The organism is Stutzerimonas chloritidismutans, from assembly GCF_051486945.1.
GTDB classification, from domain to species: domain Bacteria; phylum Pseudomonadota; class Gammaproteobacteria; order Pseudomonadales; family Pseudomonadaceae; genus Stutzerimonas; species Stutzerimonas chloritidismutans_B.
In genome coordinates, this window is sequence record NZ_JAHVDX010000007.1 from 1 (window position 1) to 56079 (window position 56079).

58 protein-coding genes (1 of these 58 only partly in view) are annotated in these 56079 nt (G+C 61.7%); 25 read left to right on the plus strand and 33 right to left on the minus strand.

The window, feature by feature from the left end; all coding sequences use genetic code 11:
* From KXR72_RS19935 to KXR72_RS19960, 6 genes are all read left to right on the plus strand, one after another.
* Positions 1 to 116 (plus strand): integrase core domain-containing protein (locus KXR72_RS19935; protein WP_437420337.1); only part of this gene is annotated, 116 nt, incomplete at its 5' end.
* Positions 117 to 170: 54 nt separating this feature from the next.
* Positions 171 to 1499 (plus strand): TRZ/ATZ family hydrolase, encoded by a 1329-nt coding sequence (locus tag KXR72_RS19940; protein ID WP_437422843.1) that lies wholly within the window; start codon positions 171 to 173, stop codon positions 1497 to 1499.
* A gap of 93 nt (positions 1500 to 1592) precedes the next feature.
* The gene (gene ubiG, locus KXR72_RS19945; RefSeq protein ID WP_437422844.1) at positions 1593 to 2294 is read left to right on the plus strand and encodes a bifunctional 2-polyprenyl-6-hydroxyphenol methylase/3-demethylubiquinol 3-O-methyltransferase UbiG; all 702 of its coding nucleotides are present in this window, start codon (positions 1593 to 1595) and stop codon (positions 2292 to 2294) included.
* Positions 2294 to 2965: an N-acetylmuramic acid 6-phosphate phosphatase MupP gene (mupP, locus tag KXR72_RS19950; protein WP_437422930.1), complete on the plus strand. Its 672-nt coding sequence runs from the start codon at positions 2294 to 2296 to the stop codon at positions 2963 to 2965. The genes ubiG and mupP overlap by 1 nt, the downstream gene beginning before the upstream one ends.
* Positions 2966 to 3023: 58 nt before the next feature.
* Positions 3024 to 3764: a YciK family oxidoreductase gene (locus KXR72_RS19955; RefSeq protein WP_437422845.1), complete on the plus strand. Its 741-nt coding sequence runs from the start codon at positions 3024 to 3026 to the stop codon at positions 3762 to 3764.
* 204 nt (positions 3765 to 3968) lie between these two features.
* Positions 3969 to 4886 carry a GGDEF domain-containing protein gene (locus KXR72_RS19960; protein ID WP_437422846.1) on the plus strand — a complete coding sequence of 306 codons (918 nt, stop codon included), beginning with the start codon at positions 3969 to 3971 and terminating at the stop codon, positions 4884 to 4886.
* A 36-nt stretch (positions 4887 to 4922) separates the two neighbouring features.
* Here the strand turns inward: KXR72_RS19960 and rluB are convergent, their stop codons facing one another.
* The 4 genes from rluB to zwf all read right to left on the minus strand — a co-directional run bounded on the left by rluB (position 4923) and on the right by zwf (position 9015).
* Positions 4923 to 6062, minus strand: coding sequence for a 23S rRNA pseudouridine(2605) synthase RluB (gene rluB / locus KXR72_RS19965; protein ID WP_437422847.1), 1140 nt, complete (start codon positions 6060 to 6062; stop codon positions 4923 to 4925).
* A gap of 115 nt (positions 6063 to 6177) precedes the next feature.
* On the minus strand, positions 6178 to 6828 hold the full coding sequence (locus tag KXR72_RS19970) for a bifunctional 4-hydroxy-2-oxoglutarate aldolase/2-dehydro-3-deoxy-phosphogluconate aldolase (RefSeq protein WP_437422848.1): 651 nt from the start codon (positions 6826 to 6828) through the stop codon (positions 6178 to 6180).
* Between the two features lie 17 nt (positions 6829 to 6845).
* Positions 6846 to 7559, minus strand: coding sequence for a 6-phosphogluconolactonase (gene pgl, locus KXR72_RS19975; RefSeq protein WP_437422849.1), 714 nt, complete (start codon positions 7557 to 7559; stop codon positions 6846 to 6848).
* Positions 7546 to 9015: a glucose-6-phosphate dehydrogenase gene (zwf, locus tag KXR72_RS19980; protein WP_437422850.1), complete on the minus strand. Its 1470-nt coding sequence runs from the start codon at positions 9013 to 9015 to the stop codon at positions 7546 to 7548. Before zwf ends, pgl begins: the two co-directional genes overlap by 14 nt.
* Positions 9016 to 9168: 153 nt before the next feature.
* On the opposite strand from zwf, the gene KXR72_RS19985 reads away from it, so the two are divergent.
* Complete coding sequence (locus tag KXR72_RS19985; RefSeq protein ID WP_437422851.1) at positions 9169 to 10032, plus strand: MurR/RpiR family transcriptional regulator; 864 nt, start codon at positions 9169 to 9171, stop codon at positions 10030 to 10032.
* Here the strand turns inward: KXR72_RS19985 and KXR72_RS19990 are convergent, their stop codons facing one another.
* The 10 genes from KXR72_RS19990 to edd form a co-directional block, all read right to left on the minus strand.
* Entirely contained in the window at positions 10033 to 10224 is a 192-nt protein-coding gene (locus KXR72_RS19990; protein ID WP_437422852.1) for a DUF1289 domain-containing protein, read from the minus strand. It lies immediately after the preceding gene.
* Between the two features lie 83 nt (positions 10225 to 10307).
* Entirely contained in the window at positions 10308 to 11531 is a 1224-nt protein-coding gene (locus tag KXR72_RS19995; protein WP_437422853.1) for a maltoporin, read from the minus strand.
* A 222-nt stretch (positions 11532 to 11753) separates the two neighbouring features.
* Positions 11754 to 12911 (minus strand): ABC transporter ATP-binding protein, encoded by a 1158-nt coding sequence (locus KXR72_RS20000; RefSeq protein ID WP_437422854.1) that lies wholly within the window; start codon positions 12909 to 12911, stop codon positions 11754 to 11756.
* Between the two features lie 9 nt (positions 12912 to 12920).
* On the minus strand, positions 12921 to 13766 hold the full coding sequence (locus KXR72_RS20005) for a carbohydrate ABC transporter permease (RefSeq protein WP_437422855.1): 846 nt from the start codon (positions 13764 to 13766) through the stop codon (positions 12921 to 12923).
* A complete protein-coding gene (locus KXR72_RS20010; RefSeq protein WP_437422856.1) occupies positions 13759 to 14685 on the minus strand; it encodes a carbohydrate ABC transporter permease in 927 nt (308 codons plus the stop codon). The genes KXR72_RS20005 and KXR72_RS20010 overlap by 8 nt, the downstream gene beginning before the upstream one ends.
* Positions 14686 to 14840: 155 nt before the next feature.
* Entirely contained in the window at positions 14841 to 16091 is a 1251-nt protein-coding gene (locus KXR72_RS20015; RefSeq protein WP_437422857.1) for an ABC transporter substrate-binding protein, read from the minus strand.
* A gap of 160 nt (positions 16092 to 16251) precedes the next feature.
* On the minus strand, positions 16252 to 17712 hold the full coding sequence (locus KXR72_RS20020) for an ATP-binding protein (protein ID WP_437422858.1): 1461 nt from the start codon (positions 17710 to 17712) through the stop codon (positions 16252 to 16254).
* Positions 17696 to 18433 (minus strand): response regulator, encoded by a 738-nt coding sequence (locus tag KXR72_RS20025; protein WP_437422931.1) that lies wholly within the window; start codon positions 18431 to 18433, stop codon positions 17696 to 17698. The genes KXR72_RS20020 and KXR72_RS20025 overlap by 17 nt, the downstream gene beginning before the upstream one ends.
* A gap of 36 nt (positions 18434 to 18469) precedes the next feature.
* Entirely contained in the window at positions 18470 to 19444 is a 975-nt protein-coding gene (locus KXR72_RS20030) for a glucokinase (RefSeq protein ID WP_437422859.1), read from the minus strand.
* Positions 19441 to 21270 carry a phosphogluconate dehydratase gene (gene edd / locus KXR72_RS20035; RefSeq protein ID WP_437422860.1) on the minus strand — a complete coding sequence of 610 codons (1830 nt, stop codon included), beginning with the start codon at positions 21268 to 21270 and terminating at the stop codon, positions 19441 to 19443. The genes KXR72_RS20030 and edd overlap by 4 nt, the downstream gene beginning before the upstream one ends.
* A gap of 124 nt (positions 21271 to 21394) precedes the next feature.
* Between edd and gap the strand changes: the two genes are divergently transcribed.
* Positions 21395 to 22396, plus strand: coding sequence for a type I glyceraldehyde-3-phosphate dehydrogenase (gap, locus tag KXR72_RS20040; RefSeq protein ID WP_437422861.1), 1002 nt, complete (start codon positions 21395 to 21397; stop codon positions 22394 to 22396).
* 28 nt (positions 22397 to 22424) lie between these two features.
* Positions 22425 to 22904, plus strand: coding sequence for a methylglyoxal synthase (locus KXR72_RS20045; RefSeq protein ID WP_437422862.1), 480 nt, complete (start codon positions 22425 to 22427; stop codon positions 22902 to 22904).
* A 29-nt stretch (positions 22905 to 22933) separates the two neighbouring features.
* Here KXR72_RS20045 and scpB read toward each other — a convergent pair whose 3' ends face one another.
* The 5 genes from scpB to KXR72_RS20070 are packed head-to-tail and all read right to left on the minus strand — an operon-like array spanning position 22934 to position 27329.
* Positions 22934 to 23701 carry an SMC-Scp complex subunit ScpB gene (scpB, locus tag KXR72_RS20050; protein WP_437422863.1) on the minus strand — a complete coding sequence of 256 codons (768 nt, stop codon included), beginning with the start codon at positions 23699 to 23701 and terminating at the stop codon, positions 22934 to 22936.
* Positions 23698 to 24555 carry a segregation and condensation protein A gene (locus KXR72_RS20055; protein WP_437422864.1) on the minus strand — a complete coding sequence of 286 codons (858 nt, stop codon included), beginning with the start codon at positions 24553 to 24555 and terminating at the stop codon, positions 23698 to 23700. The genes scpB and KXR72_RS20055 overlap by 4 nt, the downstream gene beginning before the upstream one ends.
* A 29-nt stretch (positions 24556 to 24584) precedes the next feature.
* Positions 24585 to 25790, minus strand: coding sequence for a tryptophan--tRNA ligase (locus KXR72_RS20060; RefSeq protein WP_437422865.1), 1206 nt, complete (start codon positions 25788 to 25790; stop codon positions 24585 to 24587).
* A 43-nt stretch (positions 25791 to 25833) separates the two neighbouring features.
* Positions 25834 to 26457 (minus strand): L-threonylcarbamoyladenylate synthase, encoded by a 624-nt coding sequence (locus tag KXR72_RS20065; RefSeq protein WP_437422866.1) that lies wholly within the window; start codon positions 26455 to 26457, stop codon positions 25834 to 25836.
* The gene (locus KXR72_RS20070) at positions 26454 to 27329 is read right to left on the minus strand and encodes a PHP domain-containing protein (protein WP_437422867.1); all 876 of its coding nucleotides are present in this window, start codon (positions 27327 to 27329) and stop codon (positions 26454 to 26456) included. Before KXR72_RS20070 ends, KXR72_RS20065 begins: the two co-directional genes overlap by 4 nt.
* Before the next feature lie 176 nt (positions 27330 to 27505).
* Between KXR72_RS20070 and KXR72_RS20075 the strand changes: the two genes are divergently transcribed.
* From KXR72_RS20075 to KXR72_RS20100, 6 genes are all read left to right on the plus strand, one after another.
* A complete protein-coding gene (locus KXR72_RS20075) occupies positions 27506 to 28087 on the plus strand; it encodes a septation protein A (protein WP_437422868.1) in 582 nt (193 codons plus the stop codon).
* Positions 28088 to 28090: 3 nt separating this feature from the next.
* Positions 28091 to 28390, plus strand: a complete 300-nt coding sequence (locus KXR72_RS20080; RefSeq protein WP_437422869.1) for a YciI family protein — start codon at positions 28091 to 28093, stop codon at positions 28388 to 28390.
* Between the two features lie 63 nt (positions 28391 to 28453).
* The gene (locus tag KXR72_RS20085) at positions 28454 to 28843 is read left to right on the plus strand and encodes a hypothetical protein (protein WP_437422870.1); all 390 of its coding nucleotides are present in this window, start codon (positions 28454 to 28456) and stop codon (positions 28841 to 28843) included.
* Positions 28844 to 28862: 19 nt separating this feature from the next.
* Entirely contained in the window at positions 28863 to 29540 is a 678-nt protein-coding gene (locus KXR72_RS20090) for a response regulator transcription factor (RefSeq protein ID WP_437422871.1), read from the plus strand.
* Positions 29541 to 29669: 129 nt separating this feature from the next.
* Positions 29670 to 30092: a Spy/CpxP family protein refolding chaperone gene (locus tag KXR72_RS20095; RefSeq protein WP_437422872.1), complete on the plus strand. Its 423-nt coding sequence runs from the start codon at positions 29670 to 29672 to the stop codon at positions 30090 to 30092.
* 77 nt (positions 30093 to 30169) lie between these two features.
* Complete coding sequence (locus tag KXR72_RS20100; RefSeq protein WP_437422932.1) at positions 30170 to 31519, plus strand: sensor histidine kinase; 1350 nt, start codon at positions 30170 to 30172, stop codon at positions 31517 to 31519.
* On the opposite strand, the gene KXR72_RS20105 is transcribed toward KXR72_RS20100, so the two are convergent.
* Positions 31508 to 32089: a nitroreductase family protein gene (locus KXR72_RS20105; RefSeq protein WP_437422873.1), complete on the minus strand. Its 582-nt coding sequence runs from the start codon at positions 32087 to 32089 to the stop codon at positions 31508 to 31510. The two genes, KXR72_RS20100 and KXR72_RS20105, sit on opposite strands and share 12 nt — an antisense overlap.
* Positions 32090 to 32149: 60 nt before the next feature.
* The gene (locus tag KXR72_RS20110; protein WP_437422874.1) at positions 32150 to 32521 is read right to left on the minus strand and encodes a YkgJ family cysteine cluster protein; all 372 of its coding nucleotides are present in this window, start codon (positions 32519 to 32521) and stop codon (positions 32150 to 32152) included.
* A 295-nt stretch (positions 32522 to 32816) separates the two neighbouring features.
* On the opposite strand from KXR72_RS20110, the gene KXR72_RS20115 reads away from it, so the two are divergent.
* Positions 32817 to 34268 (plus strand): TrkH family potassium uptake protein, encoded by a 1452-nt coding sequence (locus tag KXR72_RS20115; RefSeq protein WP_437422875.1) that lies wholly within the window; start codon positions 32817 to 32819, stop codon positions 34266 to 34268.
* Between the two features lie 3 nt (positions 34269 to 34271).
* Here KXR72_RS20115 and KXR72_RS20120 read toward each other — a convergent pair whose 3' ends face one another.
* From KXR72_RS20120 to KXR72_RS20130, 3 genes are read right to left on the minus strand one after another with little or no spacing between them, the layout of a single operon-like run.
* On the minus strand, positions 34272 to 34712 hold the full coding sequence (locus tag KXR72_RS20120; RefSeq protein WP_437422876.1) for a nucleoside deaminase: 441 nt from the start codon (positions 34710 to 34712) through the stop codon (positions 34272 to 34274).
* 34 nt (positions 34713 to 34746) lie between these two features.
* Positions 34747 to 35673, minus strand: a complete 927-nt coding sequence (locus tag KXR72_RS20125) for a DUF808 domain-containing protein (RefSeq protein WP_437422877.1) — start codon at positions 35671 to 35673, stop codon at positions 34747 to 34749.
* 29 nt (positions 35674 to 35702) lie between these two features.
* Positions 35703 to 36752: an AraC family transcriptional regulator gene (locus tag KXR72_RS20130; RefSeq protein WP_437422878.1), complete on the minus strand. Its 1050-nt coding sequence runs from the start codon at positions 36750 to 36752 to the stop codon at positions 35703 to 35705.
* A 161-nt stretch (positions 36753 to 36913) separates the two neighbouring features.
* Between KXR72_RS20130 and KXR72_RS20135 the strand changes: the two genes are divergently transcribed.
* From KXR72_RS20135 to KXR72_RS20150, 4 genes are all read left to right on the plus strand, one after another.
* On the plus strand, positions 36914 to 37231 hold the full coding sequence (locus KXR72_RS20135) for an Mpo1-like protein (protein WP_437422879.1): 318 nt from the start codon (positions 36914 to 36916) through the stop codon (positions 37229 to 37231).
* 155 nt (positions 37232 to 37386) lie between these two features.
* On the plus strand, positions 37387 to 38775 hold the full coding sequence (locus KXR72_RS20140) for an adenylate/guanylate cyclase domain-containing protein (RefSeq protein WP_437422880.1): 1389 nt from the start codon (positions 37387 to 37389) through the stop codon (positions 38773 to 38775).
* Between the two features lie 75 nt (positions 38776 to 38850).
* Positions 38851 to 39618, plus strand: a complete 768-nt coding sequence (locus tag KXR72_RS20145) for a helix-turn-helix domain-containing protein (RefSeq protein ID WP_437422881.1) — start codon at positions 38851 to 38853, stop codon at positions 39616 to 39618.
* Between the two features lie 142 nt (positions 39619 to 39760).
* A complete protein-coding gene (locus KXR72_RS20150) occupies positions 39761 to 40651 on the plus strand; it encodes a DMT family transporter (protein WP_437422882.1) in 891 nt (296 codons plus the stop codon).
* Between the two features lie 90 nt (positions 40652 to 40741).
* Here the strand turns inward: KXR72_RS20150 and KXR72_RS20155 are convergent, their stop codons facing one another.
* Together KXR72_RS20155 and KXR72_RS20160 are read right to left on the minus strand one after the other, a co-directional pair.
* Positions 40742 to 42322, minus strand: a complete 1581-nt coding sequence (locus tag KXR72_RS20155; protein WP_437422883.1) for an aldehyde dehydrogenase (NADP(+)) — start codon at positions 42320 to 42322, stop codon at positions 40742 to 40744.
* A 442-nt stretch (positions 42323 to 42764) separates the two neighbouring features.
* A complete protein-coding gene (locus tag KXR72_RS20160) occupies positions 42765 to 43049 on the minus strand; it encodes a SelT/SelW/SelH family protein (RefSeq protein WP_437422884.1) in 285 nt (94 codons plus the stop codon).
* A gap of 68 nt (positions 43050 to 43117) precedes the next feature.
* On the opposite strand from KXR72_RS20160, the gene KXR72_RS20165 reads away from it, so the two are divergent.
* Complete coding sequence (locus KXR72_RS20165; protein ID WP_437422885.1) at positions 43118 to 45295, plus strand: patatin-like phospholipase family protein; 2178 nt, start codon at positions 43118 to 43120, stop codon at positions 45293 to 45295.
* A 6-nt stretch (positions 45296 to 45301) separates the two neighbouring features.
* Here the strand turns inward: KXR72_RS20165 and KXR72_RS20170 are convergent, their stop codons facing one another.
* From KXR72_RS20170 to recQ, 3 genes are all read right to left on the minus strand, one after another.
* Positions 45302 to 47236, minus strand: a complete 1935-nt coding sequence (locus KXR72_RS20170) for an LPXTG cell wall anchor domain-containing protein (protein ID WP_437422886.1) — start codon at positions 47234 to 47236, stop codon at positions 45302 to 45304.
* A gap of 218 nt (positions 47237 to 47454) precedes the next feature.
* Positions 47455 to 47886, minus strand: a complete 432-nt coding sequence (locus tag KXR72_RS20175) for a MarR family transcriptional regulator (protein WP_437422887.1) — start codon at positions 47884 to 47886, stop codon at positions 47455 to 47457.
* Between the two features lie 159 nt (positions 47887 to 48045).
* Positions 48046 to 50172: a DNA helicase RecQ gene (gene recQ / locus KXR72_RS20180; protein ID WP_437422888.1), complete on the minus strand. Its 2127-nt coding sequence runs from the start codon at positions 50170 to 50172 to the stop codon at positions 48046 to 48048.
* Positions 50173 to 50394: 222 nt separating this feature from the next.
* Here recQ and KXR72_RS20185 point away from each other — a divergent pair, with 222 nt between their 5' ends.
* Together KXR72_RS20185 and KXR72_RS20190 are read left to right on the plus strand one after the other, a co-directional pair.
* Positions 50395 to 50982 (plus strand): UPF0149 family protein, encoded by a 588-nt coding sequence (locus KXR72_RS20185; protein WP_437422889.1) that lies wholly within the window; start codon positions 50395 to 50397, stop codon positions 50980 to 50982.
* A gap of 12 nt (positions 50983 to 50994) precedes the next feature.
* Positions 50995 to 51390, plus strand: coding sequence for a YbaN family protein (locus KXR72_RS20190; protein WP_437422890.1), 396 nt, complete (start codon positions 50995 to 50997; stop codon positions 51388 to 51390).
* Between the two features lie 11 nt (positions 51391 to 51401).
* Here KXR72_RS20190 and KXR72_RS20195 read toward each other — a convergent pair whose 3' ends face one another.
* A complete protein-coding gene (locus tag KXR72_RS20195) occupies positions 51402 to 51983 on the minus strand; it encodes a tRNA-uridine aminocarboxypropyltransferase (protein WP_437422891.1) in 582 nt (193 codons plus the stop codon).
* Between the two features lie 94 nt (positions 51984 to 52077).
* Here KXR72_RS20195 and KXR72_RS20200 point away from each other — a divergent pair, with 94 nt between their 5' ends.
* Positions 52078 to 52755, plus strand: coding sequence for a glutathione S-transferase (locus KXR72_RS20200; protein WP_437422892.1), 678 nt, complete (start codon positions 52078 to 52080; stop codon positions 52753 to 52755).
* A 7-nt stretch (positions 52756 to 52762) separates the two neighbouring features.
* Here the strand turns inward: KXR72_RS20200 and KXR72_RS20205 are convergent, their stop codons facing one another.
* Entirely contained in the window at positions 52763 to 52888 is a 126-nt protein-coding gene (locus tag KXR72_RS20205; RefSeq protein WP_437422893.1) for a PA1414 family protein, read from the minus strand.
* A gap of 189 nt (positions 52889 to 53077) precedes the next feature.
* A complete protein-coding gene (gene aceK / locus KXR72_RS20210; protein ID WP_437422894.1) occupies positions 53078 to 54799 on the minus strand; it encodes a bifunctional isocitrate dehydrogenase kinase/phosphatase in 1722 nt (573 codons plus the stop codon).
* 154 nt (positions 54800 to 54953) lie between these two features.
* Between aceK and KXR72_RS20215 the strand changes: the two genes are divergently transcribed.
* Positions 54954 to 55868, plus strand: coding sequence for a DMT family transporter (locus tag KXR72_RS20215; protein ID WP_437422895.1), 915 nt, complete (start codon positions 54954 to 54956; stop codon positions 55866 to 55868).
* 64 nt (positions 55869 to 55932) lie between these two features.
* Here KXR72_RS20215 and cysK read toward each other — a convergent pair whose 3' ends face one another.
* Positions 55933 to 56079, minus strand: the 3' portion of a protein-coding gene (cysK, locus tag KXR72_RS20220; protein WP_437422896.1) for a cysteine synthase A. The gene runs 828 nt beyond the window's last position; 147 of the gene's 975 nt are visible here — the last part of the coding sequence; the start codon falls outside the window, past its right edge — the gene reads right to left on this strand; the stop codon is at positions 55933 to 55935.

Genomic DNA, 56079 nt, shown 5'->3' on the forward strand with positions numbered 1-56079 from the left:
CAGCGCTACGCAACCTGGCGATTGCTTTCGAACACTACAACGAAGAGCATCCGCACAGCGCACTGAAATACCGCTCGCCTCGGGAGTTCAGGCGAATGAGCGCAGCATCAATTTAACGGGGCCGCGGTGTCCGGTTTGATAGGGGCAAGCCCAACATCCGAAGCGATTACATGCCCTCAGCGCCCGACGATACGTTAGACCTTCTTCTTTTTCCGACATGGCTTGTCCCAGTAGAGCCTGCCGGCGTCGTGCTCAAGGGGCACGCAATAGGTCTAAGGCAAGGCCGCATCGCATTCATCGGCTCTAGAGAGCAGGCCCACGAGCTCGCGGCTCATGAGACACTTGAGCTCCCGGATATGGTTCTAACCCCCGGGCTCGTCAATGCCCACGGTCATGCGGCCATGACGCTTTTCCGCGGGCTCGCCGATGACCTTTCGCTGATGACCTGGCTGCGCAACCACATATGGCCAGCAGAAGCGAAATGGGTCAATGAGGCGTTTATTCATGACGGTACCGAGCTGGCTATAGCGGAGCAGATCAAAGGTGGCATTACCTGCTTCTCGGATATGTACTTCTATCCAGAAGTGGTAAGCCAATTGGTTCATGCCTGCGGCGTTCGTGCGCAGATAACCATTCCTGTCTTGGATTTCCCCATTCCCGGTGCCTTGGACGCTGACGAGGCTATGCGAAAGGGGGTCGAACTGTTCGATGACCTCAAGCATCACCCTCGCATGACAGTAGCCTTTGGCCCGCATGCACCCTACTCCGTAGCTGACGCGAAACTGGAATCCATCCGCACGCTCGTGGCCGAGATGGATATCGGCATTCACATGCACGTGCACGAAACCTCGCAAGAGGTAGAAGAAGCGATTCGCAAGGATGGGGAACGGCCACTGGCACGCCTCGCTCGGCTGCAGATGCTGGGCCCGCGTTTCCAGGCCGTCCACATGACGCAGGTTACCGAAGACGATATCTCCCTACTGGTCGAACACAACTGCAGCGTTATTCACTGCCCCGAGTCGAACCTCAAGCTCGCCAGCGGTTTTTGTCCGGTCGAGCGGCTCTGGGAAGCTGGAGTGAACGTCGCGATTGGTACAGACGGCGCCGCCAGCAATAATGATCTTGACCTGCTTGGGGAGACACGCACCGCTGCTTTGCTAGCCAAGGCCGTGGCGGGCTCGCCGACTGCACTGGATGCACATCGAGCATTACGTATGGCAACACTGAATGGAGCGCGAGCACTTGGTCTTGAGGATTGCATCGGCTCGCTGGAGATCGGCAAATTCGCCGATATGGTTGCATTCGACCTTTCTCGCCTAGCCCAGCAGCCCGTCTATGACCCGGTTTCGCAGCTTATATATGCCAGCGGACGCGACTGCGTGCGCCATGTATGGGTAGGCGGCAAAAAGTTGTCGGAAAACGGTCAGCTAACACGTATGGATGAAGAACGCATCATCGCGAACGCCCGGCAATGGGGTGACAAGATTCGAACGACGTAGCGCGACAAAATCGCCATGCGTCATTAGCAGGCGAAGCTGGCACCATCTGCGCTTACAGGCGAAACTTACTCGCAAATGTTAACGGGACAAATCATGAGCAACGTCGACCACGCCGAAATAGCCAAGTTCGAAGCGCTGGCCCACCGCTGGTGGGATCGCGAAAGTGAATTTAAGCCACTGCACGAGATCAACCCCCTGCGCGTCAACTGGATCGATGAGCATGTGCCGCTTGCCGGCAAGAAGGTGCTCGATGTTGGCTGCGGTGGGGGCATCCTGAGCGAAGCAATGGCGCAAAGAGGCGCTGAGGTGACAGGCATCGACATGGGCGAGGCCCCCCTATCGGTGGCGCGCCTGCATCTGCTGGAATCAGGTCTTGAAATCGACTATCGCCAGATCACCGCCGAAGCGCTCGCTTCAGAGTGCGCGTCTCAATTCGATGTAGTTACTTGCCTTGAAATGCTCGAACACGTGCCCGACCCCGCTTCGGTGATTCGTGCTTGCTGCACGATGGTCAAGCCAGGCGGGCAGGTGTTCTTTTCAACCATCAATCGCAACCCTAAGGCATATGCTTTCGCGGTCATCGGGGCGGAATATGTGCTGCAGCTCCTGCCGCGCGGAACCCACGACTATCGCAAGTTCATCCGCCCTTCCGAACTCGGCGCCTGGAGCCGGAGTGTCGGATTGGAAGTGAATGACATCATTGGCCTCACCTACAACCCCCTGACCAAGCATTACAAACTGTCGCCAGACGTGGACGTGAACTACATGATCCAGACACGCCGGCGGGAGGCATGATGCGACTACGTGCCGTATTGTTCGACATGGACGGAACGCTGCTGGACACCGCGCCCGACTTCATCGCGGTTGTGCAGGCCATGCGTTTGGCGCGCGGGCTGGATCGAGTTCCCGACAAGGCCATTCACGACGTTGTCTCCGGTGGCGCCCAAGCTATGGTAATGGCTGCCTTCGATGTGAATCCCCTTTCCGCTGAGTTCGAAATATTGCGTCGGGAGTTCCTGGATCGCTATCAGGAGCATTGCGCTGTTGAAAGCAGCCTGTACGAAGGGATGGCAGAGCTCCTTGATGACATCGAGAGGGCCAAACTGACATGGGGCGTAGTGACCAACAAGCCAGTTCGCTTCGCCGAACCGATCATGCAGCGTCTCGGCCTGGCAGAACGAGCGGCGGTCTTGGTTTGCCCGGATCATGTGAGCAAGAGCAAGCCAGACCCGGAGCCCATGCTACTCGCGTGCAGCCAATTAGCTCTGGCCCCGTCGGAAGTCCTCTTCGTCGGGGATGACCTTCGAGACATTGAATCAGGGCGTGCAGCCGGTAGTAAGACAGCGGCAGTGCGCTACGGTTATATCCATCCGGACGACAACCCTGATCATTGGGGCGCCGACGTGGTCGTCAGCCACCCGCTCGAGCTCCGCGCAGTCCTGGATCGCGCGCTTGGATGCTGTTAGCCCCCCCGAACCTAGATCGCCAGTCCCCTTGGCGCCTCATTCCGACAGTGAGACACAGATGTACGAATATTCAGCACGGCCAGATCTACTCGAAGGCCGGATCATCCTCGTGACCGGAGCCGGTCGCGGCATCGGCGAGGCGGCTGCCAAGGCCTATGCCTCCCATGGCGCAACTGTACTGCTGCTAGGTAAAAACGAGGACAACCTGAATCAGGTCTACGATGACATAGAAGCATCGGGTTGGCCGCAAGCCGCAGTGATCCCGCTCAACTTGGAGACAGCCCTGCCCCATCAGTATGACGAACTGGCTGCAATGATCGAACGCGAATTCGGCCGCCTCGACGGCGTTCTACACAATGCGGGCATCATCGGACCGCGAACTCCGATCGAACAATTGTCCGGCGACAATTTCTCCCGTGTCATGCAGGTCAATGTCAACGCGGCGTTCATGCTTACCAGTACTCTGCTTCCGCTCCTCAAGCTTTCTGAAGACGCTTCGGTCGTGTTCACCTCAAGCAGCGTTGGCCGCAAAGGGCGAGCCTATTGGGGGGCCTATGCGGTGTCGAAGTTTGCGGTCGAAGGCATGATGCAAGTCCTTGCAGATGAGCTGGAAGGCACCTCAAATGTTCGTGCAAACAGCGTGAATCCCGGTGCGACTCGCACCGATATGCGGGCCAAAGCTTACCCCGGCGAAAATCCAAGTGTGAATCCGCTACCGGAAGCCATCATGCCGCTCTACCTGTTTCTTATGGGTCCAGACAGCCGCGACGTCAATGGCCAGGCTTTGAACGCGCAGTAGCGCATCGGAACTGGCCGCCGGTTTCCCGTCGGCCTAAGCGGTAGGGAATAAACGAACCGGCGCAAATTTGCCGCTTTACTGGCGCAAGGCCATCAAGCAGAGCGGCAATATTCGACCAAAGCTTTGATCTGAAAGAGTTTTTCATTACTGGCATTTAATTCGCATAGCTTCAATCGCCAGCGCAATTGCGTACGAGGGAAAGCCATGCTGCCACTGATGCAAAACAACTTTACGGTCGATATCAGCACCGCTCGAAGCGAATGTAGCTTCCAGCCGTCGGCCAGTCGGCCGCTTGACCTGGCAGACCTAGTTCGCGTCCTGGCCGGCCGACTTCAAACTAGTCTCGAAGTAGACCGTTTGCTGACCTTCTTTTTCGAAGAGGTACGCAAGCTGACCGTCATAGACGGCATCAGTTATCGCCACACTCCGACCGAAGTCGATTTGCAAATTGGCGATCGCTCTGGGATCCAGCTTGAATTCAGCCTCTCGCACCAAGGCGATGGCTTAGGCGAACTGGTCATCTCGACTCGTGAGGCCCCTTCAGAACTAGCGGCCAGGCAACTCGCCAGCGCGCTGGACTGCCTCATCTTCCCGCTGCGCAATGCCTTGCTCTACCGCAACGCTGTACGAGCGTCACTGAGAGATCCGCTCACCGGTACAGGCAACCGGCTTGCCCTTGAACAAAGCCTCAACCGGGAAACCGAGCTAGCAAGACGCCACGGCCAAGCGCTATCGGTGATCATGCTCGACATGGACCACTTCAAACATCTCAACGACGCATATGGGCATCAGACTGGGGACGCCGCGCTCCGAGCGGTCTCACTGCTGATGAAAGAACAGCTCCGCAACGTCGACATGGTGTTTCGCTTCGGTGGCGAGGAGTTCGCGCTCGTGCTTTCGAATACCTGCTCGACCGCTACGCTGATCGTTGCCGAGAGGATCAGAGCAGCTATCGAGCAGCTGCCCTTCTTCGTCGGCGAACGGCAGGTTCGGCTGTCGGCCAGCCTTGGCTGCGCAACCTATGAGCCGGGAGAAGCGCAGGAACAACTGTTACGCCGTGCGGATCAAGCCCTTTACTTTGCCAAGCGTGCCGGTCGCAACCAAGTGTTCAGCGCAGCGTGAACGCCTAGGCCTCAACGCTGCGCCTCGACCGCCAGCTTACTCGGAACGCTTGGAGCGCCGCCCGCGACCGAAACCGGGACGCTGCCCTTCACCTGACACCCCGCCCTCTCGGGATTTAGGGGCCGGCTTCCTGCCGCTTTTTTCGGGATTGGCGGACCCGGCGGGCTTGCCATGACCACGACGAACCTCAGCCGGACGCTCAGCAACCGGCGTACCACGACGCGACGCCGGAGCCGGACGCTCTCCGCGCGGTTTTCCAGCGGAGGTCGGTGCATCCGCCTCACCCGGCGAGCGCAACACACGCGGACGTCTATCGCCACGGCCAACGGGCTTAGCGACTTTTCGCTGCAACCGGTCGAGCTTTTCCTTGGTTCGCGCCTTCATCTCGGGCAACGCCACAGGTTTGAGCCCAACTTCCTCGCTCAAAATATCGACTTCTGCCTGCGACATTTCGCGCCACCGGCCCATGGGAAGGTCCGAGGTGAGGAAAACCGGGCCGAAACGGACCCGCTTGAGACGACTCACTACCAACCCCTGCGATTCCCAAAGGCGCCGCACTTCGCGGTTTCGACCTTCCATAACAACGCAGTGATACCAGTGATTGAAGCCCTCTCCGCCTGGGGCTTGCTGAATGTCGGTGAATCGAGCCGGGCCGTCTTCAAGCATAACGCCGGTCTTGAGGCGCTCGATCATCTCATCGTCAACCTCACCTCGGACCCGAACCGCATATTCACGGTCCATTTCAAACGAGGGGTGCATGAGACGATTGGCGAGCTCACCATCAGTGGTAAACAGCAGTAGGCCCGTCGTATTGATATCCAGGCGGCCGATATTGATCCAGCGCCCTTCTTTAGGCCGCGGCAGGCGATCGAACACAGTTGGCCGCCCCTCAGGATCATCACGCGTGCAAATCTCGCCATCTGGCTTGTTGTAAATCAGCACCCGACGGAGGTTCTCGATGGCTTCCTCTCGCTTGAGCAAACGGCCATCGACCGAAATGGCGTCGTGCGAATCGACACGCTGGCCGAGTGTGGCCACGTTACCGTTGACCTTGACGCGGCCTGCGGCAATCCAGTTTTCAACGTCGCGGCGTGAGGCGAGGCCAAGGCGGGCCAGTACCTTTTGCAATTTTTCGCCGTGAGCGACATGAGGGGTAGAGTCTTCGTGTTCGGTCATCTGGGCACCTCCCGGTGTGGCAGTTCCGATGGGAAAAGGCCGCGCACTATACGCGCAACGGCCTACATACGCATCATCAGCTTAGCCGGATCGCCGGCGACGAGGACGCTTAGGATCAACGCGGACCGAGCGCCGCCAGCGCATCGGCGGTGGCACGCGTGATGCTGCTCCAATCGCCTGACTTGAGCGCAGACGAATCGATCATCCAGGTACCGCCCACGCACATCACGTTGGACAACGCCAAGTACTGCGAGGCATTCGCCGCGCTAACGCCGCCGGTCGGGCAGAACCGCACATCCCCGAACGGGCCACCGAGTGCCTTGATCGCATTGACCCCACCGCAAACCTCGGCTGGAAACAGTTTGAATCGGCGATAGCCCAACGCGTAGCCGCGCATGATGTCGGAAGCACTGCTGATGCCCGCCAGCAGCGGGACGGAGCAATTAACGCCGGCCTGCAGCAACTCATCCGTGCACCCCGGCGACACGATGAACTGAGCGCCAGCGGCTTCGACCTCATCCATCATGCGCTTGTCCAGCACCGTACCCGCGCCGATGCAGAGGTCGGGGCGCTCTTGCCGCAGGCGGCGGATGGCGGTGAGGCCATGGGCCGAACGCAAAGTAATTTCCAAGGCTGTCAAACCGCCCGCGGCAAGTGCATCGGCCAACGGGAGGATCTGATCCTCGCTACCGATGGTAATCACCGGGAGGATGCGTGCTTCGGTACAGATTTTTTCGATCGCGGCGTTCTTTTGTTCCATGGACATGACTGAATCCTCGGCCCTCAAGGGCACCAGTAAATTTCCAGAGGGGATCGCAGGAATGCCCGAATAGGCATCTGCGACGGGTCAAGGCGCATGGCCTGTCGTAAAGTTTCAAGCTTGGCAGTGCCCTGGATAGCAAGACACTGGACGTACGCTGCCGCGAGGACTGGATAGGTCAGGCTGATCCGCTCGCTGGGCTCGACAGGTGCCAGCATCGGCAGGCATCGATCGCTGCAGGCACTATCGAGCGCCTTCGCCAGCAGAGGGCTGCCGGGAAACAGCGAAGCGGTATGGCCATCGTTGCCCATCCCAAGCACCAACACATCGATAGGCATACCCAGGCGCTCCAGCCCTTCGCCTGCGCGCGCCGCGGCCTGATCCAGGGTGTCACCAGCCTGATACAGACCGATCAATTGCGCAGCCGTAGCAGCGTTCTGAAGCAAGTGCCGTCGCACGAGCCCTTCATTACTGTCCGGATGCGTCGGCTCAACCCAACGCTCGTCGGCCAGGCTGACCTGCACACGGGACCATTCCAACGTGTAGCGGGAAAGCGCCTCGAAAAACGCAATGGGGCTGCGCCCTCCAGATACCACCAAGCTGGCCGTATCTTTTTCTTTCAAAGCTGCCTCGAGTGCTTGGGCAACGCGGGCAGCCAAGGCATCAGCGAGCTGGGCGGCATTGGCCAGGTCGTGCGTGACCACATCGGGCGGAAGCACCAGCTCAGAGATCGCCATACCAAGACCTCCCGTCACGTGTAATAAGTGCTATCGACGCGACTGGCCCCCAGGAGCCAGCCGGATAGGCCTTGGGCGGCTCCCCCATGCGAGACCAACCGTCGATCAACTGGTCACACCATTTCCAGGCGTATTCGATTTCGTCCTTGCGTACGAACAGGTTTTGGTTGCCCTGCATCACCTCGAGCAATAGCCGTTCGTATGCATCCGGAATTCGGGAGCTCTTGTAGGTTTCGGAAAAATTGAGCTGGAGCGGACCGCTGCGCAAGTGCATACCCTTGTCCAGGCCCTGCTCCTTCGTCATGACCTGCAGCGAGATGCCCTCGTCCGGCTGCAAGCGGATGATCAGGCGATTGCTGATCAACGAACGCTGCTCGGGCGCAAATATGTAGAACGGCGGTTCCTTGAAATGGATGACGATCTGGGAAACCTTCTCACCCATGCGCTTGCCTGTGCGCAGATAGAACGGTACGCCGGACCAGCGCCAGTTGCAGATATCGGCACGCAGCGCGACGAACGTTTCCGTGCTGCTCTCAGCGTTGGAATTCTCTTCTTCAAGGTAGCCAGGTACCGTCTTGCCACCTACGGAGCCGGAAACATATTGCCCCCGTACGACATAGCGACCCAAGCGCTCCGGAGTGATCGGCGCCAGCGCCTTGAGCACCTTGACCTTCTCGTCGCGGATGCTATCGGCGGTGAGGTCGCTCGGCGGATCCATCGCGATGAGGCAAAGCAGCTGCAGCAGGTGATTCTGGATCATGTCGCGCAACTGGCCCGCCTGATCGAAATAGCCCCAGCGCCCCTCGATACCCACCGTTTCGGCGACCGTAATCTCCACATGCGAGATGTGGTGCTGGTTCCACTGCGTTTCGAACAGGCTGTTAGCAAAGCGCAAGGCGATGAGGTTCTGTACCGTCTCCTTACCGAGGTAGTGGTCGATACGGTAGATACGCGACTCGGGGAAGAAACGCGCCACCGCTTCGTTGACCACGCGAGAAGACTCGAGGTCATGACCGATCGGCTTCTCCAGAACGACCCGCGTCTGGTCCGCCAGGCCCGTCTCGGCGAGGTTCTCGCAGATCGCCCCATACACTGCCGCTGGCGTCGCGAAGTAGGCTATGAGCGGCATTGCCGACGACACCTTTTCAGCAAGCGCCGCGTAATCGGCCGCGTTGCGAAAATCCATCGTCAGATAGTCCAGTCGGCTGTGAAACCGTGACAGCGCGTCTTCATCAAGCTGCGCCGCGGGCACATGCTTGCGAAGCGCCTGGTCGATACGCTGCAAATGCAGCTCGGCATCGCCCGTATCGCGGGAAAGCGCCAGAATGCGCGTCTCGCTGTGCAACAGCCCGGCCCGGTCGAGCTGATAAAGTGCCGGGAACAGCTTGCGCAGAGCCAGATCGCCCAGAGCGCCGAACAGCGCAAAGGTCGTCGCATCAACAGTAATAGCAGGCATGATCTTTTTATTAACCAAATTAGGCTGCGTGTGGGATAGGCTTTCGCAGTTTAAGCCCAAAATGTTGTTGTTAAAACAACAAAAGCCGTATTTTTTGCTCTTAGCGACGCCGTATTCGCCAGATCACGGCGACGAGCCCTTGAAGGAAGAGACATGGATCGCATGAAAAATCTCTTGGAACAGATAAAAAATCGGCTGGACGAGCTGAATAAAGCCGAACGCAAGGTCGCCGAAGTGATCCTCAGCGACCCTCAGCAGGCGACTCGGTATAGCATCGCGGCCTTGGCGCAGGCAGCAAACGTCAGCGAGCCAACGGTCAACCGCTTCTGCCGGTCGTTCGGTGCCGCCGGGTATCCGGCCCTGAAAATCCAACTGGCGCAGAGCCTCGCCAGCGGTGCGGCCTATGTCAGCCAGGCCGTTGAGGCGACGGATGGTCCGGAAGCCTATACGCGAAAAATATTTGGCAGCGCCATCGCCTCGCTGGATGCCGCCTGCCAGGCCATCGATCCGAAAGTGATCAGCCAAGCGGTCGATCTCATGATTCAGGCGCGTCAGATTCACTTCTTCGGACTCGGCGCTTCGGCATCGGTCGCGTTGGACGCCCAGCACAAGTTCTTTCGATTCAATCTGCCGGTGACGGCCCACGCCGATGTGTTGATGCAGCGAATGCTCGCCTCGGTCGCGCATACCGGCGACCTGTTCGTGATCATCTCCTACACCGGACGTACCCGTGAGCTAGTCGAAGCGGCAACCATCGCGCGGGACAACGGAGCCTCCGTACTGGGGCTGACCGCGGCGGATTCACCGCTTGCCAAGGTGTGCACCCTGAGCCTGGACATACCCCTGCCGGAAGACACCGACATCTACATGCCGATGACGTCCAGAATCATTCAGCTGACGGTGCTCGATACCCTTGCGGCGGGCGTGACGCTTCGCCGCGGCGTGGATTTCCAGCCCCACCTTCGCAAGATCAAGGAAAGCCTGGTCGCGACGCGCTATCCCAGCGAGGACAGCTGATCACTTCTTTTTCCTCGCAGCCTTGCCCAGCCGTTTCAAACGCTTGGCGGCCAACTCATTGACCGCCTTGCGCTCCTTATTGGACAGCCCCTTCCATGCCTTCATTTCGTCCCGGCTGCGGCCGCATCCAATGCAAACTTCGTCTTTGAGCTTGCAAAGGCTGATACAGGGATTTTTCGCCTTGTCGCCCAAACCCACCTCCGTCCAGCTGTGCGTATGGCTAGTAGAAAGGCACAGCTGCCGGAGGTTCTAACCGATTCAGGCTATCGCGCCAATCAGTCCCACCAGTACTCGACCTGTACACCGAAGTTGGAACCGTGCTGCGCATTCCCGAACGCGCCGGTGTCAGACAGGGCGCTGCCCGCCGCCATCAGGTTCGCTGCACGTTGCGCGGCGTCATTCCACTGCGCGTAGGTGTAGTACAGGCGCACTTCCGGGCGAGCCCAGAATTCAGGGCCGGCGGGCGACCAGGTCGGCGCAACGGTAAATTTGGTGAGCTTGCGGGTGCCGTCTGGAGCGTCGATCTGATCGTGACCAACTTCCGCGACAAGCTTGAACTGTTCAGTCAGTCCATACACCGGGCGCACGCCGACCGAAATCCAGTCCTGGTCGCCGCCATCCTGCCGCTTGTCCTTCTGATACACCGCCTGGAATTGGCCACCGAAGCGAGGCGTGACCTGCCAATCGAAGAACTCCACCACCCGCCAGCTCTTGTCGCTGCTACCGAGGGTGACATCACCGGTATAGCCCAGCCCTGTACCGGGCCCCTCGCCATACTGCAGCGCGAACGTGTTGCTGCCACCAAGAAAGCCGATCTGCTTGTGCTGGGCCGTGACCGACCAGCCGCTGTTGGAGTCGTTACGGTCCGGATCGTCGATGTAGCTAACCCCGAACATAAGTTCGCCATCGGGATTGGTATCGATACCGCCCACGTTGAAGTCGTGACGATTGGTGTAGTTTTCCTGGAAGACATTGTCCTTACGGGAAAAGGCGTAGCTGTATTTCAGCCCGCCAATTTCCATGTCCTCGATGCCAGCGCCGGTCGCGCTCTGGTTCCAGTAATAGAAGTCGGAGATATGAATGTCGTTCCGCTTGTAGAATCGCCGGCCGGCCCACAGGGAACCGCCGTTCAGTGCCGGCACCTTGCTCCATTCGGCGTAGGCCTGAACCATGCGTGCGAACCCATGGTCGCCAGTGAACTTCGGCGTGTGGTCATATTCGTTGTACAGCGCGGCCATGCCTTCTACGCTCAGGACGGAGCCGTCGCTCAGCGTGAACAAATCCTGGCGCAAACCGAGCTCGGCATACTGCTCGCATTCGTTGCCGAGACGGAACTTCGAAGGTGCGCCGGGCAACTGGAAACAGGCCTGCGAGTCGCTCCCGCTGGATTCGCCGATACCGCTTCGCACATAACCGTTGAAGTCCAGAGCCTGGACAGTAAACGGCATTGCGAGACTGGCCAACGATACCGCCAGGCCCAAGCGTGTGGTCTTTTTCATATCCGCTCCAAATAGCTCTTATTGTTGTTACTGCCGTTGGATTGAGCCGCTGTGGCTCTCCTTAACGATCCGCGTGCGAGCGATGCCAGCAGCGGTTCGACTTCCCGGCGGCGCCTGGGGTTCGCCCTGCGCCGCCAAAAAACCATGTACATCAATAACATTCGGACGAAAGCTGTGCCGGTACGCAAATATCCAGCGACCGGGCTTTTTTCCCACATGGCTTTAACGCGCAACCAACCGTGTCACCGTGCCGTTGCGGCCTTGGCCACCATTTCCATTAGCGACGCCTAGGCGTTCGCCGGTCTTGGCGTCGAAAAGCAAAACTTTGTCTGGCTCGAATTGCAGCGTGAGGGTACTGCCGGCATCGGTCGCGGCATCCGGCGCAAGCCGCACGCACACCTTGGTCTGGTTGAGTTCGACGAAGACCATGGTGTCAGGGCCGGTGGGCTCGACCACCTGCACCTCTGCGCGCAAGGATGGCAGCGCAGGATCGCTACCCAAGCTGATCTGTTCCGGGCGTATGCCAAGGATCACTTCGCGCCCCTCAAGGGACTCGCCATCAGCCAGGCGCAACGGCAGTTCGCATCGATCCTGGCCGCTGTCGAGCAGCGCCAGCCACGCGCCGCCCTGCCGGTTCAGGCGCAGCGGGATGAAGTTCATCGGCGGCGAACCGATGAAGCTCGCAACGAACAGGTTCGCCGGGTTGTTGTAGATCTCCTTCGGAGTGCCGAACTGCTGCACAACGCCTTCCTTCATTACCGCGACCTTGTCGCCAAGCGTCATGGCCTCGATCTGGTCGTGCGTAACATAGACGGTGGTGGTCTTGAGGCGTTGGTGCATCAACTTGATTTCGGTGCGCATTTCCACGCGCAACTTGGCGTCGAGGTTCGACAAGGGTTCGTCGAACAGGTAGATCTTTGGCCGCCGCGCCAGTGCCCGCCCCATCGCGACACGCTGCTGCTGACCACCGGACAACTGCGACGGCTTGCGGCCTAGCAGGTGCTCGATCTGCAGCAGCTTGGCGACCCGGGTCACCTCTTCCTCGATGGTCGCCGCCGGCACCTTGCGCATTTTCAGGCCAAAGGCGATGTTTTCCCGCACCGTCATCGTCGGATAGAGGGCATAGGACTGGAACACCATGGCGATGTCCCGATCCTTCGGGCTGGCCGAGCTGATATCGGCGCCATCCACGCGGATTTCGCCCCCGGTGATTTCCTCGAGCCCGGCGATGCAGTTCATCAGCGTCGATTTCCCGCAGCCCGAAGGCCCGACAAGAATGAGGAATTCGCCATCGTCGATCTTCAGGTCGATGTCGTTTAGCGTGTCGTGCGCACTGCCCGGGTAGCTCTTGCGGACATTGCAGAGTTCAAGTGCAGCCATGTTGTTCTCCTAACCCTTGACCGCGCCGGCAGTGAGCCCGCGCAGGAAATACTTGCCGGCAAGCACATACACCACCAGCGTCGGCAGCGCAGCGATCACCGCGGCGGCCATGTCTACGTTGTATTCCTTGGCGCCTGTGCTGGTGTTGACCAGGTTGTTCAGCGCCACCGTGATCGGTTGCGTATCGCCGCTGGCGAAAACCACCCCGAACAAAAAGTCGTTCCAGATCTGCGTGAACTGCCAAATCAGGCAGACCATGATCGTGGGGATCGACATGGGCAGCAGGATCTTGGCGAAGATAGTGAAGAAGCCTGCTCCGTCGAGACGGGCGGCACGGATGAGCGCATCCGGCACACTCACGTAGAAGTTGCGAAAGAACAGCGTAGTGAAGGCCAGCCCATAGACCAGGTGCACCAGCACCAGGCCGGGCGTCGTATTGGCCAGCCCGAGCTGACCGAGGGTGAACGACGCTGGCAGCAAGATGACCTGGAACGGCAAGAAACAACCGAACAGCAACAACCCGAAGAACAGCTGCGAGCCACGGAACCGCCACATGGCCAGTACGTAGCCGTTCAATGCCCCAAGCAGCGTCGAGATGATCACCGCTGGCACGGTGATCTTCACCGAGTTCCAGAAATACCCCCCAACCGCGTCCCAAGCCTTGACCCAGCCGATTACGGTCATCACGTCCGGCCAGGACAGCAGGTTGCCGGTCCGGATGTCCTCGGGTGTCTTGAAGCTGGTCAATAACATCACCACCAGCGGCACCAGATACAGGGCGACTGCCGTCAACAGCGTCGCGTAGATCGCCACTCGGCTGAATGTCAGGCGCTTGCGCCCTACCAGACTAGTCATGGCGCTTGTTCCTCAGTTCCGAATAAAGGTAAGGCACCACAATCGCCATCACCGCGCCGAGCATCAGGATTGCGCTGGCGGCGCCCAGCCCCATCTGCCCACGGGTGAACGTGTGTGCGTACATGAACATCGCCGGGAGATCCGAGGCATAGCCCGGCCCGCCTGCGGTCATCGCGGCCACCAAGTCGAACGCCTTGATCGCAATGTGCGCCAAGATCATCAATGCGCTGAAGAACACGGGACGCAGGCTCGGCAGAACGATGCGCAGGTAAATACTGGGCAGGCTCGCACCATCGATTTGTGCAGCCCTGACGATGGACTGGTCCACGCCACGCAGCCCGGCCAGAAACAGGGCCATGACAAAACCCGATGCCTGCCATACAGCAGCGATGACCAGGCAATAGACCACTCGGTCCGGATCGACCAACCAGTCGAAACGAAAACCTTCCCAGCCCCAGTCACGCAGCATTTTGTCGATGCCAAGGCCGGGGTTCAGGAGCCACTTCCAGGCCGTGCCGGTGACAATCATCGACAGCGCCATGGGGTAGAGATAGACGGTACGGATGAACCCTTCACGGCGGATACGCTGGTCCAGCAACACCGCAAGCAATACGCCGATGACCAGGCTGACCGTCACGAACAACCCGCCAAAAACGAGTAGGTTTTTGCTCGCCACCCACCAGCGGTCGTTGTTCCACAGGCGCTCGTATTGCAGCAGCCCAACCCATTTGTAGCTGGGCATGAAGCGGGAGTTGGTGAACGAGAGAAGGAAGGTCCAGAAAATGTAGCCGTAGAAGCCGACCAACACGATCAGCATGCTCGGCGCCAGGACCAGCTTGGGTAGCCAGTGCTGCAGCGCGTCCAGAGGGGAAGCCTTCGGCAGCCGGGACGCCTTGGTGATGACAGCGGTTGAGCTCATGAATGGCTCCGGGAGAATTCAGTACGCATGGCTCGTCTCGGTACGGATCGATCGGCAAGCGCTACCCAGCGCGGCCATGAACACTCTGGCCGCCGGGTTTGCGATGCCATGCATCGTTGATTTGGAAAAGGGGGCGCCTGGCGCCCCCGGAAGCCCTACTGGACTGCCTGGATCGCAGCTGCTAACTGCTGCGCCGCTTTCTTCGGATCACCGTTCGGATCGTTGAAGAAGTTGGTGACGACATCGAACACCGCGCCCTGCACGTAGCTGGAGGCCGCCATACCGTGAGCCAGACTAGGCACCAAGCCCGGGCCCTGCGCCGACGCTTTGAAGTCCTTCATCGATTGCTGGGCGCAGCTATCGAATTCACTCATGTCCTGGTCGAGGCGAACCGGGATCGACCCCTTGTTCTGATTGAAGAACTGCTGGAACTCAGGCTCGAGCACAGTGCGCGCCAGATCTTTCTGGGCTTGGCGGTTGTCCTCGTTGCTGAGTTTGAACATCGCCAGCGAATCGATGTTGTAGGTGAAGCTACCCTGAGTGCCAGGGAATGGGATGCACTTGTAGTCCTCGCCTGCAATCTTGTTTGCAGCCGTCCACTCGCTTTTGGCCCAGTCGCCCATGATCTGCATACCGGCCTTACCGTTCATTACCATCGCCGTAGCGCTGTTCCAGTCACGACCTGCCGCATTCTGATCGACGTAGCTGCGCAGCTTCTTCAGTTGAGTAAACGCCTCGACCATCTTGTCGCCGGTCAGCACGTCCCGGTCGAGCTCGACGAAGGCCTTGCGGTAGTCTTCTGGGCCGAGCACGGCGAGCGCGACGTCCTCGAATACGGTGCCGTCCTGCCAGGGCTGGCCGCCGTGGGCAAGCGGCATGAAGCCGGCGGCCTTGAGTTTGTCGGCAGCGGCATAGAACTCGTCGAGTGTGGTCGGCGGCGTCGCGCCCGCCTTCTCGAACACTTCAGGGTTGATCCATAGCCAATTGACGCGGTGCACGTTGACCGGCACGGCTACATAGTCACCCTCGTACTTCATTGCCTTGGAGACCTGCTTAGGCAGCAGCTCATCCCACTTAGCCTTCTCGGCGACCTCGTTGAGGTCGGACAGCAGGCCCAGCTCACCCCACTCCTGGATGTCGGGGCCTTTGATTTGTGCTGCGGCAGGCGCATTACCGGAGACGGCACGGGTCTTCAAAACGGTCATGGCGGCTTCGCCACCGCCGCCCGCGACGGCGAAATCCTTCCAGGTGTGGCCCTGTTCTTCGACGAGGCGCTGCAGCGTATCGGCAGCGCGCTTTTCACCGCCGGACGTCCACCAATGCAGAACTTCGACTTCACCGGCATGGGCGAGTGGAACGAGGGAAGCAAGGGAAACAGCAGTAACTAGACGATGTATCGCGTTCATGGGTTTTCCTTTCTTGTTTTTATCGATGCAAGGCTTGGCTTGCGCTGCATCGATTCTAGGCGAGCCTTTCGGCGCCCCGGGTAACGAAGGGATATGGAAACGTCACAGGCCAGTTACAAAGCTCGCCGGCTTGTAACGACGCTAGAGCAGCAAGCTGTGGTCAGGCCGTCTCACGCGGCAAGCTGAGCGTGACCCGCAAGCCACCTTCATCGAGGTTGCTCAAGCTGATTTCGCCGCCGTGGGCATGCGCGATGTTGCGCGCGATTCCTAGCCCGAGCCCATAGCCTGGCTGTTTCGTCGCCAAGCGAAAGTTAGGCTCGAACACCTGCTCGAGCCACGCCTGGGGCACGCCGGGCCCCTCGTCGTCGACATGGAGCACGAAGGTGCGCCGGTCATCTTCGATGCGCAGATGGGCACGGTCCCCGTACTTGAGTGCATTGTCGAGCAGGTTGCCGATGCAGCGCTTGAGCGCTAGCGGTTTGCCAGGGTAGGGCGCGGCCGCCCTACCCTGCACCGTTACTCGGCCGTTGCCGGCTGGCGCCAAGTAGGGCTCGGTGACACAGTCGAGCAACAGGTTAAGGTCGAGCGGCTCGATGTTCTCGTGGATGTCGGTGTCCTTGACGCATTGAAGCGCACCCTTGACCAGCAGTTCGAGCTCGTCCAGGTCGCGGCTGAATTTGCGCTGCAGCGCCTCGTCCTCGAGCAGTTCGACGCGCAGCCGCAGGCGTGTGATCGGGGTGCGCAAGTCATGGGAAATCGCACTGAACAACTGGCTGCGCTCGCTGAGGTAACGCCCAATGCGCTCGCGCATGCTGTTGAACGCCCGACTGACCTCGACCACCTCGCTTCCGCCGGCTTCGGGTAGTAGTTCGATCTCGCTACCCAGCGACATCTCCCGCGCCGCACGTGCCAGACGCTTGAGAGGCCGACTCTGCCAATGCACCAGAACGCCGATGAACAGGAGCAAAAAGCTGCTGGTGAACGCGATGAACCACAGCTGCTGAACCGGAATGACGTCCTCCTCCAGGCTCGCGTAGGGCGCCGGCATCAGCGAGGCGAGATAAAGCCATTCGTTAGGGGCGATCTGGATCTGCGTCACCAGTACCGGCGGGTTCAACGGCTCCAGGCTCAGCGCGTAGTGCGCCCAGGAGCGAGGCAGCTCGTCGAGTTTCAGCCCGCCGTTGAAGATTCGCAGGTCATCGGGGCTGACGAAGCTGACCGACATATCCACGTCCCGCCCCAGCCGCTCGCGCAGTACCTCATCGACCTCGGCGAGCACCGCACGCTTGCGCTCGGTTGGCGGCAGCACCTGCATATCCAGTGGCTTGTCATTGAGCGAAACGAAGAACCGTGTCCCCCCCATGCTGCGCAGCTGATCAAGCACCAACGGGCGGTAGCCCAGCGGTAAGGAACGGAAATAGCTGACGCTGGCGGACATCGATTGCGCAACGCTGCGCGCACTGGTCAGCAGCCCTTCCATCTGGCTTGCGCGTAATTGCGACACCCAGATAAAGCTCGACAAGGCCTGCGCCAGCAGCACAGCGAGCAGGGTCAGCAGCAACATTCGCCCGAGCAGCGAACGCGGAACCAGCGGCCAGCGGCGCTTATCCGAGCGAATCATGATGAGGCATCACCTGCGCGGCGAGCAGATAACCGCTGCCCCGAACGGTGCGGATCAATCGCGGGCATTTGCCCGTGTCACGCAGGCGCTGTCGCAGGCGGCTCACCGCCATGTCGACGATGCGCTCGAGCGGCATCACCTCGCGACCGCGGGTCGCATTGGCGATGGTGTCACGGTCGAGGATTTGCTGCGGGTGATCGAGAAAAAGCTTGAGCAAGGCGAAATCCGCGCCGGACAGGAGCACTTCTTCGCCGTCCTGGTGAAACAACCGATGGCTGATCATGTCCAGGCGCCATTCATCGAACGCCAGCACGTCGCTACCGCCTCGCTCGTGGGCGAAGCTCACCCGACGCAGCAGCGCCTTGATACGCGCCAACAACTCCCGCGGGCTGAAGGGTTTGCCCAGGTAGTCGTCCGCACCGAGTTCGAGCCCGATCACCCGATCGGTTTCGTCGGAGCTGGCGGTCAGCATGATGATCGGCATCTGCGCAAGGCGCTGATGCCCACGCACCCAACGACAGAGGCTGAAGCCGTCTTCGTCGGGGAGCATCACGTCGAGAATGACCAGGTCGGCCGGGTTGCTGCTCATAGCATCGCGAAACTGCGCCCCGTCAGCCACGGAACGCACGCTGAATCCCGAGCGGCTCAGGTAGGCCTCCAGCAGTTCGCGGATTTCCTGATCGTCATCGACCAGCAGAATCGATCTTCCCGTCTGTGTCACCGGCATCCCTTCTCTTGTTATGTCGTTCGAGGCGGGTCAAGACCCGCAGGGCGCGCCCTCCAGCAAGGACTGAAGCGCGACACCTGCACCTTCCAGCCCAGGGTATTCCGCCGTCACGACCCAAACCGGAACCTTGTCAAAATAGCGACTCATATAGCCCTTGTCGCGAAAGCTCTGAGCAAAGCCGCTGCGGGCGAAGAATTCTACGAAGCGCGGCACGATACCGCCTGCGATATAGACGCCACCCTGCGCTCCGGTCGTCAGGACATTGTCGCCGGCAATCCGACCTAACCATACGCAGAATTGTTCCAGCACTGATGAAGCGTACGCATCGCCATCGAGCGCCGCGGCCGTAACCTCCGCCGGCGTCGTCAAGGTCGCGGCCACGCCATCCAGACTGCAGCTAGTCCAGTAGAGCTCCAGCAAGCCGCCGCCGCTGAGCACCGCTTCGGCATTCACGTGGCCAAGCTTTGCGTGCAACCGTTCCCACAACGCAGCCTCCCGGCGACTGCCGATTGGCAAGCAGACGTGCCCGCCCTCTCCGGGCAAGGCTTGCCAGCGGCCGTCGGGCAACGGCAACAGCGTGGCCACACCCAGACCGGTACCTGGGCCGATCACCAACCGAGCACGACCGGGTGCCGATTGCCCTGGGCAGATCTCGATCAGCTCACCGTCACGCAACCGGGTCATGCCCAACGCCATCGCCGTGAAATCGTTGATCAACAGGAGCTCGCTCAACCCCAGGTCTTTGCAGAATGCCTGTCGGCTCAGCCGCCAGTGGTTATTGGTGAAGGCGAACTCGTCGCCAGACACCGGCCCCGCACACGCAAGGCAGACCGCCTCGAGCGCCTCCAACTGCAGGCCGACCTCATTGAGATAGGCCCTGATCGCATCTTCCGGTCGGGGGAATTCCCGGGTTGGCAGCACCCTTACCGAATGGATCTGCTGGTCACGCCAAACAGCGAAGCGCGCATTCGTTCCGCCAATGTCTCCAACCAGGGCCGCCTTCACTTGAGTGCCTCCAGTCCCTCGGTAAATACGCTCGCTCCCTGCTCGGCTGGGCTGAAGGCCGCACGCAGGAAGCCGAACAGCTCGCGCCCGCAACCGATTCCCAGCCCTTCCGGCGCCATAATCCGCTCGCGCGCCTCGAACTCGGCCTGGTCGACCAGCACACACAGCTCACCGGTTTCACCATCGACGCGGATCACATCGCCGTCCCGCACCTGGCACAGCGGCCCGCCATCGAGCGCCTCCGGGCTGACATGAATAGCCGCGGGCACCTTGCCTGACGCGCCAGACATGCGCCCGTCCGTCACTAGCGCGACCTTGTAGCCGCGATCCTGCAGCACACCGAGAAATGGCGTCAGCTTGTGCAGCTCCGGCATGCCGTTCGCCTTGGGCCCCTGAAAGCGCACCACGGCGACGAAGTCGCGCTCCAGCTCGCCGTTCTTGAATGCCTGGGCTAGCTCGGCCTGATCACCAAACACCCGTGCCGGCGCTTCGACCACACGATGCTCGGGCGCCACAGCCGAAATCTTGGTCACGCCGCGGCCGAGGTTACCTTCCAGGACTCGCAACCCGCCTTCGGGCGAGAACGCCCGCTCGGCCGGCCGCAGGATAGCCTCGTCCAGGCTGTTTTCCGGGCCTTCGCGCCAGACGAGCTTGCCGTCCGCCAGGAATGGCTCACGGGTGTACTGCCGAAGGCCCTGCCCCATGACGGTATACACATCTTCGTGCAGCAAGCCGGCGTCAAGCAGCGTACGAACCATGAAGGGCACACCACCGCAGGCATGGAAATGATTCACGTCGGCCTGGCCGTTGGGGTAAACCTTCGCCAGCGTCGGGGTCACGGCGGAGATATCCGCCATGTCCTGCCAGGTCAGTTGGATACCAGCGGCCTGGGCGAAAGCCGGGATGTGCAGCGTGTGGTTGGTCGAACCGCCGGTGGCGTTCAGCGCGACGACCGAATTGATGATGGACTTCTCATCGACGACCTTGCACATCGGTACGTAGCTGCCCGACTGCGCCGTCAGTCGCGTCACCTGCCGAGCGGCTTCGCGGGTCAGCTCGTCGCGCAGCGGCGTGTACGGATTGACGAAGGACGACCCCGGCAGGTGCAGCCCCATAATCTCCATTACCACCTGATTGGTATTGGCCGTGCCGTAGAAGGTGCAGGTGCCGGGACTGTGGTAGGAGAGCATCTCCGATTCGAGCAGCTCTTCTCGGCTCGCCTTGCCTTCGGCGTAGCGCTGGCGAACCTCGGCCTTCTGCTTGTTCGGAATACCTGAGGGCATCGGGCCACCGGGGACGAAGACGGTCGGCAGGTGCCCGAAACGCAACGCACCGATCATCAACCCGGGAACGATCTTGTCGCAGATGCCGAGATAGAGCGCCGCATCGAACATGTTGTGCGACAGCGCGACCGCGGTAGCCATGGCGATGACTTCGCGGCTGGCCAAGCTCAGTTCCATACCGGCCTCGCCCTGGGTCACGCCGTCGCACATCGCCGGCACGCCACCGGCAAATTGGCCGATCGACCCCATTTCGCGCAGGGCTTCCTTGATCACATCGGGAAAGTACTGGTACGGCTGGTGCGCCGACAGCATATCGTTGTAGGCCGACACGATCGCGACGTTGGCTTCGTTCATCAGACGCAGGCGTTGCTTGTCCTCCTGCGATCCACATCCGGCGACCCCGTGGGCAAAGTTCGCACACTGCAGCTTGCCGCGCTGCGGGCCCTGGCTCGCCGCGGCGGCCATCTGCGCCAGATAGCGTTCGCGCGTGGGCCGGCTGCGCTCGATCAAACGTTCGGTGACTTCCTGAATCCGCGGATGCATGCCAATCACTCCTGCTACTTAATCTGTAGTTTTACAAACAAAACATAGCACCAATGGGCTTGATTTCTATTTTGACAGGAATAATCTTGTAATTCCCATAACAAATTCCGCCCAGGACCTTCTTATGACCATTCGCATCGCCATCAACGGTTTCGGCCGTATCGGACGCAACGTCCTTCGTGCCCTGTACACCCAGGACTATCGCGAACACATGCAGGTCGTCGCCATCAACGACCTGGGCAGCAGCGCTATGAACGCGCACCTGTTGCAGTACGACACCGTCCACGGCCATTTCGATGCCTCGGTGGAAGTCGCCGACGACAAACTGATCGTCAACGGCGACGCCATCTCGGTGTCGGCGATCCGCAACCCGGCCGAACTCCCCTGGCGCGCGCTGGACGTCGACGTGGTGTTCGAGTGCACAGGCCTGTTCACCTCGAGAGACAAAGCCGCCGCGCACCTTCAGGCCGGCGCCGCCAAAGTCATCATCTCAGCGCCGGCGTCTGGCGCGGACGCGACTATCGTCTACGGCGTCAACCACGACACGCTGCGCCAATCGCATCAGATCATTTCCAACGCATCCTGCACGACCAACTGCCTAGCCCCCGTCGCGCAAGTGCTATCCCGAGCATACGGCATCGAACACGGCCTGATGACCACCATTCATGCCTATACCAACGACCAGAACCTGTCGGATGTGTACCACAGCGATCCGTACCGTGCGCGCTCGGCCACGCAGTCAATGATTCCGACCAAGACCGGCGCAGCCGAAGCCGTTGGCCTGGTGCTGCCGGAATTGGCCGGCAAGCTGACCGGTATGGCAGTGCGAGTCCCGGTCATCAACGTGTCGCTTGTCGACCTGACCCTGGAGTTGAGCCGCGAAACCACCGCGGACGAAGTCAACGCGCTGATGCGCGACGCGAGTGCGCGTTCGCCAATTCTGGACTGCAATTCGCTGCCGCTCGTGTCCTGCGACTTCAACCACAACCCGATGTCGTCCATATTCGACACCAACCATACGAAGGTGAGCGGGCGCCTGCTGAAGGTCATGGCGTGGTACGACAATGAGTGGGGCTTCTCCAACCGGATGCTCGACACCTGCCGTGCCCTGCACGAGGCGCCCTGATCTCATCAGGTAGACGACAAGGAAGCGCATGAACCGTATCGATTTCATCACCGCAACGTTGCCCGCCCGCAAGCGGATCGCGCTCGTCGCCCACGATCACTGCAAGGCACGTTTGCTGGAGTGGGCGCAGCGGCAAAAGGAACGGCTGGCGCGTCACGAGCTGATCGCCACCGGCACCACCGGTCTACTGCTGGAGCAGCACTTGCAATTGCCGGTGGAGTGCATGATCAGCGGGCCACTCGGAGGCGACCAGCAGATTGGCGCACGCATCGCCGAGCGGCGAATCGACATGCTTGTGTTCTTCTGGGATCCGTTCGAGCCCCAGCCCCATGACCCGGACGTGAAGGCGCTGCTTCGGGTCGCGGCGGTGTGGAACATTCCGCTAGCGGCCAACGAAAGCAGCGCGGACTACCTGCTCTCCAGCCCGTTACTCGAGCAGGCGCATTCGCTGCTGGTTCCGGACTACGACAACTACCTGTCTGCACGCAAACCGACAACGCGCAGCTGACCGCAACCGGCGGCGGAAGCCCGCAGCGGTCAGTCCCGGGGCGGTGAGTCCGGCAGCAGCTGCTCGTCAGCCTCGTCGCGCAGATCGTCGAAATCGGTCTTGAGGCCGACCTCCATGCTGTCGAGCTCGGCCAGCAAGCTGCGGAAACTGGTCTGTTCTGCCGGCGCGCTCTCGCCGAGCGCCTCGTCTGACCCGATATCAGCGCGAGCCTGCAATGCCGCAGGCACGGGAGCGTCTTCGGGGTCGATCACCGGTTCGGGTTCCATCTCGCGCAACACGGCCAGCGGCGGCAACTCATCGAGGTTGCTGAGGTTGAAATAGTCGAGAAACTGTTTGGTCGTAGCGAACATGGCGGGCCGGCCCGGCACGTCGCGATGACCAACGACCCTCACCCATTCACGCTCGAGCAGCGTCTTGACGATCTGGCTGTTGACCGCAACCCCACGAAATTCCTCGATTTGCCCACGCGTGATGGGCTGTCGGTAGGCGATGAGCGCTAGCGTCTCGAGCAACGCACGCGAATAGCGCTGCGGCCGTTCCTCCCAGAGCCGGCCGACCCAGGGCGCATACTGCGCACGAACCTGCAGGCGATAGCCACTGGCAACCTCCTTGAGCTCGAAGGCGCGGCCTTTGCACGACTTTTCGAGCGCTTCCAGCGCCTTGCGCAACAGCGCTGGTGATGGCCGCTCGGCCTCGTCGAAAAGCTCCGCGAGCCGCTCGATCGACATCGGTTTGCCGGACGCCAGCAACAGCCCTTCCAGCAGGGAAGCGAGATCCTTGGGATCGGACAGGTTCACAGGCTTGCCTCCTCTAGGGCGGTCGTCAGCGTTGCTGCTTCCTCAGACCGGGCGCGTACGTGAATGGGGGCAAACGGCTCGTTCTGCACCAGCTCGACCAGCGATTCCTTGATCAGCTCCAGCACGGCCATGAAGGTTACCACCACGCCGAGCCGGCCCTCCTCGACCGTGAACAGCGCGACGAAGGGTACGAACGCGCCGCCTTTCAGACGCTCCAGCACGTCACTCATTCGCTCCCGGGTCGACAGGGTCTCGCGCGTGACCTGGTGACTTTCGAACATGTCGGCACGGCGTAGCACCTCGGCCATCGAGATCAGCAATTCGTCCAGCCGAACATCCGGCAACAGCTTGCGCGCTCGCGCTTCGGGCGCTTCGAGCCTCGGCACGTGCAGCTCGCGACCCACGCGGGGCAATTGGTCGAGTTTTTCGGAGGCGAGCTTGAAGCGCTCGTATTCCTGCAATCTTCGAATCAGCTCGGCACGTGGATCACTCTCTTCTTCCTCGGCCTCGGCCGACCGCGGCAGCAGCATGCGTGACTTGATCTCAGCAAGCATGGCCGCCATGACGAGGTACTCCGCGGCCAGTTCGAGCCGCACGGCTTTCATCAGCTCGACATAGCCCATGTACTGGCGCGTGATCTCGGCTACCGGGATGTCGAGGATGTCGATGTTCTGCTTGCGAATCAGGTACAGCAGCAGGTCCAGCGGGCCCTCGAAGGCTTCGAGGAACACTTCGAGCGCATCCGGTGGGATGTACAGATCCTGAGGCAGCTCATTGAATGCTTCGCCGTAAACCAGCGCCAACCGCAATTGCTCGCCTGCAACGGGACTCTGCGGTTCCTGAGATTCCTGCATGGGTGCTCCAGAAGCGGACGGAGGTGGATCTATCGGTAGTGAATGCCCATGGCTTGGCGTACCACGACCAGCGTCTCGCGTACTTCATCGCGAGCCTGCTCGGCGCCTTCGGCCAGGATACTGCGGACCAAGTCCGGGCTTTGCTCGTAGTCCAGCGCACGCTCTTGCAGCGGCGCCAGCTCGAGCTGAATGGCCTCGATCAAGGGCGCCTTGCATTCCAGGCAACCAATGCCTGCGCTGCGGCAGCCTTCTTCGCTCCATCGGCAGACGTCGTCGTCGGAATGGTTTTGATGCATCTGCCACACCGGGCAGCGCGTCGGCTCGCCAGGGTCATGACGGTGCACGCGCGCGGGATCGGTGGGCATCCGGCGAATCTTTTCCTCGATCTCGGCCGGCGTGTCACGCAGGAAGATCGAATTGCTCGCGGATTTCGACATTTTGCCGCCATCGAGGCCCGAGACCTTCGGCGTATCGCCGAGCAGTGCCTGCGGCTCCGGCAACAAGAGCTTACCGCCACCTTCAAGGTAGCCATACAGCCGTTCCTGGTCGCCCAAGGTGATGGTTTGCTGATCCTTGAGAAGTGCTCGGGCGGTATTCAGCGCCTCGAGGTCGCCTTGCTCCTGGTAGCTTCTGCGCAGGCTGGCATACAGCTTCGAGCCTTTCTTGCCGAGCTTGCGTATAGCGGCCTCGGCCTTCGCTTCGAAATCTTCTTCACTGCCATAGAGGTGATTGAAGCGCCGGGCTACGTCACGCGCGAATTCGATATGCGGTAGCTGGTCGGCGCCGACCGGCACCACGCCGGCCCGGTAAGCCAGGATGTCGGCCGCCTGAAGCAATGGGTAACCGAGGAATCCATAGGTCGACAAGTCCTTGTGCTCGCCGTCGAGCTGCAGCTCCTTGTACGAGGGTACGCGCTCCAGCCAGGCCAGCGGGCAGATCGTAGACAACAACAGGTGCAGCTCGGCGTGCTCGGGCACTTGCGACTGGATGAACAAGGTGGCCGAACTGGGGCTGACACCCGCTGCCAACCAGTCGATCGCCATTTCGTGGACGTTGCGGGCCATCTCAGCCCCGCCAGCATGATCGGTCGTCAGCGCATGCCAGTCGACGATGCAGAAAAAGCACTGATATTCATGCTGCAGCCTGACCCAGTTCTTCAGGACGCCATGGTAATGCCCGAGATGCAGGCGCCCGCTGGGACGCATGCCAGACACCACCCGTCGCTGTGAATCCATGGAGCTCAAAAGGGTTTCCTTCGTAGGATGAAAAAGCCGGGCGTCAGGCCGAGAATGGCGCGGGATCACCGCAACCGACACGCACGACCTCCGGATCACCGTCGACCAGGCTGATGACGGTGGACGCTTCGACGCCACCGTACCCGCCGTCGATGATCAGGTCTACCTGCCGCTCCAGCGCATCACGAATTTCATAGGGATCGCTCATCGGCTCGGTATTACCGGGCAGGATCAGGCTCACGCTCATCAGCGGCTCATTCAATTCGGCAAGCAGCGCCTGTGCGATCGGCTGAGCAGGCACGCGCAGACCGATGGTGCGCCGCTTCGGATGCAATAACATCCGGGGCACTTCACGCGTCGCCGCGAGAATCAGCGTATAGGGCCCTGGCAGGTGGGTTTTCAGGAGCCGGAACGCAGCGGTATCGACCTTGGCGAATAGTCCCAGCTGCGACAGGTCCCGACAGACCAAGGTGAAGTTGTGCTTGTCGTCGAGGTTACGCAGGCGTCGAATGCGTTCGATGCCTGCCTTGTTGCCCATCGCGCATCCGATGGCATAGCAGGAGTCGGTCGGATAGACCACTACTCCACCGTTGCGAATGATCTCCACGGCTTGCTTGATCAGCCGAGCCTGCGGGTTTTCCGGATGAATCTGAAAGAACTGGCTCATGCTCCCTCCTGTTTGACGACAGCTGCAGGCCTTTCATCGAAGCGCATCCAAAGCGGCGACAGGTCTTCCGGCAGGGTGCGATACAGGCCCAGCTCCGACCAATCGGCAGGTGCGTGGAAATCGCTGCCCCCGCTCGCCATCAGCCCGAACTCTCGGGCGAGAATCGACAACCCGCCGACTTGCTCCAGCGGCTGCATGCCATTGACCACCTCAAGCGCGTGCCCACCCGCCTGGGCAAATTCAGCTACCAGGCGCCGGCGCTTACTGCGGGTGAAATCGTACATCCAAGGGTGGGCCAGGCTGATCCAGGCGCCCGACTCGGCGAGCGTGGTAACGGTGCGCTCCAAGGTCGGCCAGTGCTGTTTGACATCGCCGAGCTTGCCGGCCCCCAACCATTTGCGGAAGGCTTCCGCACGATCACGAACATGGCCGGCCTGCACCAGGAACTCCGCAAAATGTGGCCGCGCCGGCGCGTTGCCGCTGTCACCTAGTGCCTGCTGAACGGCCCGCGCGCCTTCAAGCGCTCCCGGCATGCCCTTGGCCGCCAGGCGCTGGGCGATAGTCTCGGCACGCTGCCAGCGACCGTCATGCAAGTCAGCGATAGCGCTCGCCAGGGGCGCGGCATTGCGAGCGAAGGCGTACCCCAGCACATGAATAGTCGCCCCGTTCCACAGGCAGGAGAGCTCGATGCCGTTGACCAGCCTAACGCCCAGCGAATCCGCGGTCGCGCGAGCCTCATCCAGACCCTCGAGGGTGTCGTGGTCGGTCAGAGCCAGCAGTTCGACGCCACGCGCATGCGCACGCTCCACCAGCACCGCCGGCGCCAATACGCCATCGGATGCCGTGCTATGGCAATGCAGATCGACATTCATTCAGGCCTATTCTCCAGAGGCTTGGCAGCACACAGGTGTGACAGCCATGGTCCACGCTCGTGCCCCTTTTCCGTGTCCGCCAAGCTCGGAGCAGGTCCGGAAATGGGCGGCGTGACAGTTTCGCCGCAAGCGCGGTTTGTTATTATGCCGGCCACACACCGCCCGTGGCTCCCTTCGTGAAGCAAATCATCGATTTCGTCCCGCTGCTGCTGTTCTTCATCGTGTACAAGCTCGAGCCAAGGGCAGTCGAACTGGGCGACATCAGCCTCATGTTCGGCGGCATCTACAGCGCGACGGCCATATTGATCATCAGCTCTTTGGTCGTATACGCCGCGCTGTTCCTGCAGCAACGTCGCCTTGAGAAATCCCAGTGGTTGACGCTCGGGGCCTGCCTGTTCTTCGGCGGACTGACGCTGGCCCTGCACAGCGAAACCATCCTCAAATGGAAGGCGCCAGTATTGAACTGGCTGTTTGCCCTTGCCTTCCTGGCCAGCCGTTTCGTCGGCGACCGTCCGCTGATCCAGCGCATGATGGGCCACGCGGTCGAATTGCCCGCTCACCTATGGGTCCGGCTGAACGTGGCCTGGATCCTGTTCTTCCTGGTCTGTGGCTCTGCCAACCTGTTCGTCGCCTTTGCCTATCCGGCGTTCTGGGTCGACTTCAAGGTCTTCGGGAGCCTCGGCCTGACGCTACTGTTCATGGCCGGCCAGGCGGTATTCCTGGTTCGTCACATGCAACCCGAACAATCGAAGGACTAGCCCATGCTCTATGCCATCATCGCCACCGACGTTGCCAACTCCTTGCAGGATCGCCTGGCTGCCCGTCCCGCCCACTTGGCACGCCTCGAACAGCTGCTGGAAGAAGGTCGCCTGGTATTGGCCGGCCCGCATCCTGCTGTAGACAGTAACGATCCTGGTACTGCCGGCTTTACTGGCAGCCTGGTCGTCGCCGAGTTTGAATCGCTCGAAGCCGCCCAAGCCTGGGCCGACGCGGACCCCTACAAGGCCGCAGGCGTATACGGCGATGTCGTCGTCAAGCCGTTCAAGCGTGTTTATCCCTGACCGCTACCCGTTAGCAGTAACCGGGTCGCTGCATGCGCGGCCATTGAGGAAAAAGGAGTTCCGATGCGCAAAGGTTCGCTGATTCTACTGTTTGCCACGACGCTGGCCGCATCTGTCCTGCATGCCGAGGAGTTACCGCCCGATGCGGCGACCACTGGGCAGGAAGCGGCGCTGCAGCAGCGCCTGCAGGACAACCAGGAGCAGCGGCAAGCGCTCAACGCGCGAATCGAAGAGGACCGGGCCACCGCGGCGGAGCGCGTGCAACTGGCCCAGCTCCGCGAGGAGAACCAGCGCCTGCGCCTGCAACTTCAGCAGGAGCAGGCCAAGCCTGAACCGCTGTGGCTCGGCGAGGACCAGCAATGGTTCGCGGTCGGTGGCGGCGTCGGCGTACTCGGCTTCTTGCTGGGTGTACTGACGACCCGGGGGCGTCGGCGCCGCCAGTGGCTGAACTGAAGCGAGCAGGAGCGAACCCATGAGCGATCTCCTGCTGATTGACGATGACCAGGAACTCTGCGAGCTGCTGGTCAGCTGGCTCGCCCAGGAAGGTTTCGTCGCCCATGCCTGCCACGACGGCCACAGCGCCCGTGCGGCGCTCGCCGAACATCAACCGTCAGCGGTCGTGCTGGACGTCATGCTGCCCGACGGCAGCGGTCTCGAGTTGCTCAAGCAACTGCGCAGCGAACACCCTGACCTGCCAGTGATCATGCTTTCCGGACGCGGCGAACCGCTGGACCGTATCCTCGGCTTGGAGCTTGGTGCCGACGACTACCTGGCCAAGCCTTGCGACCCCCGTGAATTGACGGCCAGGCTCCGCGCCGTACTGCGGCGCAGCCAGCCCGCCAGCACGCCGAGCCAGCTCGAACTCGGTGATCTCTGCTACAGCCCCGCACGGGGCGTGGCGACTGTCGACAACCATGAAGTGACCCTTACCCTTTCTGAAGGGCGGATTCTCGAAGCCTTGCTCGGCCAGCCTGGCGAACCACTCGAGAAGCAAGCGCTCGCCCAGCTCGCACTGGGCCGCAAGCTAACCTTGTACGACCGCAGCCTGGACATGCATGTCAGCAACTTGCGTCGCAAGCTCGGCCCCCACCCTGACGGCCGACCGCGCATCGTCGCGCTGCGCAGCCGCGGTTATCTTTACGCACCCTGACCGGCTTTACCGAGCCTTTACCCTGCCCTGACCGCCGTTGACCTTGCGCACCCTAGACTGAGCTCATCCGATCGAGGCCGGACCCGCACGGTCCGGGGTCGGTTTCCATATCCACAGGAGAACGTCACCATGCGCAAGACACTCATCGCCGCCCTTTTCGCAGCCACCCTGCCCGCCATCGCGATGGCCATGCCCGGCGGCGACCATGGACCTGACCACCACCGCGGTCACGGCGAGCACCGGGGCCCCTTCGAGCAGCTCGACCTCACCAAGCAACAGCGTGAGGAAATGCGCGGCCTGATGGGCGAGCAAATGAAGAGTCATCGCGAAATCACTCAACGCTACCTGGACAAGCTCCCGGAAAACGAGCGCAAGGCCATGCAGGACGAATTGCAGGCCAGCAAAGACAAAACCCACAAGCAGATGCGCGAGCTGCTCAAGCCTGAACAGCAGAAGCTGTTCGACGAAATTCACGAAAAGATGGAAGCCAAGCGCGCCGAACGCGCCGAATTCCAGAAGTGGAAAGCTGAACGCGATCAGAAAAAGAGCTGATCGCCGCCCCTCTAAAAGCCCGGCCGTGCCCGCTTTGCAAGCGACCGCACGCCGGGCTTCGTCATGGAGAAACAATGATGCGATCACTGTTCTGGCGCATTCTGGCCACGTTCTGGCTCGCTATCGCGCTGGCGGCCGGTCTTGCGGTACTGCTCGGCTACGCCCTGAACCAGGACAGCTGGATCATCAACCGTCACCCGGGCGTCAAGGGGCTCTCTGAATTGTGGACGCGAGTCTACGAACGTCAGGGCCCCATCGCAGCGCAGTTTCTACTGGAGCGCCACCGCGCCCGGTTCCATATCGACGTCCAGGTACTGGCGGAGAACGGCCAGCCCGTTATACGCGGGACGTTCCCGCCCCGCGCTGCCGCGTTCGAAGCCCGCCAGGAAAACCTCTCCGGGCGCCTGCCCTGGCGGCGCCTGACCGCCGACTACACCAGCCCGCTGTCGGGCGAAACCTACCTGTTCATCTACCGCATCCCGAACCAAGAGTTGCAGGCCTGGCATCGCGGTAGCCTGTTCTGGCCACTGAGCGCCATCGGCATCGCGCTGGTCGTGCTGACAGGGTTCAGCCTGCTCTTGACGCTATCAATCACGCGTCCGCTCGACCGACTCCGCGGGGCGGTGCATGACCTGGGCCAGACCGCCTACCAGCAGAATTCCCTGGCGCGACTAGCGAAACGTCGAGACGAGCTGGGCGTGCTGGCAAGCGACTTCAATCGCATGGGCGCGCGACTGCAAAGCCTGATCGGCAGCCAGCGGCAGCTGCTGCGCGACGTTTCCCATGAACTGCGCTCCCCACTGGCACGCCTGCGGATCGCGATCGCTCTGGCTGAACGCGCGATACCATCGGAACGTGAAGTGATCTGGCCGCGCCTGGCCAAGGAATGCGACCGGCTCGAAGCCCTGATCAGCGAGATACTGGAACTGGCGCGGCTTGATGCCGACCCGGGTAAAGCCAGCCCGATCGACCTGCAGATGATGTTCACTCAGTTGCAAGAGAATGCGCGCATCGTCTCCCCGAACCAGCACATCGATTGCCAAGTGGAAACCCGGATGGATTTGCGTGGCTGGCCGGATATGCTCGAGCGCGCACTGGATAACCTGCTGCGCAATGCCCTGCGCTTCAATCCAGAAGGCCAGCCGATCGAACTGCGTGCCAGCGCCGACGACGACTGGGCCGTGCTGAGCATCCGCGACCACGGACCGGGCGTAGACGAGGCGCACCTGGCTCAGCTCAGCGAACCCTTCTTCCGTGCGCCCGGCCAGACCACGGCCGGGCATGGCCTCGGTCTTGCCATTGCGCGCCGAGCAGCCGAGCGCCATGGTGGAGAGTTGTTACTGGGCAACCACCCAGAGGGCGGATTCATCGCCAGTATCCGACTGCCGCTGCACGCCACTGCGACGAAACCGCCGCTACTCGGCTGACGATTGGCGCGCCGTCTCCCAACGGCTGACGAAAGCCTGCGGGTCCAGCTCTGGCGCGCGACGCAGGTTGCCCTCCGGAGTTCCCAGGTAAATGAAACCCAGCAGGTGCTCATCGGCAGCGAGGCCGAGGCCATCGGCCACACGGCGGTCATGGGACAGCTCACCGGTTCGCCACACCGCGCCCACCCCTTGGGCGTGGGCTGCCAGGAGCAGCCCATGTGCGGCGCACGCGACTGCCAGCAACTGTTCGGATGCCGGCACTTTCGGATGCTGCTGCAGCCGAGCGATCACCACGACCAGCAGAGGCGCACGCAACGGCATCTTGCGCGCCTTCTGCAAGGCATCGTCCGGCGCAGCGGCATCCCGCGCCTTAAGTGCGGTGACAAACAGCTCGCCAAGCTGCTGGCGCGCCTCGCCTTCCACAGTCAAAAATCGCCACGGCCGCAATTGACCATGATCGGGTGCCCGCAGGGCGGCACGAAACATCGTGTCGAGTTGCGCCGGGGTCGGCGCCGGCTCCGCCAGGCGCGGCACGGAAACGCGGTTGATCAGCAGGTCTAGAGCTTCCATCCATCACCTCCAAAACGAATCGGACATTCTAGAGGTCGATGGCGTTCGCGGGCACCCGCTTCAGGCGACCCGGTCCGGCCGCAGCTGCGGCTCGAGCGGCGGCGTCAGCGGCGGCAGCCCGTGCGCGGCACGTGCGGCGTCGCAATGGGCGTTGTGCTCGCCATTGGCCCACGAGGCGTCGAACTCGCGACAGGTGCTAGAACGCTGCTCGTACAGCGTGCAACGCACCCCACAACCCACATCGCCGAGCAGGCCGACGCAACGCGCAGGCTTGCTCTCCGTTCCCTTCATCGCGACGTGAAAGGGGCTCACCTGTACGGTAATGTCATCCGGCACCGTACCGCCGGACGAGGCGCACTCGCCCCAGAAAAAGGACACACGGAAATACGCGCAGCAAGCGCCGCACGTGAGGCAGGGATTGTCGATCGACATGGAAGGTGAACACCCAGAAACCGGCAAAGGGCCGGCACCCCAGGCTGTGTGGAAACGACTGCGCACTGACAGGCTGCGTTGAACCGGATCACATGCCCGTCCAGCCGCGCCTGGCCCTTGCCTCGTGGGTTCTACTTGGCCTGACCTGGGCGGCTATTCTATTGATCGCAACGGCCTTGGGAAGAGGCTGACGAGGCGCCAATGAAGATTTTCACGAGCGGCCGATAGCCGGTTTACCTAAGCGCCGACAAGCGTAGAATGGCGGGCCTCTTTTCGAGCCGAGCACTTATCAGACATGGCCCTGCCGACCCTGCGCATTATCGGTTTCATCCTCGGCATATTCCTGATTACCCTGGCGGTCAGCATGGTCATTCCGATGGTCACGCTGTTCGCCTTCGACCGCACGGACGACCTGCAGGCCTTCCTCTGGGCCAGCCTCATCACCTTCAGCTGCGGCATTGCCCTGGTCGCCCCCGGCAAACCCGAGTTAGCGCAGCTGCGCCCTCGCGACATGTATTTCCTGACCACCGCGAGCTGGTTGATCGTCTGCTGCTTCGCGGCGCTGCCGATGATGCTGATCCACCACATCAGCTACACCGATGCCTTCTTCGAAACGATGTCCGGCATCACCACGACCGGATCGACCGTGCTGTCCGGCCTCGACTCGGCATCACCTGGCCTGCTGATGTGGCGCTCGATGCTCCAGTGGCTCGGCGGCATTGGCTTCATTGGGATGGCGGTAGCAATCCTTCCGCTGCTACGCATCGGTGGTATGCGGCTGTTCCAGACCGAGTCGTCGGACTGGTCGCAGAAAGCGATGCCACGCTCGCACGTCATGGCCAAATCGATCCTGGTCGTCTACCTCGCCCTCACGTTGCTGTGCGGCCTGGCCTACTGGCTCAGCGACATGACGCCGTTTGAGGCAATCAATCACGCGATGACCACGATTTCTACCGGTGGTTATTCGACGTCCGATAGCTCGATGGGCAAGTTCACCCCGGCGGCACACTGGGTGGCTGTAGTGTTCATGCTGTTGGGCGGACTGCCGTTCATCTTGATGGTGTCGACCGTTCGCGGGAATCGCTATGCCTTGGTCCGGGATCAGCAGGTGCAGGGCTTCATCGGCATGCTGCTGATCATGTGCGTCGCGTTCGCTATCTGGCTAACGCTCAACTCTGATTACGGGTTTTTGGACTCGCTGCGGATCGTGTCGCTGAATGTCGTCTCAGTGGTGACGACCACCGGCTTTGCGCTGGGCGATTACACCCAGTGGGGCGAGTTTGCCGTACTCGCCTTCTTCTATCTGACCTTTATCGGCGGCTGCTCGGGCTCGACATCTGGCGGCTTGAAGATCTTTCGCTTCCAGGTCGCCTATTCGCTACTGCGCGCCAACCTCGCGCAGCTGGTTCATCCACGCGCGGTGATCAAACAGCGATACAACAATCATCCACTCGACGAAGAAATCGTCCGCTCCATCCTGACCTTTTCATTCTTCTTCACCATTACCATCGGTGCCCTGGCCCTGGTACTGGCGCTGCTTGGGCTAGACATGCTCACGGCACTGACGGCTGCGGCAACGGCCGTATGCAACGTCGGCCCTGGGCTTGGGCCGATCATCGGACCAGCCGGCAACTTCTCGACCCTGCCGGATGCGGCCAAATGGCTATTGTCGTTCGGCATGCTCCTTGGGCGCCTGGAGATCATTACCGTACTGGTCATGCTGACGCCCTCCTTCTGGCGGCACTGACCCTCACGTCTCGCCAATATCCTCGTTCCACAAGGCGGGGCTGTTGGCGATGAAGCGGCGCATCATCTCGACGCACTCGGCGTCCTGCAGCACCTCGATCTCCACGCCGCGACTGCGCAACAGGGCTTCTTCGCCAAGGAAGGTCTGGTTCTCGCCGATTACCACCTTTGGGATGCCGTAGAGCAGGATCGCACCGCTGCACATCGAGCACGGCGACAAGGTCGTGTACAGCACCGATTCGGAGTACACGCGAGCCGGCTGCCGGCCCGCATTCTCAAAGGCATCCATCTCGCCATGCAGCACCGCACTGCCCTGCTGGACGCGACGGTTGTGACCCCGCCCGATAATCCGCCCCTGGTGGACAATCACCGAGCCGATCGGAATGCCCCCCTCGGCCAGCCCCTGGCGCGCCTCGTCGAGTGCCGCCTGCATGTAGTCATTCATCCCATCCCTCCGTTGATATACGGGCCGGCGCCCGTCAGACGTCGCCGGACTTGCCGAACAAACGCTTGCTTAAGGTAACCGCAGCAAATACCACACCGCCGGCGACAATGCCGAACGCGGCGTTGAGCAATGTGGGGGTGAGCCCGGCCAAGAGTGCGCCCACGTAGGGCAAGGCGAGGGAATGCTCGGCGCTGTTTTCGATGAAATGATGCACCGCTTGCAGACCATGAGTCAGGATGCCGCCGCCGACCATGAACATGGCAGCCGTGCCGATCACCGAGAGTGACTTCATCAACCATGGCGCGACGGCGAGGATGCCGCGTCCAATGCCTTGCGCGGCGGCACTTCCCGTTTTGCTCAGCGCAAGCCCGGCGTCGTCCAGCTTGACGATTCCGGCGACCAGCCCATACACCCCGACGGTCATGATCAATGCAATGCCGGTCAGCACCGCGACCTGTTGTGTGAACGTGGCGGTCGCCACGGTGCCCAGCGTAATAGCGATGATTTCGGCTGACAGGATGAAGTCCGTCCGAACCGCACCACTGATTTTTTCCCGTTCCAGGCTGGCGATGTCCACGTCGGGATTGGCCAGCGCCGCAGCATGCCGAGCATGGGCGTCGTCGTCCCGATGCATGAACCGATGCGCCAGCTTTTCGAACCCCTCGAAGCACAGGAATGCCCCACCGAGCATCAGCAAGGGCGTGATCAGCCAGGGGACGAAAGCGCTGATCAGCAGTGCTGCCGGCACCAGAATCGCCTTGTTGCGCAGCGACCCCTTGGCGACGGCCCAGACCACCGGCAATTCCCGATCCGCATTGACGCCAGTGACCTGCTGCGCATTGAGGGCAAGGTCGTCGCCCAGCACACCGGCAGTCTTCTTTGCCGCCACCTTTGTCATTACGGAAACATCATCGAGTACCGACGCGATATCGTCGATCAGAGCGAGCAAACTACTGGCCAAAGTGAATTTCCTAGAATGTGGTGGACGCACTAGTTTCTAAGGCTGCCGGCCCTGCCGACAAGTTCCGGCACTAGCCCCAGCCGCTCGGCACGGTACTCTCCTGGCGTCTTTGCGTGCCAGCGCTTGAAGGCGCGGAAGAAATTGCTCGGATCGGCAAAGCCCAGCAGGTACGCGATTTCCAACAGCGCCAGGTCGGGTCGCGCGAGGTATTGCTCGGCAAGCGTGCGGCGCGTGTCATCCAATAACTGTTGGAACGTTGTGCCTTCGTCGTGCAGGCGACGCTGCAGTGTCCGTTCGGACAGGTGCAACAGCTGCGCCACTACGTCGCGTCGCGGCTCGCCTTCGGGTAACAGCCGGCAAAGCCACTGGCGGGTTCGGTGGGTCACCTGGCTGTCAGCGAAGCGCGCCAGGTACTGCCCGGCAAAACGATCATGCAGGTTCGCCAGCTCGCTGTTGGCGGTGGGTAGCGGAACATCGAGATCGGCGTGACGAAATAACAACGAATGACGCGCGGCACCGAACGACAGTGGACATTGAAACAGGCGTTTGTAAGGGGCGAGATTATCCGGGGCAGGCCCCTCAAAACTGGCCTCCAGCGGGTCCAACGGCCGGCCGGTCAACCAGCGGCAGAATGCCAGCGAACTGGCCAACGACCCCTCGGCGCTTTGACGTGCTGGCGGCAGGTGGTCGCCGTGAATCGTCAAGGTCAGTCGGTAGCCATTTGCCTCGGGTTTGAAGCTTAGATCCGCCCCCTCGGCGATTATCCGTTGGTAGCGGACCAGTCGCTCAAAGCTCTCCTTGAGCGTGGCACTCGACATCAGGGCATACCCAACCACGTGCATCGCGCCAGGCCGCATCACCTGCGCGAGGTTTAGGCCGATCGCCGTGTTGCCGGTCAACGCCACAGCGCGCTGCCAGAGTTGCGTCATGGCGTCTTGCGGGAAACGCGCATCCGGGTCCCTTAGTGCCTCGTAGTCGAGCCCCAGCTCCGAGAACAAGGCGCGGCAGTCGATACCATCAAGCGCAAGCGCCTCGACAATACTGTTGGCCCAGCTGGATGAGGTGGTGCGCTGGTTCATCGAGGATTCCTGATCACATTGCAGGCCACACGGAGGCTGCGCCGCTCAGTTTCAGCCGAGCTCCCAACGTACGCAAGGGCAGTGAACTGGCACAACGGGCCACTGGCCCGTCAGTTGCAACCTTCTAGACTGGCCATCACCACAATGACAGGAGGTGCGACATGAGCGCGCGAACCGCCGAACGCTTCACCCGCTTTGCTGACTTCTACCCCTTCTACCTGGCAGAGCACAGTCATCCGACCTGCCGAAGGCTGCACTTCATCGGGAGCTTGCTGGTGCTTGGCATTCTGTCCTACGCCCTGCTTTCTCAACGCTGGGTCTGGCTCCTGGCGCTGCCCGTTGCCGGTTACGGCTTTGCCTGGATCGGCCATTTCGTCTTCGAGAAAAACCGTCCGGCAACCTTCCAATATCCGCTGTACAGCTTTCTCGGCGACTGGGTCATGCTAAAGGACATGCTGACCGGCAAGATCCGCTTCTAGCCCGGGCGCGAATGGCACCGGCGCTTCGTCACGGAACGGATGGGCGGTTTGGCGGCGATGCACCGACTTGGTTATGATCGCGCCGGGCGCCGGCTTCCAGCGCCGGGATTTCCACGGCGCGCTCCAGCCGAATCGATCAGGGATAGTAATCACCGATGTCAACCGTGACCGGCGAACGGCGTAACGGCCTTGCGACTCGCCCACTGCGCGAATACTACGCGCGCGTCTTCGCCTACCTGACCTGCGCAGCGACCCTTGCCGCCGGCACCTACACCCAGCACTTCCCCATTACCCTGCTGTGGATGGTGCCCTACACGCTGCTGTACCCGCACTTCGCCTATCACCTGAGCTATCGCTTCAAGCGCGAGTACCCCGAGCGCACATCCCAGACCCTGCTCTGCCTCGATGCGCTCAACGCCGGGGCGGGTATCGTGCTGCTCAATTGTTCACTGGTGCCCAGCCTGATGTTCCTGTTAACGCTGGGTTTCAGCGCACTGGTGATCGGAAGCTTGCGCCACCTGTTGATGACACTCCTGATGGCGACCGTCGGGTTTGGCCTGACCAGCCTGGTCATCCCGCTGCAATTCAATGGCCCGACGCCGGTTCTGGTATCCGCTGCGAGCATCCTGTTCACCAGCCTGTACGTCTGTATCACCGCCTATTACGTCCACCAGCAAGGCATTCGCCTCGCACAGGCGCGCAGCGAAGTAGAAGCGGAGCAGGCCAAAGCCGCACGGCTGGCACGCAACCTGGCGAAATACCTGTCACCCCAGGTGTGGGAATCGATCTTCTCAGGCAAACGCAGCGTGCGGCTGGAAACCCAGCGCAAGAAGCTCACGGTGTTCTTCTCGGATATCAAGGGCTTCACTGAGCTGGCCGAAGAATTGGAAGCCGAGGCGCTGACCGACCTGCTCAACAACTACCTCAACGAGATGTCGAAGATCACCCTCAAGCACGGCGGCACCATCGACAAGTTCGTGGGTGACTGCGTGATGGTTTTCTTCGGCGACCCAACCAGCCAGGGCGCGAAAAAGGACGCGGTCGCGGCCGTCTCGATGGCCATTGCGATGCGCAAACACATGAAAGTCCTGCGCCAGCAGTGGCGTGCCCAGGGCATCACCAAGCCCATGGAAATCCGCATGGGCGTCAACACCGGCTACTGTACGGTGGGCAATTTCGGCGCTGACACCCGCATGGACTACACCATCATCGGCCGGGAAGTGAACCTAGCCAGCCGCCTCGAAAGCTCGGCCGAGGCCGGCGAGATCCTCATCTCTCACGAAACCTATTCACTGGTCAAAGACGTCATCATGTGCCGCGACAAAGGCCAGATCACTGTCAAGGGTTTCTCCCGTCCGGTGCAGATCTATCAGGTGGTGGACTTCCGCCGTGACCTCGGTGCGACCAACAGTTTTGTCGAACACGAGCTGCCAGGCTTCTCGATGTACCTCGACACCAACGGCGTTCAGAACTTCGACAAGGAGCGCGTCATCCAGGCGCTCAATCAGGCCGCCGACAAGCTGCGCGACAAGGTCATCATGTAGCACGCCCAGGCCCGTTCTGGTCCAATGCGCTGCACATCAATGCCTGTGTCGCTTCGCGTGCCGTCGAGGTCTACCATGCCGCCCATCCTTTCCCTCCGTCATTACAACCACGACCAGATCGTTCACAGCCACCCGCACACGCAGCTGGTGTTCGGCCTGCGCGGTCAGTTGGATTTCGAGGTGGACGGCCAAGGCAGCCGCATCCAACAGCAACTTCTGGCCGTGGTGCCCACCGATGCGCGGCATGCCTGCGGCAGCGCCGACGGTAGCTTTTGCCTGGTGATGGACATTCCGGATGGGGCCTGGCTGCGACGACGTCTCGGCTACCACGCTGATTGCGCCCTGCGATTGCTCGAACGCCCCGGGGCGCTCCGGCTGACCCCTACGCAAGGCCAGTTGGTCGACTGGCTAGCCGCCAGCCCCGTCAACGATCCGATCATCGCGGAACAAGGCGCAGCGCTGCTGCTGGCAAGCCTCACGTCAGGGTGCGAGCCCGCAGGCCAGCGACATCCACTCCCGCTGGTAGCGCTGCGTGCGTACATCGACCGCCATCTGGCCCATCCACTCGAAGTCAGGGACCTCGCAAGCGTCGCAGGCCTATCCGTGCCTCGATTCCATGCACGTTTCGTCAGCGAAACGGGAACGACGCCTCAGGAATTCGTCCGGCAGCGGCGCCTGCACCACGGGCGGGAGTTGCTGCTTAGCACCCAGGATGCGGTCGGCGAAATTGCCGCTCGAGTCGGTTACGCCTCGCAAAGTGCCTTTACCGCAGCGCTCAGTCGCCACTACGGCCTCACGCCACGGGCATTCCGGCGCGAGGCACGCGACAATCGGCGAGAGTAGCGCGACAGACCAACCGCCTCGCGCGCCCTACCCTACGCTCCGGGCCAAGGCCACACCCACTTACGCCATTGCGAGGCTTCATGAATCGTTCCAGCACACCCGCTTCACCCTTTCGCCAATTCCCCGCGCTGGATATCCAGCCATGACCCATCGCAACGCCCTGCTCGCAATCCACTTCGGCGCCCTGATGTTTGGGCTTTCCGGCGTGTTCGGCAAGCTGGCCGAGAGCGAGCCGCTGATCATTACGCTTGGGCGTGCAGGTTTCGCGGTCGTGGCGCTACTCCTGGCTACGCAATTCCTGCGCAGCGGCGGCGCGGCTCCCAGCCCACGCCAGCGGGCTGGCCTGCTACTCGGTGGTCTGCTACTCGGTGGCCACTGGCTCACCTTTTTCATGGCCGTGAAAGTTGCGGGTGTCGGCATTGCCACACTGGGCTTTGCCAGCTTCCCTGCTTTTACCGTGTTACTTGAAGGTCTCTTGTTCCGTGAGCGCACCCGTCCGGTGGAATTCGGCATGGTTGGCCTGGTCTGCGCGGGCTTATTGCTGGTGACGCCGCACTTCGACCTTGCCAGTGAAAGCACGCTGGGCCTGATCTACAGCATTCTCTCGGGATTGATGTTCGCGCTTCTGTCCCTGCTCAATCGGGCCGTGACGCGCGGCGTGGATCCGGTGCAGGCCGCCCTCTGGCAAAACGGAAACATTTTGCTGTGCCTGCTGCCGTTCACCTGGGCATCGCTGCCGGCCGTGCCAACCATGGACTGGCTATGGCTAGCACTGCTCGGCGTGTTCTGCACCGGTCTCGCCCACAGCCTGTTCGTGGCGAGCCTAAAGGTGCTAAACGCTCGGACGACGTCCGTGATCTTCGCGCTGGAACCGGTGTACGGAATCGCTATCGCCTGGTGGCTATTCAATGAGCAGCCCACGGTGAGGATGCTGTTCGGTGGCGCCTTGATCATCCTCGCCTCGGTCATCACCAGCCGACTCAAGACGCCAGCCGTGACGAACAGCGCCTCGCCTCTGGCGAAAGCGCCCTAGCATCGGCACCAACGCATCTGGCCGAGCCCGGTCAGGTGTGCGTTGGGATATCGGGACGGACAGTGGCTCGCTTAAGCGAGCCGTTCCACTTCAGAGCGCCGCGTCGGTGACCTCACCATCCACCAGGCGCCTGATACCGAGCGGGTTGGCATTCTTCAACGCCTCCGGCAAGAGCGCGTCCGGGAAGTTCTGGTAGCACACCGGCCGCAGAAAGCGATCGATCGCCAGGGTACCCACCGAGGTACCGCGCGCATCGGACGTCGCTGGATAAGGTCCGCCATGAACCATGGCATCGCACACTTCCACCCCGGTCGGGTAGCCGTTGAGCAAGAGGCGCCCGGCTTTCTGCTCCAGCAGCGCCACCAGATCCGCCGCCTCGGCCAGGTCCGACGGCTCGGCGATGAGCGTCGCGGTGAGTTGGCCCTGCAAGCCGGCCAGCGCTCGCATCAGCTCTGCCTTATCGGACACTTCCACGACCACCGTGGTCGGCCCGAATACTTCTTCCTGCAGTAGCGGATCACCCCCGATGAGTAACTGTGCATCCGCCTTGAACAGCTGCGGCTGCGCCTGATTGCCCTGCTGGGCCTGGCCTGCAAGGTGGCTGATGCCTGGATGCTGCTCAAGATGCTGCACGCCCTGACCGTAGCTGCCGAGCGTCCCGGCGTTGAGCATCGTCTGCGCGGGCTGCTCGTTCATGAAGCCGACCAACCGCTCCAGAAATTCGCTGAATGCCGGCGAGCGCACACCGATCACCAGCCCAGGGTTGGTACAGAACTGGCCGCAGCCCATCACCACTGACGCCGTGAGTTCATTGGCGATCGCATCGCCGCGGTTCCTGATCGCATCGGGCATCAGCACGACCGGATTGATGCTCGACATCTCGGCGAATACCGGAATCGGCTGCGGACGCGCCGCGGCCATGTCACATAATGCGCGACCACCGCGCAGTGAACCGGTGAACCCAACCGCCTGGATAGCCGGATGTTTGACCAGCCATTCGCCGACGCCACCCCCATAAATCATGTTGAACACGCCCCTGGGCATACCGGTCTTTTCCGCCGCACGAATCACAGCATCGGCGACGCACTCAGCGGTCACCATATGGCCGCTGTGCGCCTTGAATACCACAGGGCAACCCGCAGCAAGTGCCGATGCGGTGTCGCCGCCAGCGGTGGAGAACGCCAAGGGGAAGTTGCTCGCACCGAATACCGCGACAGGACCCATCCCCATGCGGCATTGCCGCAGGTCCGGGCGTGGCAATGGCTTACGGTCCGGCAGTGCGCGATCAATGCGTGCACCCAGGTAATCGCCCCGGCGCAATACCTTCGCGAAGAGCCGCATCTGCCCGCTGGTCCGCCCGCGCTCGCCCTGGATTCGCGCCGGCGGAAGCGCTGTTTCACGGCAGACGAGTGCGACGAAGTCGTCGCCGAGCGCATCGAGTTCGTCGGCAATGGCGTCGAGAAACTCGGCTCGCCTGGCGGCGGGTAATGCGCGGTATTCAGGATACGCACCCTCCGCAGCCTGTGCGGCTGCGTTCACTTCGTCTTCGGTGGCCTGACGGAATTCATAGGGCAGGGCCTGGCCGGTACTGGCATCGACGCTGTGCAAGATGACCGAGCCCTGGGCGCTGCGCGCGCCGGCGATGAAGTTCTGGCCGCTGATGTTGGGCATGGAAACGCTCCTCTGACGTGATCGGACTCATGAGTCTTCGCCCGTCTATCGGCGAGCGAAGCGGAAAAGCGACACAGCGCGGCAGCTAAAGCCGCGCCGGCGGTTAAGGCCGTTCGCGGGTGCTGAGCGGCATCGGAGCGACGGTCGCCGCTGGGATTGCCGTTGCGCAAGCAGCACACGAGAGCCGAACGAACGATCGCGCAACTTCGAGTGCCTCTACGCAGGGTAGTTCGTGTCATCAAGCAGGCAGATCGAGCGTCCGCAGCTCTCGCTGAAACCAGGGCCTCAAATTAGAGGGGCGGCGGGCCAGCGATAGACTGGGCGTAGAAGCCGGTCCATCCGTCTACCCGTCGTTCCTGTCCAGTAACCGGACCGTGGCACGCGGCCGGCGAGCCCGAAGGCTGCCGTCACCAGTGGAGAGCTATATGCTGGAGCGGCCTGCTCACCGACGCTCGTTATGGCCGAGATCGCGCTGCGGATCGATCTGGTCACGAACACGCTGCTTCAACTCCTTGGCGTCGGGAAAACCGCCGTCCAGCTTGCGTTCCCAGATCTGCACGCCATCGCAACTGATGTGAAACGTGCCGCCGGAGGCCGGGACCAGCGAAACCTTGCCCAGGTCATCGGAGAACGTCGAGAGAAGCTCCTGAGCCAACCAGGCGGCGCGCAATAGCCATTGGCATTGGGTGCAGTAGGTGATGACGATCTCGGGCTTGCTATCGGGCATGGCAGAGGCGCTCCGGTGGATGACTGGCCCCTATAATAGCCGCCATTTCCACAGCGCCCGGTGTCGCCATGCCCCGCCTCTTCGTATTCCTTCTGTTGTTTCCGCTGCTGGCGTACGGCGATCCGCAACCGCGCACCGGCCTGGTGCTATCTGGCGGCGCGGCGCGAGGCCTGGCACACATCGGAGTGCTACGGGCGCTGGAGGAGCATGGCGTACGCATCGATGCGATCGCAGGCACAAGCATGGGCGCGGTCATTGGCGGGCTCTACGCGGCGGGTTACAGCGTCGATTCGCTGGAAGAATTGGCCTTGACGCTGGAATGGGAGCAAGTGCTTTCCGATGACCCGCCGCGCGAGGACGTACCCTTTCGCCGCAAACAGGATGACCGCGACTTCTTGGTCAAGCGCAAACTCAGCTTTCGCGACGATGGCAGCCTCGGCTTGCCGCTTGGCGTGATTCAAGGCCAGAACCTTGCTCTCTTGCTTGAACGTCTGCTGGTTCACATCAGCGATACGCGGGATTTTGATCGTCTTCCCATCCCGTTTCGCGCCGTCGCGACCGATATCGCCAACGACCAGAAGGTGATCTTCCGCAGCGGCCACCTGCCGCAGGTCATTCGGGCGAGCATGTCCATTCCGGCAGTGTTCGCGCCAGTCGAGGTCGATGGGCGACTGCTCGTCGACGGCGGCATGGTCGACAACATCCCCATGGACGTTGCACGAGACATGGGCGTGGATCGCCTGATCGTCGTCGATATCGGGACGCCACTGGCGCCCCGCGAGCAATTGCTCACGGTCGTGGATGTGCTCAACCAGTCGATCACCATGATGACCCGCCGCAACTCCGAAGAGCAGCTCGCGACATTGCGCACGGAGGACTTGCTCGTACAACCGATGCTGGCCGGGTTCGGCTCGACCGACTTCGATCGCGCCGAACAGCTCATCGATGCCGGATACCGTGCCGCCAGCGCACTCGAAGCGCGCCTGACCGCCATGAGCAGCCCCAACGCCGGCAATCCTGCCTTGGCCCTGGCTCGCTCGGCGGAGCCCAAGTCACCCTTGATCACCGCCGTGCACATCGAAAACGACTCGAAAGTTGGCGACGCGGTAGTTCGGCGGCATATCCGCCAGGCCATCGGTGAGCCGCTGGATCTTCAGCAATTACAGAAGGACATGGGCACGCTGTACGGCCTGGATTACTTCGATCGGGTCGAATATCGCGTGGTCCAAGGCACCTTGGGCAACACCCTGGTAGTCACCACGCGCAACAAGCGATCCGGCACCGACTATCTGCGTCTCGGCATCAATCTCTCGGACGATTTTCGAGGCGACAGTGCATTCAACATCGGCGCCAGTTATCGCAAAAACGGTATCAACGAGCTCGGCGGCGAGTGGCTGACACGCTTGCAACTCGGGGACCGGCAGGAGCTGTTCAGCGAGTTCTACCAGCCACTCGACGCTGGCTCCCGTTGGTTCGTCGCGCCAAACATCGTCGCTGAGGCGCGTAATCTCGAGGCACTGCAGGACCATGACCCGATCGCCGAATACAGACTGCAGCGCTACGGCTACGGGCTGAGCATCGGCCGGCAGATCGCTAATAACGGCGAGTTGCGCCTGGGCGTCGGGCAAAGTTGGGGCGAAGCGGACGTGCGCATCGGCGACCAGCAATCTCCGGAGTTCACGTTCGAGGAAGGGTACTACCAGTTGCAGTACGCCTTCGACACGCTGGACAACGTCGACTTCCCACACGAGGGCGAGGACATTGGCCTCAGGCTGCGCCAGTACGATCCCGGCCTCGGCTCCGACGAGCGTTATCGGCAATGGGAGTTCAGCCTGGACAAGGCCATCAGCCACGACGTGCATACATGGGTAGTGGGTGGGCGCTACGGTCGCACGCTGGACGACGCCGAGGTGGTGCCCTCCAGCTTCCAGCTCGGCGGAGCACGGCAGCTTTCGGGGTTCCGCCAGGACGCGCTTTCCGGACAAAACGTCAGCCTGGCTCGGCTGATCTATTTCCGCCGGATGACTCCCCGCTCCATCCTGCCGCTGGACTTTCCGCTCTACCTCGGCGCCTCGCTAGAGCGAGGGCGTGCCTGGAACAATGACAACGAATACGACAGCGGTTACATCAACGCCGGCAGCCTGTTCATTGGATACGAAACGCCGCTCGGCCCCCTCAACTTCAGCTACGGGCTGAATGACGAGTCCGAACGGGCGCTCTATATGAACCTTGGCAGCAGCTTCTGAAATGACTCAGGCGATTCGGGCCAGCAACTCGGTCACTTGCTGACGCTGCGCCTCGTCACCTTCGTTCGCCAGGCTTTCGAGGATGACGCACGCGCTCTCGATATGCCCTTGCTGAATGTAGGCCAGGGCCTGGTTCAGCCGCACAAGATGTTCCGGGTTGGGCTCGAGGTGCTCGATCGCTGGGAGTTCGGGCGCCTCGTAGCCGGACTGATCGAGCAGTGACGGCAGTTCATCGAGGGTCAGGGGTTCATCGAAATCGTCGAGCCATGCCTGGGTAGGTGTCTTCACCGCTTCGTCCTCACGGCTGGATGCCGGAGTTTGTTCGCCCTCAAGATCGGCCAACGCATCGAGATCGAGGACGAATTCTTCGTCCTCAGGCGGCGTGGGTTCTGCCTGTTCGAGCTGAGCGAACGCAGCCGCCATGGCCGGATGCAACGCCAGCAGCTGATCGAGATTCGCTGCGCTGCCGCCTGCATCGCGATAGGCCGCCGCTTCGCGACGGTAGCTGTCGACATCGCCAGACTCGGCCAACAAGCCGAGCAATCGCAGGCGCAGTTCCAGCTGTTCGGGGGCCTTGTCGATCCCGCGCATCAGCACGTCGAGCGCGTCTTCACGACGACCGTATGTCAGGTAGATATCGGCCGCCTCCAGCACGTCCGTTTCGCTCACCGATGCGTGCGCGGGCTGACGAGGCATGTCCGACACAGCGTGCGCGACCAGAGCGGCCGGGGCACGAACAGCCGGCACTGGCTGAGCGTAGCGCTCTGCAGGTTCTGCATGCTGTTCGGCGGTGGCCTTTTTCCTGCGACGGCCATAGAGCAGGCCGAACAGACCCAGCAGTGCAGCCAACCCGCTCGCAGGCAGGGCCCAATCGCTCCACCAGGCAGCGGGCGTCGAGGTGGACGGGCTCTGCGCTGCCGCTGCCCCCTCGGCAGCGGGCAAGGCCTGATTCTCAGGCGGCATGGCCGCCGTCACCACCGCCGCCGGACTGGCTACCACGCTTTGCTGATCGGCCAGCCGGGCATTGACCAATTCCAGCTGGGCCTGCATCTCGACCAACGATTGCCTGAGCAGCTCATTTTCCTCACGGCTTGCCGCCAGCTCCTCGAACAACTGGCGTCGCAGCGCCGCGACCTGATCTTCGGCCACCGTCGGCTCGCTCGGTAACGGCTCAGGCGTCGGATCGCTCGCCTCGACGGCCTCACTGGCGACGGCCTCAGCCTGGGCAGGTGCCGCCCCTTCGAGATAATCCGGAAGCAACAAGCGCGCTCCAGCCTTCAAGCGGGCTGCGTCACCGCCGGCAAAGGCTTCGGGGTTCAGCGCCAGAATGTCCTGCATCAGCTGCGACTGGCTCGCCTGGCCAGCACGTGCAGCTAACTGCCCGGCGATGGTCCACAGGCTCTCGCCGGATGCGACCTGATGGTATTGCCCGCCGCTAGCCGCGGGCATGGTAGTGGGAGGTACCACCGCGGCCGGCTGCGGACGAGCCGGTACATTCGGGCTCGGCATTACCGCCGCAACCGGCGCGGACATCGCCGGCATGGATGGCAACGGGTCGAGCAGTACGGTGTATTCGCGCAGCAGCCGGCTCTTGGTGCGGGCCACCTCAACGACGAAATTGAGATAGGGCTCGCGCACCGGCTTTTCGGAATACACCCGGATACGGCTTCCACTGGCGTCGACGATCGGAACGAACCGCAGGTCCTGCAGGAATGCGAGACGATCGACACCGATGCGCTGGAAGTCATCGGCCGAAGCCAGCATGACGCGGATGTCGCTGGCGCTGAGATTACCGGCGTCAACCAGTTGAATGTCGGCATTCAGTGGCTGGTTGAGCGCCGAGTGCAAGGTGATTTCACCCATGCCCAAGGCAGACGCCATCCCCGAATAGATCAGTGAACCCGATGCCACTGACCACAATATGCGACGACTGAATGCCATGTGGCCTTCCCCGTAGATTGGGCAGTCGACGCGTGATGTCGCTGGCCCGCCAGATGTTCATAGCTTGTGACGCAGTTATCGTCAAACGCGTGAAAAGCTTTATACAGACTGTCGGGTTTCGTTGTAAGGCATTTTGCTATCGCAGCAAGGTTTCACGACGGGCGGGCGGTCGCTGTACCGCACTGCCCTTTCAATAGCCGGCTGATAAGCGCCGCGGCTTACCGTTTGACCAGATTGGCCAGGATGCGCGCATGTACCTGCTGGCATTTCCGAAGGTCATCTTCATCGATACCGTCGAACAGCTCCTGACGAACCTGGGTGGATATCGCTTCGATTTTCTGAATCAACGGGCGCGCCGGGGCGCCGAGGGATATCAGCTTGGCGCGCCGGTCATCCGGGGCTGCCTTGCGATGAACCAGGCCCTGCGCCTCCAGACTATCGAGCAGCCGGGCCAGGGTCGGTCCTTCGACCGCAACGCTTTGAGCCAGCTCCCGCTGGGTCGGATCGTGATCGAACCTGGCCAGGTGCAGCAGAACGAGCCAGCGCGCCTGAGACAGGCCAAGGTCCGCAAGCCTGCGATCGAGTTCAGCACGCCAGCCACGCGACAGTTGTGCCAGCTGCATGGCGAAGCGATGTTGATCGGGGTACATGAAGACTGTTCCTGGAAAACCTAATTATTAGCGAGCTAATCACAGCATCAAAATGCTGGCAAGGCTACCAAAGATCGAGAACGTTACGCCGCATTGCCCTGGCATCCGGAGGGCTGCAAGCGACCAACAAGCGTAGCGGCACTCAGCCGCCGTCTAGGCCTACAGCTCGAACTCGGCCTGCAGCGCAGCACGCACGCAAAACAGGACGGGCTCAGACACCCGGCCAGCGAACAGCTCCGCTACCGCGGCGACGGGCGGGAGTTCTCCCTCGGCATCGAGGAAGGCTTCCTGGATCTCTTCCAGAAGCGCTTCAGGAAGATCAAGCGCTTGCTCGAGGCTCAGTTGCTGCTGGGCAATTGCCTCGGCGAGCATCGCGTAGACGTTCTTTTCGCTGCAGTCGAACTGCCGGGCGATCTGCGCAGGCGTCATGCCCGCTCGCGCCAGCGTGATGAGTTCATGCCGGAGATCAACGGGCGCACCGGTTGCCGGTTGCGCCGTGCCCTGCAGAGCTTCGAGAAAGGCCTGCCCATACCGGTCGAGCTTGCGAGCGCCGACGCCACTGATCCGCCCCATGTCGCCCAGCGTGCGCGGCTGGCTGCGCAGCATCTCAAGGAGCGTCGCGTCGGGAAAGATGACGTAAGGCGGTACAGCATGCTCCTCGGCCAACTTGCGTCGCAGTGCCCGAAGCGCTTCCCAGGTTTCACGTTCATCATCACGTACTAACTGGCTCGCCGCGCTGGCGGTCGGCTTGGGCGTTTTGCTCGGCTGTTCGCGACGCAGCGCCAGCGGCTCTTCGCCACGCAGCAATGCGCGGCAGCTGCCGTTGAGGCGCAGGCCACCGAAGCCTTCCAGATCGATATCCACCAGGCCTCGTGCGACCAGTTGGCGGTACAGCGAGCGCCACTCGCTTTCAGAAAGCGACTTGCCGAGGCCGAACACGGACAGGTGCTGGTGCCCCAGGCTGCGTATCTTTTCGTTGTCTCGCCCTAGCAGAATGTCGACGAGGTGACCGACGCCATAACGCTGGCCGCTGCGATAGATAGCCGACAGCGCCTGACGTGCCGGCTCCGTCGCGTCCCAGGTCTGGACGTCATCGACGCAGTTGTCGCAGTGCCCGCACGGTTCGGCAAGCAGCTCATCGAAGTAGCCCAGCAGCACCTGACGGCGGCAACGGGTCTCCTCACACAACGACAACATGGCGTCGAGCTTGTGCTGCTCGATGCGCTTGTGCCGGTCGTCGCCTTCGGAGTTGTTGAGCATCTGCTTGAGGAAGATGACATCCTGCAGCCCGTAGGCCATCCAGGCGTCGGACGGTAACCCGTCGCGCCCAGCCCGCCCCGTTTCCTGGTAGTAGGCCTCGAGCGACTTGGGCAGATCCAGGTGAGCGACGAAGCGAACGTTGGGCTTGTCGATGCCCATGCCGAACGCAATGGTCGCAACCATGATCAAGCCTTCCTCGTTGAGAAAGCGTTTCTGGTGGAAAGCCCTCAGCTCGCTTGGCAGCCCGGCGTGATAAGGCAGCGCGGGGAACCCCTGTTCGGACAGGAAGGCGGCTGTGTCGTCCACCTTTTTTCGCGACATGCAGTAGACGATGCCGGCATTGCCCCGGCGCTCGGCGAGAAAGGCGAGCAACTGCTTGCGCGGCTGCTCCTTCGGCACGATGCGGTAGAAGATGTTCGGACGATCGAAACTGGACAAGAACCGCTCGGCATTCTCCAGATGCAAACGCTGCACGATCTCTTCGCGGGTACGCTTGTCCGCAGTTGCGGTGAGTGCCAGGCGTGGCACCTCGGGGAAATACTCTGCAAGCTGCCCGAGCTGCAGGTATTCAGGACGGAAGTCGTGCCCCCATTGCGAGACGCAATGCGCCTCGTCGATGGCGAACAGGCCAATCGGCAGCCGTTGCAGGAACGCCAGCATCCGAGGCTGCACCAGCCGCTCCGGGGCAAGGTAAAGCAATTTGATTTCGTGACGACGCAGGCGATCGGCGATGTCGCGCTGCTGTTCCGCGCTCAGCGTCGAATTCAAGGCCACCGCCGGCACACCAAGCTCATCGAGCGTGGCGACTTGGTCGTCCATCAGTGCGATCAGCGGCGATACCACGACCGCCAAACCCTCGCGCAATAATGCCGGGACTTGATAGCACAGCGATTTACCGCCACCAGTGGGCATGAGCACCAGTGCATCACCGCCGCTGGCCACCCGCTCGATGATCGCGCCCTGGTTGCCGCGAAAAGCGTCGTAGCCAAATACATCTTTGAGAATGCGCTGTGCCTGGTCGAGCATGCCGGTCTCCGAAACAAGACGCGCGAGTATACGCGAGCGAGCCCATCGATTCAGGCGCCGTCACGACGTAGGAGATGGCCGGCCGCAGTCCATCAGGAACTCCTCGGGATTTTTCGCCTCTGTGCAGGCAGAAGCGCCAGGAATGCGACCCGCCCGGCGCGGTAGCCGGAGGCCCGCGGCTCGTCTAGAATCAGCGCTGTTTTCCATCCAAGGTAGCCACCGATGTCATTCGCCGAGCAACTCGCCCGCCTGCAAGTGTTTCTGGATGCAGACGACCTGCATGAAGAAGCGCTGGATTACATCGCCGCGCACGGCTACCTCACGGCCCTGTGCATCTGCTCGGAAGAAGTGCCCGAGCGTGAGTGGATCGACGCGTTGTTCGCCGAGCCGCCAAAGTACTCTGACGATACCGAGCGAGACGCCATCGAGGCGACGCTGGTTCAACTCAAGGCGCATATTGCGCGCCAGCTGGCCAGTGACGAGGACATGGAGTTGCCCTGTGAGCTCGACATGGGCGACGACCCTGACGAGTCCGACCTTCGAGGGTGGTGCATCGGCTTCATGGAAGGCGTTTTCATGCGGGAAGCCGTCTGGTTCGAGGAGGCCGAGGAGGAAGTCAGCGAGCTCTTGTTACCGATCATGGTCGGCTCAGGCCTGTTCGACGAGCAGCCAGAGTTCAGCGACATCGCGGCCGACCCGGCGCTGGTCGACGAGATGGTTTCGCAGATCCCAGAAATCCTCACGGCCCTCTATCTGATCTGCCACGCCCCTGAAGAGAAACCCGCGCTGCTCAAGCCTCGTCGTCACTGACCGAGCCGCGCCTTGACTCCTCGCGCCCAGTATCGCAACCCGGTCCTGCGGTATGCGCTACTGGGCATAGGCTGGCTAAGCGTAGCCTTGGGCGTGATCGGCATCTTCCTTCCCGTGCTGCCAACCACGCCTTTCCTTCTGTTGGCGGCGGCGTGCTTCGCACGCAGTTCGCAGCGATTCTACGACTGGCTCGTTGGCCACCCGCGCCTTGGTCCCTGGTTTCGTGACTACCTCGACGGCAAAGGTATTCCGCTCAAGGGCAAGGTTTACGCGATCAGCCTGATGTGGCTCAGCATTGGTGTGTCGTGCTGGCTGGTCCCGTTGATCTGGGCTCGGGTTGGCATGCTCACCAGCGCGACGCTCGTGACCCTGTACATCCTGCGCCTCAAGACGCTGCCTAACCGCTGAGCTTCGTTTCTTTACGTCGAATGGTTGCGCCGGTAAGTGGCCTCGCCCATCGCTTGGATCTGGCTTTCAATGAGGGCGTCGAACGGGCGCAACAGCGCATCGAAGCGCCCGTCCCCCTCAAGCGCATTCAACGCCACCACGATGGACTCCAACGTCGACAGCGCCCCCGGCATCGGCGCCTTGCGCAGCCGATAGCGCGACACCAACCCCGGCGGGAGCGTGACACGCGGCAAGCTGGCGATTCCGGGATTCACGTGAAGAAGCTTGCGCGCCTTGCGCCAGGTTCCGTCCGGAACGATGAGCGTGAGCGGTCGAGCTGAACCAGCCAGCGACGCGACCGGCAGCGCGCCTTCTCCCGGAAAGAGCAATACAGGGTCTACCGTTGACTGGGGCAGCGCATCGAACTGTTCGCCCACGACCAGTTCGGCGTTGCGCAAACCCAGCGCAGCCAGGCGTCCGGTGTTGAGCGCATGGCTCACTTCGCTGGGATGTTGCAGGATGAGCACCCGGGTGCGACTGGTCAACGACGGAATCAGTGGGCACAGGCAGTGGCTGAGCGGTCGATGACAGCGTGAGCATTGCGGACGGGACATGACGACTCCTGGGCGGGCCGCGAAGTCTGCCATAACCGGCAAGCCTCCGCGCAGCGGCTATGCTGGAGCGATCCAACCTCGTCTGGAACGAATCATGATCACACTGCATCATCTGGAGAACTCTCGTTCTCACCGGGTGCTCTGGCTGCTGGAAGAGTTGCAGCTGCCCTATGAAATCAAGCGATACGCACGTGACGCCCGGACAATGCTTGCGCCGGACGACCTGAAAGCCGTCCACCCGCTGGGTAAGGCCCCGGTGATCACTGATGGGGACCTGTGCCTGGCCGAGTCCGGCGCCATCCTCGAGTACCTTGCCGAACGGTATGCCGAAGGGGCTCCTCTTGCACTGCCGGAGTCGGGCACACCCGAGCATCTGCGGCTGCGCTACTGGATGCATTACGCCGAAGGGTCAGCCATGCCACCCTTGCTGCTACGGCTCGTCTTCGACCGGGTCGCCAACGGGCCGATGCCCTTCTTTGTCCGCCCTGTCGCTCGCGCCATTGCGAGGGGTGCGAACCAGGCCTTCATCGGGCCGCAACTCAAGCTACACCTCGACTATATGGAGGGCGAGCTGGGCAAATCGGACTGGTTCGCCGGATCGACGTTCAGCATTGCCGATATTCAGATGAGCTTCCCTCTGGAGGCAGCCGAGGCACGCGCCGGCCTCGATGCAAGCCGGCCTCGCCTGAAAGGTTTCCTGAGCCGCATACGCGAACGGCCCGCTTACCAGCGGGCCGTTCAACATGGAGGACCTGTGATGACCGGACGGTAGCGCCTGGTCAGCGACGTGGACGGGCCGTCTTGTCGCGATGCGCCTCTACCCGAATGGGCTGCAAACGAGGCGATTCGACGAAGCCAAGCGCCACTGCCAGATTCCAGCACACACTATTGAGCCATGCTTTCATGGGCGAACCCTCCTGCTTGATAACGGGTCTAGGTGGAGCCATAGGGCTTCGGTTGGAGCATAACCCAAGAAATGCACGCCCGCCTGAGACAGCTGTTGCAACATGTTCGGCGCGAGGTGTCGTTCATCCGGCTCTATAAGGTGCGACACGACCCGTCACCAGGCGTTCACCGCGCGCCAGCGCCGATCGTCATTGGGTTGCACCCTGGCGCCTCCGATAGGGAAAGACGTCAATCACCTTGCCATCATTAATTGCTTGCTGAAGGCCTTTCCAATAATCGGCGTCGTAAAGCTCGCCGTGCAGCTTGGCAAATAGCCGGCGCAGGCGCATATCGGCGAATAAGAAGCGCGGAAACTCTTCAGGGAATACATCGTTCGGCCCGACCGAATACCAGGGTTCCGAGGAGAGTTCGTCCTCGGGGTAGCGCGCCTCGGGAATGTGGCGGAAATTGACCTCGGTGAGAAAGCAGATCTCGTCGTAGTCGTAAAACACCACACGTCCATGGCGGGTCACACCAAAGTTTTTCAGCAGCATGTCCCCGGGGAAAATGTTTGCGGCAGCCAGCTGCTTGATTGCCAGCCCATAGTCCTCCAGCGCCTCGAGCACCTGCTGCTCGCTGCCGTTTTCCACGTAGAGATTCAACGGCGTCATACGGCGTTCGGTCCAGCAGTGGCGCACCAACACCGTATCGCCCTGCACCTCGACCGTGGACGGCGCCACGTCCAGAAGCTCGGCCAGGCATTCTGGCTCGAATTTGGACACAGGGAAGCGGAAGTCTGCGAACTCTTGCGTATCGGCCATACGACCGACCCGGTCGACGCTCTTCACCAGCCGATACTTTTCTATGACGGTGGCGCGACTGACCGTCTTCGCATGGGAAAAGCGATCCTTGATGATCTTGAACACCGTATTGAAGCCCGGCAGCGTGAATACGCTCATCACCATGCCGCGTACGCCAGGCGCCATCACGAAGCGGTCGTCAGTGTTCGCCAGATGATCGATGAGCGCACGATAGAACTCAGATTTGCCGTGCTTGTAGAAACCGATTGAGGTGTATAGCTCGGCAATGTGCTTGCCGGGCAGGATGCGCTGCAGGAAACCAATGAACTCGGCCGGAATTGCCACCGCGACCATGAAGTACGAGCGGGTGAACGAGAAGATGATCGACACCTCGGCCTCGTCGGTGATCAGGCCGTCCACCTGGATGCCGACGCCCTCACGGTGCAACAGCGGAAACACCAGCGGCCACTGTTCGTCGCGGGTGTGGATGCGGCCCACCAGGTACGCGCCTTTGTTGCGATAGAGCACCGAAGTGAAGAGCTCAACGGTTAGCTCCGGGTCCTTGCAGACCCAGTCCGGCAATGCGGCCGCCAGTTGTGCTTCGAGCCGCTGGAGGTCATCGGCAAGATCCCCGTAGGGCACGTCGAAAGCGAAATCAGTCAGGATCTGCTGCAATACGCCGCGCAAGTCGCCGCCCGGCTGGTAGCGGCGGGTCTGCGCCATACGCTGGGCACGGCTGGCCGGGCGCGTGGTGTGGATGAACATGGTGTCGTCGCTGATGCAGTCATGGCTGAACAGCGTGCAGAAGATCGAGTTGTACCAGGTTTCCGACAGCTCATCGTCGAAGCGCGGATTGATCAGTTCGATGTACTCGGCCTTGACCCGCGGCCATCGATTGACGTCCAGCAGCATCTCGGACGCGAAGGCGGCGCGCAAGCCGTCAGCCGTCTCGCCCACTCTCTGCTCGTAGAGGTTGATCCTGGCGGCTGAAGCGCGCTGCGCATCCTGCCATCGCGCCTCTTCGAAACGCGACCTGGCGCCTTCGGTAATCAGCCTGAACCGCTCGCGATAATCATCGAATCCCTGAAGGATGTGCCGGGCAATGTCCACGTCTGGCGAGTGGTGCGCCATAGGGTTGCTCTCGCTGCGTTAAAGCGGCGAGCTTATCCAGAGGCAGAGGCCAATGAAAGTTGATCAGCCAAACGGGAGCTTTTGAAAGCGTATTTGGAGTTGTCAGCTCGCCTGGGCTGGCCAACACTCATCGCTTCTCTGCTGGAGCTCTACGATGAGCCCTCTCGACTTGCTGCGCCTGCTCAGCCTGGCCGCCATCTGGGGCGCCAGCTTCCTGTTCATGCGCATCATCGCGCCGGAACTCGGCACCTTTCCGACCGCTTTTTTCCGCGTACTGTTTGCCTGCCTCGGCCTGCTGCCCATCGTGTGGATCATGCGGCTGCGCTGGGATTTTCGCGGCAAGCTGAAGCTCTGCCTGATCCTGGGCGCGATCAACTCCGGCATTCCATTCGCACTGTACGCACTGGCAGCGCAGTTTCTTCCAACGGGGTATTCAGCGATTTTCAATGCAACGACACCCATGATGGGCGTGATAATCGGCGCCCTGTTCTTCGCCGAGACGATGACCGCTTCGAAATGGATCGGCGTGCTGGTTGGACTGACGGGTGTTGCGCTACTCACGCGCACCGGGCCGGTGGAGGTCGACCTGCAGCTCCAGATCGGCGCGTTCGCGTGCCTCGGTGCAACCGCCTGCTACGGCTTCGGCGGGTTTCTGACGCGCCGGTGGATCAACCAGCGGGGCGGCCTGACCAGCGAGCTGGTGGCCTTCGGAAGCCAAGTTGGCGCGGCGGTCGCTTTGCTGCCGCTGTTCGTCATCTCACTTTATGCGGCACCGCCGGTTTCATGGGGAGATGGGCGGGTGTGGCTCAGCCTGGCTGGGCTTGGCATCGGTTGCACCGCTTTCGCCTACCTTCTCTACTTTCGGCTGCTCGCCGATATCGGCCCGGTCCGTACCTTGACGGTGACCTTCATCATTCCGCCGTTTGGCGTGTTGTGGGGTGCACTGTTTCTAGGCGAACCACTGGACTGGGCGTACGCCTATGGTGGCGCGCTGATCGCTGTAGCACTCTGGCTCGTGCTGCGACAGGCGCCGCCCGCGATCGCAGCAGCGCAATCCCAACGCGGCTAGGCGAGGCAGGCGGCCGAAATCGGTGAGCGTTTCAGCCCGATGAACCTGCCCCGCGCAGCGCCTGTTACTGCTGCAGCTCCTGCTCGCCGAACAGGTCGGCAAACAACATGCTGGACAGGTAACGCTCGCCGGAGTCCGGCAGGATCACCACGATATTCTTGCCTTGCATCTCGGGTTTCTCGGCCAGGCGCACCGCGGCGGCCATGGCGGC

Bases quoted from the DNA above. Each gene is read 5' to 3' on its own strand.
- KXR72_RS19940 (WP_437422843.1), top strand. From the start codon at position 171: ATGCCCTCAGCGCCCGACGATACGTTAGACCTTCTTCTTTTTCCGACA.
- ubiG (WP_437422844.1), top strand. From the start codon at position 1,593: ATGAGCAACGTCGACCACGCCGAAATAGCCAAGTTCGAAGCGCTGGCC.
- mupP (WP_437422930.1), top strand. From the start codon at position 2,294: ATGCGACTACGTGCCGTATTGTTCGACATGGACGGAACGCTGCTGGAC.
- KXR72_RS19955 (WP_437422845.1), top strand. From the start codon at position 3,024: ATGTACGAATATTCAGCACGGCCAGATCTACTCGAAGGCCGGATCATC.
- KXR72_RS19960 (WP_437422846.1), top strand. From the start codon at position 3,969: ATGCTGCCACTGATGCAAAACAACTTTACGGTCGATATCAGCACCGCT.
- rluB (WP_437422847.1), bottom strand. From the start codon at position 6,062: ATGACCGAACACGAAGACTCTACCCCTCATGTCGCTCACGGCGAAAAA.
- KXR72_RS19970 (WP_437422848.1), bottom strand. From the start codon at position 6,828: ATGTCCATGGAACAAAAGAACGCCGCGATCGAAAAAATCTGTACCGAA.
- pgl (WP_437422849.1), bottom strand. From the start codon at position 7,559: ATGGCGATCTCTGAGCTGGTGCTTCCGCCCGATGTGGTCACGCACGAC.
- zwf (WP_437422850.1), bottom strand. From the start codon at position 9,015: ATGCCTGCTATTACTGTTGATGCGACGACCTTTGCGCTGTTCGGCGCT.
- KXR72_RS19985 (WP_437422851.1), top strand. From the start codon at position 9,169: ATGGATCGCATGAAAAATCTCTTGGAACAGATAAAAAATCGGCTGGAC.
- KXR72_RS19995 (WP_437422853.1), bottom strand. From the start codon at position 11,531: ATGAAAAAGACCACACGCTTGGGCCTGGCGGTATCGTTGGCCAGTCTC.
- KXR72_RS20000 (WP_437422854.1), bottom strand. From the start codon at position 12,911: ATGGCTGCACTTGAACTCTGCAATGTCCGCAAGAGCTACCCGGGCAGT.
- KXR72_RS20005 (WP_437422855.1), bottom strand. From the start codon at position 13,766: ATGACTAGTCTGGTAGGGCGCAAGCGCCTGACATTCAGCCGAGTGGCG.
- KXR72_RS20010 (WP_437422856.1), bottom strand. From the start codon at position 14,685: ATGAGCTCAACCGCTGTCATCACCAAGGCGTCCCGGCTGCCGAAGGCT.
- KXR72_RS20015 (WP_437422857.1), bottom strand. From the start codon at position 16,091: ATGAACGCGATACATCGTCTAGTTACTGCTGTTTCCCTTGCTTCCCTC.
- KXR72_RS20020 (WP_437422858.1), bottom strand. From the start codon at position 17,712: ATGATTCGCTCGGATAAGCGCCGCTGGCCGCTGGTTCCGCGTTCGCTG.
- edd (WP_437422860.1), bottom strand. From the start codon at position 21,270: ATGCATCCGCGGATTCAGGAAGTCACCGAACGTTTGATCGAGCGCAGC.
- gap (WP_437422861.1), top strand. From the start codon at position 21,395: ATGACCATTCGCATCGCCATCAACGGTTTCGGCCGTATCGGACGCAAC.
- KXR72_RS20045 (WP_437422862.1), top strand. From the start codon at position 22,425: ATGAACCGTATCGATTTCATCACCGCAACGTTGCCCGCCCGCAAGCGG.
- KXR72_RS20055 (WP_437422864.1), bottom strand. From the start codon at position 24,555: ATGCAGGAATCTCAGGAACCGCAGAGTCCCGTTGCAGGCGAGCAATTG.
- KXR72_RS20060 (WP_437422865.1), bottom strand. From the start codon at position 25,790: ATGGATTCACAGCGACGGGTGGTGTCTGGCATGCGTCCCAGCGGGCGC.
- KXR72_RS20065 (WP_437422866.1), bottom strand. From the start codon at position 26,457: ATGAGCCAGTTCTTTCAGATTCATCCGGAAAACCCGCAGGCTCGGCTG.
- KXR72_RS20070 (WP_437422867.1), bottom strand. From the start codon at position 27,329: ATGAATGTCGATCTGCATTGCCATAGCACGGCATCCGATGGCGTATTG.
- KXR72_RS20080 (WP_437422869.1), top strand. From the start codon at position 28,091: ATGCTCTATGCCATCATCGCCACCGACGTTGCCAACTCCTTGCAGGAT.
- KXR72_RS20085 (WP_437422870.1), top strand. From the start codon at position 28,454: ATGCGCAAAGGTTCGCTGATTCTACTGTTTGCCACGACGCTGGCCGCA.
- KXR72_RS20090 (WP_437422871.1), top strand. From the start codon at position 28,863: ATGAGCGATCTCCTGCTGATTGACGATGACCAGGAACTCTGCGAGCTG.
- KXR72_RS20095 (WP_437422872.1), top strand. From the start codon at position 29,670: ATGCGCAAGACACTCATCGCCGCCCTTTTCGCAGCCACCCTGCCCGCC.
- KXR72_RS20100 (WP_437422932.1), top strand. From the start codon at position 30,170: ATGCGATCACTGTTCTGGCGCATTCTGGCCACGTTCTGGCTCGCTATC.
- KXR72_RS20105 (WP_437422873.1), bottom strand. From the start codon at position 32,089: ATGGAAGCTCTAGACCTGCTGATCAACCGCGTTTCCGTGCCGCGCCTG.
- KXR72_RS20110 (WP_437422874.1), bottom strand. From the start codon at position 32,521: ATGTCGATCGACAATCCCTGCCTCACGTGCGGCGCTTGCTGCGCGTAT.
- KXR72_RS20115 (WP_437422875.1), top strand. From the start codon at position 32,817: ATGGCCCTGCCGACCCTGCGCATTATCGGTTTCATCCTCGGCATATTC.
- KXR72_RS20120 (WP_437422876.1), bottom strand. From the start codon at position 34,712: ATGAATGACTACATGCAGGCGGCACTCGACGAGGCGCGCCAGGGGCTG.
- KXR72_RS20130 (WP_437422878.1), bottom strand. From the start codon at position 36,752: ATGAACCAGCGCACCACCTCATCCAGCTGGGCCAACAGTATTGTCGAG.
- KXR72_RS20135 (WP_437422879.1), top strand. From the start codon at position 36,914: ATGAGCGCGCGAACCGCCGAACGCTTCACCCGCTTTGCTGACTTCTAC.
- KXR72_RS20140 (WP_437422880.1), top strand. From the start codon at position 37,387: ATGTCAACCGTGACCGGCGAACGGCGTAACGGCCTTGCGACTCGCCCA.
- KXR72_RS20145 (WP_437422881.1), top strand. From the start codon at position 38,851: ATGCCGCCCATCCTTTCCCTCCGTCATTACAACCACGACCAGATCGTT.
- KXR72_RS20150 (WP_437422882.1), top strand. From the start codon at position 39,761: ATGACCCATCGCAACGCCCTGCTCGCAATCCACTTCGGCGCCCTGATG.
- KXR72_RS20155 (WP_437422883.1), bottom strand. From the start codon at position 42,322: ATGCCCAACATCAGCGGCCAGAACTTCATCGCCGGCGCGCGCAGCGCC.
- KXR72_RS20160 (WP_437422884.1), bottom strand. From the start codon at position 43,049: ATGCCCGATAGCAAGCCCGAGATCGTCATCACCTACTGCACCCAATGC.
- KXR72_RS20165 (WP_437422885.1), top strand. From the start codon at position 43,118: ATGCCCCGCCTCTTCGTATTCCTTCTGTTGTTTCCGCTGCTGGCGTAC.
- KXR72_RS20170 (WP_437422886.1), bottom strand. From the start codon at position 47,236: ATGGCATTCAGTCGTCGCATATTGTGGTCAGTGGCATCGGGTTCACTG.
- KXR72_RS20175 (WP_437422887.1), bottom strand. From the start codon at position 47,886: ATGTACCCCGATCAACATCGCTTCGCCATGCAGCTGGCACAACTGTCG.
- recQ (WP_437422888.1), bottom strand. From the start codon at position 50,172: ATGCTCGACCAGGCACAGCGCATTCTCAAAGATGTATTTGGCTACGAC.
- KXR72_RS20185 (WP_437422889.1), top strand. From the start codon at position 50,395: ATGTCATTCGCCGAGCAACTCGCCCGCCTGCAAGTGTTTCTGGATGCA.
- KXR72_RS20195 (WP_437422891.1), bottom strand. From the start codon at position 51,983: ATGTCCCGTCCGCAATGCTCACGCTGTCATCGACCGCTCAGCCACTGC.
- KXR72_RS20200 (WP_437422892.1), top strand. From the start codon at position 52,078: ATGATCACACTGCATCATCTGGAGAACTCTCGTTCTCACCGGGTGCTC.
- KXR72_RS20205 (WP_437422893.1), bottom strand. From the start codon at position 52,888: ATGAAAGCATGGCTCAATAGTGTGTGCTGGAATCTGGCAGTGGCGCTT.
- aceK (WP_437422894.1), bottom strand. From the start codon at position 54,799: ATGGCGCACCACTCGCCAGACGTGGACATTGCCCGGCACATCCTTCAG.
- KXR72_RS20215 (WP_437422895.1), top strand. From the start codon at position 54,954: ATGAGCCCTCTCGACTTGCTGCGCCTGCTCAGCCTGGCCGCCATCTGG.